At 70.1% G+C, this 50,736-nt stretch carries 47 protein-coding genes, 4 tRNA genes and 5 pseudogenes (1 of these 56 running past the window's edge); 25 read left to right on the forward strand and 31 right to left on the reverse strand.

Translation table 11 applies throughout. From position 1 onward, the window contains the following. Window positions 1-13, reverse strand: the beginning of a protein-coding gene (locus tag AC067M_RS33405; RefSeq protein ID WP_478700771.1) for a PLDc N-terminal domain-containing protein. The gene continues 245 nt to the left of window position 1, outside the view; only the first 13 of its 258 coding nucleotides appear in the window; it begins with the start codon at window positions 11-13; its stop codon lies beyond the left edge, outside the window. 199 nt (window positions 14-212) lie between these two features. On the opposite strand from AC067M_RS33405, the gene AC067M_RS33410 reads away from it, so the two are divergent. From AC067M_RS33410 to AC067M_RS33430, 5 genes are all read left to right on the forward strand, one after another. Beyond that, complete coding sequence (locus AC067M_RS33410) at window positions 213-389, forward strand: hypothetical protein (protein WP_166662320.1); 177 nt, start codon at window positions 213-215, stop codon at window positions 387-389. 31 nt (window positions 390-420) lie between these two features. Further along, window positions 421-714 (forward strand): Dabb family protein, encoded by a 294-nt coding sequence (locus AC067M_RS33415; RefSeq protein WP_478700772.1) that lies wholly within the window; start codon window positions 421-423, stop codon window positions 712-714. A 188-nt stretch (window positions 715-902) separates the two neighbouring features. Further along, on the forward strand, window positions 903-1,778 hold the full coding sequence (locus tag AC067M_RS33420) for an RNA polymerase sigma factor SigF (protein WP_478700815.1): 876 nt from the start codon (window positions 903-905) through the stop codon (window positions 1,776-1,778). A gap of 245 nt (window positions 1,779-2,023) precedes the next feature. Then, a complete protein-coding gene (locus AC067M_RS33425; RefSeq protein WP_478700773.1) occupies window positions 2,024-2,911 on the forward strand; it encodes an RNA polymerase sigma factor SigF in 888 nt (295 codons plus the stop codon). A gap of 80 nt (window positions 2,912-2,991) precedes the next feature. Then, on the forward strand, window positions 2,992-3,924 hold the full coding sequence (locus AC067M_RS33430) for a hypothetical protein (RefSeq protein WP_478700774.1): 933 nt from the start codon (window positions 2,992-2,994) through the stop codon (window positions 3,922-3,924). A gap of 36 nt (window positions 3,925-3,960) precedes the next feature. Here the strand turns inward: AC067M_RS33430 and AC067M_RS33435 are convergent, their stop codons facing one another. Next, entirely contained in the window at window positions 3,961-4,152 is a 192-nt protein-coding gene (locus tag AC067M_RS33435) for a hypothetical protein (protein ID WP_478700775.1), read from the reverse strand. Between the two features lie 196 nt (window positions 4,153-4,348). Between AC067M_RS33435 and AC067M_RS33440 the strand changes: the two genes are divergently transcribed. The 4 genes from AC067M_RS33440 to AC067M_RS33455 all read left to right on the forward strand — a co-directional run bounded on the left by AC067M_RS33440 (window position 4,349) and on the right by AC067M_RS33455 (window position 9,037). Further along, window positions 4,349-4,891 (forward strand): MarR family winged helix-turn-helix transcriptional regulator, encoded by a 543-nt coding sequence (locus AC067M_RS33440; protein ID WP_478700776.1) that lies wholly within the window; start codon window positions 4,349-4,351, stop codon window positions 4,889-4,891. Between the two features lie 94 nt (window positions 4,892-4,985). Then, window positions 4,986-7,442 carry an MFS transporter gene (locus AC067M_RS33445; protein ID WP_478700816.1) on the forward strand — a complete coding sequence of 819 codons (2,457 nt, stop codon included), beginning with the start codon at window positions 4,986-4,988 and terminating at the stop codon, window positions 7,440-7,442. Between the two features lie 130 nt (window positions 7,443-7,572). Then, window positions 7,573-8,430: a YceI family protein gene (locus AC067M_RS33450; RefSeq protein WP_478700777.1), complete on the forward strand. Its 858-nt coding sequence runs from the start codon at window positions 7,573-7,575 to the stop codon at window positions 8,428-8,430. 136 nt (window positions 8,431-8,566) lie between these two features. Continuing rightward, window positions 8,567-9,037: a PPOX class F420-dependent oxidoreductase gene (locus AC067M_RS33455; RefSeq protein ID WP_478700778.1), complete on the forward strand. Its 471-nt coding sequence runs from the start codon at window positions 8,567-8,569 to the stop codon at window positions 9,035-9,037. 1 nt (window position 9,038) lies between these two features. Here AC067M_RS33455 and AC067M_RS33460 read toward each other — a convergent pair whose 3' ends face one another. From AC067M_RS33460 to AC067M_RS33495, 8 genes are all read right to left on the reverse strand, one after another. Beyond that, the gene (locus tag AC067M_RS33460; protein ID WP_478700779.1) at window positions 9,039-9,800 is read right to left on the reverse strand and encodes a TetR/AcrR family transcriptional regulator; all 762 of its coding nucleotides are present in this window, start codon (window positions 9,798-9,800) and stop codon (window positions 9,039-9,041) included. A gap of 112 nt (window positions 9,801-9,912) precedes the next feature. Then, window positions 9,913-11,427, reverse strand: coding sequence for an MFS transporter (locus tag AC067M_RS33465; protein WP_478700780.1), 1,515 nt, complete (start codon window positions 11,425-11,427; stop codon window positions 9,913-9,915). Between the two features lie 136 nt (window positions 11,428-11,563). Beyond that, window positions 11,564-13,819, reverse strand: coding sequence for an ArnT family glycosyltransferase (locus AC067M_RS33470; protein WP_478700781.1), 2,256 nt, complete (start codon window positions 13,817-13,819; stop codon window positions 11,564-11,566). Next, window positions 13,816-15,321, reverse strand: a complete 1,506-nt coding sequence (locus AC067M_RS33475) for a bifunctional glycosyltransferase family 2/GtrA family protein (protein WP_478700782.1) — start codon at window positions 15,319-15,321, stop codon at window positions 13,816-13,818. The genes AC067M_RS33470 and AC067M_RS33475 overlap by 4 nt, the downstream gene beginning before the upstream one ends. A gap of 14 nt (window positions 15,322-15,335) precedes the next feature. Continuing rightward, window positions 15,336-16,931: an ATP-binding protein gene (locus tag AC067M_RS33480; protein ID WP_478700783.1), complete on the reverse strand. Its 1,596-nt coding sequence runs from the start codon at window positions 16,929-16,931 to the stop codon at window positions 15,336-15,338. Beyond that, window positions 16,928-17,668, reverse strand: a complete 741-nt coding sequence (locus tag AC067M_RS33485) for a response regulator transcription factor (protein ID WP_478700784.1) — start codon at window positions 17,666-17,668, stop codon at window positions 16,928-16,930. Before AC067M_RS33485 ends, AC067M_RS33480 begins: the two co-directional genes overlap by 4 nt. Before the next feature lie 240 nt (window positions 17,669-17,908). Next, window positions 17,909-18,793, reverse strand: coding sequence for a DUF2797 domain-containing protein (locus AC067M_RS33490; RefSeq protein WP_478700785.1), 885 nt, complete (start codon window positions 18,791-18,793; stop codon window positions 17,909-17,911). Window positions 18,794-18,841: 48 nt separating this feature from the next. Beyond that, the gene (locus tag AC067M_RS33495; protein WP_478700786.1) at window positions 18,842-19,231 is read right to left on the reverse strand and encodes an HGxxPAAW family protein; all 390 of its coding nucleotides are present in this window, start codon (window positions 19,229-19,231) and stop codon (window positions 18,842-18,844) included. A gap of 81 nt (window positions 19,232-19,312) precedes the next feature. Here AC067M_RS33495 and AC067M_RS33500 point away from each other — a divergent pair, with 81 nt between their 5' ends. The 3 genes from AC067M_RS33500 to AC067M_RS33510 all read left to right on the forward strand — a co-directional run bounded on the left by AC067M_RS33500 (window position 19,313) and on the right by AC067M_RS33510 (window position 21,577). Then, on the forward strand, window positions 19,313-19,792 hold the full coding sequence (locus tag AC067M_RS33500; protein WP_478700787.1) for a MarR family winged helix-turn-helix transcriptional regulator: 480 nt from the start codon (window positions 19,313-19,315) through the stop codon (window positions 19,790-19,792). Window positions 19,793-20,059: 267 nt separating this feature from the next. Then, a complete protein-coding gene (locus AC067M_RS33505; protein WP_478700788.1) occupies window positions 20,060-20,977 on the forward strand; it encodes a DMT family transporter in 918 nt (305 codons plus the stop codon). A 180-nt stretch (window positions 20,978-21,157) separates the two neighbouring features. Further along, a complete protein-coding gene (locus AC067M_RS33510; RefSeq protein WP_478700789.1) occupies window positions 21,158-21,577 on the forward strand; it encodes a hypothetical protein in 420 nt (139 codons plus the stop codon). A 17-nt stretch (window positions 21,578-21,594) separates the two neighbouring features. Here AC067M_RS33510 and AC067M_RS33515 read toward each other — a convergent pair. From AC067M_RS33515 to AC067M_RS33535, 5 genes and pseudogenes are all read right to left on the reverse strand, one after another. Continuing rightward, window positions 21,595-21,897 (reverse strand): annotated as a pseudogene (locus AC067M_RS33515) (MFS transporter); the annotation flags it as partial. A 164-nt stretch (window positions 21,898-22,061) separates the two neighbouring features. Further along, on the reverse strand, window positions 22,062-22,778 hold the full coding sequence (locus AC067M_RS33520) for an Lsr2 family DNA-binding protein (protein WP_478700790.1): 717 nt from the start codon (window positions 22,776-22,778) through the stop codon (window positions 22,062-22,064). A 94-nt stretch (window positions 22,779-22,872) separates the two neighbouring features. Beyond that, entirely contained in the window at window positions 22,873-23,532 is a 660-nt protein-coding gene (locus AC067M_RS33525; protein ID WP_478700817.1) for an ankyrin repeat domain-containing protein, read from the reverse strand. Window positions 23,533-23,799: 267 nt separating this feature from the next. Next, window positions 23,800-23,872, reverse strand: a tRNA-Arg gene (locus AC067M_RS33530). A 203-nt stretch (window positions 23,873-24,075) separates the two neighbouring features. Further along, window positions 24,076-24,166, reverse strand: a tRNA-Ser gene (locus AC067M_RS33535). A gap of 169 nt (window positions 24,167-24,335) precedes the next feature. Between AC067M_RS33535 and AC067M_RS33540 the strand changes: the two genes are divergently transcribed. Together AC067M_RS33540 and AC067M_RS33545 are read left to right on the forward strand one after the other, a co-directional pair. After that, window positions 24,336-24,809, forward strand: coding sequence for an SSI family serine proteinase inhibitor (locus AC067M_RS33540; protein ID WP_478700791.1), 474 nt, complete (start codon window positions 24,336-24,338; stop codon window positions 24,807-24,809). A 246-nt stretch (window positions 24,810-25,055) separates the two neighbouring features. Further along, a complete protein-coding gene (locus AC067M_RS33545; protein ID WP_478700792.1) occupies window positions 25,056-29,855 on the forward strand; it encodes a hybrid sensor histidine kinase/response regulator in 4,800 nt (1,599 codons plus the stop codon). Between the two features lie 246 nt (window positions 29,856-30,101). On the opposite strand, the gene AC067M_RS33550 is transcribed toward AC067M_RS33545, so the two are convergent. The 5 genes and pseudogenes from AC067M_RS33550 to AC067M_RS33570 all read right to left on the reverse strand — a co-directional run bounded on the left by AC067M_RS33550 (window position 30,102) and on the right by AC067M_RS33570 (window position 35,259). Next, window positions 30,102-31,757 carry a long-chain fatty acid--CoA ligase gene (locus tag AC067M_RS33550; protein ID WP_478700793.1) on the reverse strand — a complete coding sequence of 552 codons (1,656 nt, stop codon included), beginning with the start codon at window positions 31,755-31,757 and terminating at the stop codon, window positions 30,102-30,104. Between the two features lie 156 nt (window positions 31,758-31,913). Beyond that, window positions 31,914-32,471: a SigE family RNA polymerase sigma factor gene (locus tag AC067M_RS33555; protein ID WP_478700794.1), complete on the reverse strand. Its 558-nt coding sequence runs from the start codon at window positions 32,469-32,471 to the stop codon at window positions 31,914-31,916. A gap of 180 nt (window positions 32,472-32,651) precedes the next feature. Beyond that, window positions 32,652-33,818, reverse strand: coding sequence for a lipid-transfer protein (locus AC067M_RS33560; RefSeq protein WP_478700795.1), 1,167 nt, complete (start codon window positions 33,816-33,818; stop codon window positions 32,652-32,654). 167 nt (window positions 33,819-33,985) lie between these two features. Continuing rightward, window positions 33,986-34,366: pseudogene (locus AC067M_RS33565) on the reverse strand (MaoC/PaaZ C-terminal domain-containing protein); the annotation flags it as partial. Further along, window positions 34,363-35,259: a bifunctional MaoC family dehydratase N-terminal/OB-fold nucleic acid binding domain-containing protein gene (locus tag AC067M_RS33570; protein WP_478700796.1), complete on the reverse strand. Its 897-nt coding sequence runs from the start codon at window positions 35,257-35,259 to the stop codon at window positions 34,363-34,365. The pseudogene AC067M_RS33565 and the gene AC067M_RS33570, both read right to left, overlap by 4 nt. A gap of 142 nt (window positions 35,260-35,401) precedes the next feature. Here AC067M_RS33570 and AC067M_RS33575 point away from each other — a divergent pair, with 142 nt between their 5' ends. Together AC067M_RS33575 and AC067M_RS33580 are read left to right on the forward strand one after the other, a co-directional pair. Beyond that, complete coding sequence (locus AC067M_RS33575; protein ID WP_478700797.1) at window positions 35,402-36,307, forward strand: bifunctional DNA primase/polymerase; 906 nt, start codon at window positions 35,402-35,404, stop codon at window positions 36,305-36,307. Between the two features lie 9 nt (window positions 36,308-36,316). Then, window positions 36,317-36,751 carry a hypothetical protein gene (locus tag AC067M_RS33580; protein ID WP_478700798.1) on the forward strand — a complete coding sequence of 145 codons (435 nt, stop codon included), beginning with the start codon at window positions 36,317-36,319 and terminating at the stop codon, window positions 36,749-36,751. A 78-nt stretch (window positions 36,752-36,829) separates the two neighbouring features. On the opposite strand, the gene bla is transcribed toward AC067M_RS33580, so the two are convergent. Next, complete coding sequence (bla, locus tag AC067M_RS33585) at window positions 36,830-37,771, reverse strand: class A beta-lactamase (protein WP_478700799.1); 942 nt, start codon at window positions 37,769-37,771, stop codon at window positions 36,830-36,832. 294 nt (window positions 37,772-38,065) lie between these two features. Here bla and AC067M_RS33590 point away from each other — a divergent pair, with 294 nt between their 5' ends. The 3 genes from AC067M_RS33590 to AC067M_RS33600 all read left to right on the forward strand — a co-directional run bounded on the left by AC067M_RS33590 (window position 38,066) and on the right by AC067M_RS33600 (window position 39,665). Next, complete coding sequence (locus AC067M_RS33590; RefSeq protein WP_478700800.1) at window positions 38,066-38,596, forward strand: DinB family protein; 531 nt, start codon at window positions 38,066-38,068, stop codon at window positions 38,594-38,596. Window positions 38,597-38,615: 19 nt separating this feature from the next. Next, entirely contained in the window at window positions 38,616-38,822 is a 207-nt protein-coding gene (locus AC067M_RS33595; protein WP_478700801.1) for a hypothetical protein, read from the forward strand. Window positions 38,823-38,987: 165 nt separating this feature from the next. Continuing rightward, on the forward strand, window positions 38,988-39,665 hold the full coding sequence (locus AC067M_RS33600; RefSeq protein WP_478700802.1) for a hypothetical protein: 678 nt from the start codon (window positions 38,988-38,990) through the stop codon (window positions 39,663-39,665). A gap of 15 nt (window positions 39,666-39,680) precedes the next feature. Here AC067M_RS33600 and AC067M_RS33605 read toward each other — a convergent pair. The 3 genes and pseudogenes from AC067M_RS33605 to AC067M_RS33615 form a co-directional block, all read right to left on the reverse strand. Continuing rightward, window positions 39,681-39,887 (reverse strand): annotated as a pseudogene (locus AC067M_RS33605) (replication initiation protein); the annotation flags it as partial. Window positions 39,888-39,943: 56 nt separating this feature from the next. After that, entirely contained in the window at window positions 39,944-40,510 is a 567-nt protein-coding gene (locus tag AC067M_RS33610; RefSeq protein ID WP_478700803.1) for an SMI1/KNR4 family protein, read from the reverse strand. Between the two features lie 436 nt (window positions 40,511-40,946). Then, on the reverse strand, window positions 40,947-41,246 hold the full coding sequence (locus AC067M_RS33615; protein ID WP_478700818.1) for a DUF7919 family protein: 300 nt from the start codon (window positions 41,244-41,246) through the stop codon (window positions 40,947-40,949). A 24-nt stretch (window positions 41,247-41,270) separates the two neighbouring features. Between AC067M_RS33615 and AC067M_RS33620 the strand changes: the two genes are divergently transcribed. Then, window positions 41,271-41,477 (forward strand): Imm32 family immunity protein, encoded by a 207-nt coding sequence (locus AC067M_RS33620; protein WP_478700804.1) that lies wholly within the window; start codon window positions 41,271-41,273, stop codon window positions 41,475-41,477. 67 nt (window positions 41,478-41,544) lie between these two features. Here the strand turns inward: AC067M_RS33620 and AC067M_RS33625 are convergent. The 4 genes from AC067M_RS33625 to AC067M_RS33640 all read right to left on the reverse strand — a co-directional run bounded on the left by AC067M_RS33625 (window position 41,545) and on the right by AC067M_RS33640 (window position 43,413). After that, window positions 41,545-41,619: transfer RNA gene (locus AC067M_RS33625), tRNA-Trp, on the reverse strand. A gap of 162 nt (window positions 41,620-41,781) precedes the next feature. Continuing rightward, window positions 41,782-41,868: transfer RNA gene (locus AC067M_RS33630), tRNA-Ser, on the reverse strand. A gap of 103 nt (window positions 41,869-41,971) precedes the next feature. Further along, window positions 41,972-42,976: an IS481 family transposase gene (locus AC067M_RS33635; protein WP_478700805.1), complete on the reverse strand. Its 1,005-nt coding sequence runs from the start codon at window positions 42,974-42,976 to the stop codon at window positions 41,972-41,974. A 71-nt stretch (window positions 42,977-43,047) separates the two neighbouring features. Beyond that, entirely contained in the window at window positions 43,048-43,413 is a 366-nt protein-coding gene (locus AC067M_RS33640; RefSeq protein ID WP_478700806.1) for a VOC family protein, read from the reverse strand. Between the two features lie 92 nt (window positions 43,414-43,505). Here AC067M_RS33640 and AC067M_RS33645 point away from each other — a divergent pair, with 92 nt between their 5' ends. From AC067M_RS33645 to AC067M_RS33655, 3 genes and pseudogenes are all read left to right on the forward strand, one after another. Continuing rightward, window positions 43,506-44,471 (forward strand): helix-turn-helix transcriptional regulator, encoded by a 966-nt coding sequence (locus tag AC067M_RS33645; RefSeq protein ID WP_478700807.1) that lies wholly within the window; start codon window positions 43,506-43,508, stop codon window positions 44,469-44,471. 100 nt (window positions 44,472-44,571) lie between these two features. Then, a complete protein-coding gene (locus tag AC067M_RS33650) occupies window positions 44,572-44,943 on the forward strand; it encodes a VOC family protein (RefSeq protein ID WP_478700808.1) in 372 nt (123 codons plus the stop codon). Window positions 44,944-45,064: 121 nt separating this feature from the next. Then, window positions 45,065-45,328, forward strand: a pseudogene (locus AC067M_RS33655) (AI-2E family transporter); the annotation flags it as partial. A gap of 85 nt (window positions 45,329-45,413) precedes the next feature. Here AC067M_RS33655 and AC067M_RS33660 read toward each other — a convergent pair. From AC067M_RS33660 to AC067M_RS33670, 3 genes and pseudogenes are all read right to left on the reverse strand, one after another. Continuing rightward, entirely contained in the window at window positions 45,414-46,844 is a 1,431-nt protein-coding gene (locus AC067M_RS33660; RefSeq protein ID WP_478700809.1) for a non-reducing end alpha-L-arabinofuranosidase family hydrolase, read from the reverse strand. A gap of 362 nt (window positions 46,845-47,206) precedes the next feature. After that, window positions 47,207-48,390, reverse strand: a pseudogene (locus tag AC067M_RS33665) (IS701 family transposase). A gap of 182 nt (window positions 48,391-48,572) precedes the next feature. Further along, window positions 48,573-49,406 (reverse strand): YhjD/YihY/BrkB family envelope integrity protein, encoded by an 834-nt coding sequence (locus tag AC067M_RS33670; protein WP_478700810.1) that lies wholly within the window; start codon window positions 49,404-49,406, stop codon window positions 48,573-48,575. A gap of 159 nt (window positions 49,407-49,565) precedes the next feature. Here AC067M_RS33670 and AC067M_RS33675 point away from each other — a divergent pair, with 159 nt between their 5' ends. Further along, window positions 49,566-49,922, forward strand: coding sequence for a PRC-barrel domain-containing protein (locus tag AC067M_RS33675; protein ID WP_124436376.1), 357 nt, complete (start codon window positions 49,566-49,568; stop codon window positions 49,920-49,922). Window positions 49,923-49,988: 66 nt separating this feature from the next. After that, entirely contained in the window at window positions 49,989-50,123 is a 135-nt protein-coding gene (locus tag AC067M_RS33680; protein ID WP_478700811.1) for a hypothetical protein, read from the forward strand. Window positions 50,124-50,736 lie beyond the last annotated feature (613 nt).

The raw sequence follows: 50,736 nt of genomic DNA on the forward strand, positions 1-50,736 counted from the left end.
GCAATCCCAGCATCGTCTTCTCCCCACTCTGCAGAGGCCTCGGAGCGGCCTTCACTGCTCCATCGGACGAGACCCCCCGAACGGTTCACGGCACCTCACGATCCGTTCTTTGGACATTGACCTGTTGATCCTTAAATAGGACCTGTAGTTACACTCACCGTCGTCGGCAACAGGGGCCCCCTACGGGCACATCACTCACAGGGGAGGCCGCGGTGGCGGTGAACGCCAAGAAGATCGCCGTGTACGTGCTCGTGGTCTTCATTCTGTACGTGATCATCACGGACCCCGCCAAGGCCGCGGACTACGTCCAGATAGGGTTCGAGGGCATTTCGGACGCCGCCAAGGCCATCGGCGAGTTCATGACGTGGATCGCAGGCGGAGCCAAGTAGCCAGGTCCACCGCACACGCTGGGAGCGCCCCATGATCCGCCACCTGGTCCTCTTCAAGCTCAACGAGGGCGTCGAGCGCGACGACCCACGGGTCGTCGCGGGCGTCGCGGCCTTCCGCGCCCTCGGCGACACGATCGAGGAACTGCGCTTCTGGGAGCTGGGCTGGAACATCAGCGACCGGCCCATCGCCTACGACTTCGCGATCAACTCGGCGGTCGAGGACGCGGACGCCCTGAAGCGCTACCTGGAACACCCCGACCATCAGGCGGGCGTCACCCTCTGGCGGGAGTTCGCCACCTGGGTGGTCGCGGACTACGAGTTCTGAGTCGCGTACGGCCGGATTCCGGTCCGCGTACCACCGAAGCCCTCCGCCGGTCCGGCGGAGGGCTTTTGTGCTCCATACGCTCCATTATCGCCCTCAACACGGAGATATGCGGTGCTTGCGCACAGTGCACATGTCTTGTGATGCTATGACCGCTTTTGACGGATGAGTTGACCGATGAAGAGGTGGCGTTGACCGTGTCGGCCAGTACTGCGCCGCCCCAGGAAGAGACTCCCGCTCAGGCTCGGCCTCAGGCGCAGGCACCGGCGCCGGCACAGGCCGAGGCGCCCGCCCCGGAGAAGCGCCGGGGAGCCGACACCCGGGCACTCACCCAGGTGCTCTTCGGCCAGCTCAAGGAGCTCCAGCCGGGCACGCCGGAGCACAACCGCGTGCGCGCGGCGCTCATCGAGGCGAACCTCCCGCTCGTGCGCTACGCGGCCGCCCGCTTCCGCTCCCGCAACGAGCCCATGGAGGACGTCGTCCAGGTCGGCACCATCGGCCTCATCAACGCCATCGACCGCTTCGACCCGGACCGGGGCGTGCAGTTCCCGACGTTCGCGATGCCGACGGTCGTCGGCGAGATCAAGCGGTACTTCCGCGACAACGTGCGCACGGTCCACGTACCGCGCCGGCTGCACGAGTTGTGGGTGCAGGTCAACAGCGCGACCGAGGACCTGACCACCTCCTTCGGGCGCACCCCCAGCACCGCCGAGATCGCCGAGCGGCTGCGCATCACCGAGGAGGAGGTGCTGTCCTGCATCGAGGCCGGACGGTCGTACCACGCCACCTCGTTGGAGGCCGCGCAGGAGGGCGACGGGCTGCCGGGCCTGCTGGACCGGCTCGGCTACGAGGACCCGGCGCTGGACGGCGTGGAGCACCGCGACCTGGTCCGCCACCTCCTCGTCCAACTCCCGGAACGAGAACAGCGCATCCTCCTCCTGCGCTACTACAGCAATCTGACCCAGTCACAGATCAGCGCGGAACTCGGCGTCTCCCAGATGCACGTGTCGCGGCTACTCGCGCGTAGCTTCCAGCGACTGCGATCCGCAAACAGGATCGAGGCGTAACCCCCAGGGGCGAATCGCTCACCAGGGCTGTTCCCGACAGTTGTGGGCCGAAAATCCGTCAGACCCCCTCTTTCCAGGGCCGTTTCGTAACTGAGATGTCGACATGTCACTACAGCGTGTTGCCGACATGTGACATTCTGCGGGAAGCGCGTTTGCCGAGGCTTCGGCTCCGGTATTCAGGTGAAGGTCGGCGTTCCTCGATCGGAGCGTTCGCCGCGACCGTCCCGCGACCCAAAGGGGGTGGCATGTCCGTAGACCAGGGCAGCTCGAAGGTGCTCACGCTCACGAAGAGCGAGTCCGCGCCCGACGCCGCGCTCCACGACGTTACGGCCATCGAGGCCACCCCGGCCCCGGCCTTCACGGCATCGGAAGCCATCAACACCCGCACCCTGTCCCGCTCCCTGTTCCTGCGGCTCGCCGCACTCGACGAGAACAGCCCCGAGCGCGCCTACGTCCGGGACACCCTGATCGAGCTCAACCTCCCCCTCGTGCGCTACGCGGCGGCCCGCTTCCGCTCGCGCAACGAGCCCATGGAGGACATCGTCCAGGTCGGCACCATCGGCCTGATCAAGGCGATCGACCGCTTCGACTGCGAACGGGGCGTTGAGTTCCCGACGTTCGCGATGCCGACGGTCGTGGGCGAGATCAAGCGCTTCTTCCGCGACACCTCCTGGTCGGTGCGGGTGCCGCGCCGGCTCCAGGAGCTGCGCCTGGCCCTCACCAAGGCCAGCGACGAGCTCTCCCAGAAGCTGGACCGCTCCCCGACGGTCACCGAACTCGCCGCGGTCCTGGGCGTCTCGGAGGAGGACGTCGTGGACGGCCTCGCGGTCGGCAACGCGTACACGGCCTCGTCCCTGGACTCCCCGGCCCCCGAGGACGACGGCGGCGAGGGCTCCCTGGCGGACCGCCTGGGCTACGAGGACACGGCGCTGGAGGGCGTCGAGTACCGCGAGTCCCTCAAGCCCCTGCTCGCCAAGCTCCCGCCCCGCGAGCGGCGCATCATCATGCTGCGCTTCTTCGCCAACATGACCCAGTCGCAGATCGGCGAGGAGGTCGGCATCTCCCAGATGCACGTCTCCCGCCTCCTGACCCGCACGCTGCAGCAACTGCGCGACGGGCTCATCTCCGACTGAGTCACGGGGCCCAGGCAGTTCTGGGAGCCCCCGGCTCCCAGAGGCTTCCTTCCTGACGGAGCGTCAGCCACACTGACGCGATGCGTCGAGCAACCAGGACACCTGGCCGCCGCCGCGCGCTGACCGGCGCGTCGGCGGCCGCCGTCTGCCTGGGCGCGATCCTGGCGTCCTGCGCGACGGACGGCGACGGGAACGGAAGCGGCTACGTGGCGATCGGCCCCGGGGGCGGCCCCTCGGCGTCGGGTACGGCGATGGGGCCACCGGGGGATGTGAGGTTGGTGCCGCTGGACGGGCCCGGGAGCCGGTCGGACAACGCCCCGGGGAGTGGCGACGGTTCCGGAGGTGACGGCAGCTCGGGGCGTGACGGCAGCTCGGGGGACGGCGACGGTCCCGGGGGCGACAGCGGCCCGGGGAACGGCGCCCCTCCGGGGAACGCCAGTGGTTCGGGCGACGGCAGCGGCCCGGAGAGCGAAGCGGGCCCGGAGAACACGGGAGGCTCGGGAAACGCGGGATCCTCGGGCAGCGCGGAAGGCTCGCCCAACGCAGGAGGCTCGGGGAACGCGGAAGGCTCACCGAGCACAGGAGGCCCGGGGACCCCGGGCCCCTCAGACAGCGGGAACGCCCCGCCCCCCGCCCCAGCACCCGCCCCCTCGCCTACGAGCCCACCACCCCGCCCGCCTTCGAGCGGTACGCCGATTCCCGCACCCCCGGCCGCCCTCACCACCGGAACCCCACAACGCGAGCCCACCGACAGACGCTGGTGCGAGAAGGTCACCGTCGCCTTCCACAACACCGGCGGAACACCGGTCCGTTTCGGCACGGTGACCTTCGGGACGCACATCATCGGCGCGCTCGGCATCGACTGGGCGACGATCGAGTCGACGGAGCGACTGCCCGCCCCGATCGCCGCCGGCGCACGTAAGAAGAAGACCTGGACGGTGTGCGTCGAGGCCTGGCGCGTCCCGCTGGGCATGCACGTGGAGACGCGGGACATGTCCGTGCGGTGGAAGTGACGCCGTAGGACGGCGGGGTCGCCGCAGGGCTCGTCCCTACTTCAGGGCCAGCCAGGCCACCGCCGCCACGATCGCCACCGCGACGATCACGCCGATGATCAGGCCGACGCGGGGGCCGGAAGAGGTCTGCTGCTGCGAGGCCCGGGGGGCCTCGTCGACGAAGGCGCGGAACATCTGGGTGCTGCCGGCGGGATCGTGGTTGCCCTGGGGGCCCTGGGTGTTAGCCATGCCCCGAGACCCTAGCGAATCCGGGGTTGCGGCCCAAGTGGGGGTAACGGACCCCTGTCACCGCAACTCACCTGCCTGTTTACGGTCGCAATACTTGCCTTTGCCAAGTTTTTGTCCACAGCACCCCCGACTTTATTTGCCTGTAGCAACCAAGCGGTCCTATGGTTGCCCTAAGCAACGATAACTGGGAGGTGTGATGGCCGAGCAGGCGCAGTACGAGGAGCTCGCGCGTCAGCTCAGCGCCGTCGGGGCCGTGAAGCGGGACCTCGGGCGGATCATGCCGCCGGACTGCCCGGCCGGCTCGGCCGCCGTACTGACGCTGCTCGGGCGGAACGGCGACATGCGCATGAGCAAGCTCGCCGAGCTGCTCGCGGTGGACATGTCGGTCACCAGCCGCCATGTCGCGCACGTCGCGGAGCGGGGCTGGATCCAGCGCTGCCCCGACCCCGCGGACAAGCGCTCGCGCATCCTGCGCCTGACCCCGGCGGGCAGCGCGCAGCTGGACGAGCTGTCCCGGCGGAGCACCGACCTGCTGGCCGACCGCCTGAGCGACTGGACCGACGAGGAGGTCGAGCAGCTCATCCGGAGCCTGTCCCGGCTACGGGCCAGCTTCGGCGACTGCCGCTCGGCGCCCCGGTCGGCGACACCGCGGCCGCCGGCACCCCGGCCACCCGTACCGCCGACGGGCCCCACACCGGCCGTACTCGACACAACCACCCGTACACCTGCGAACACGTAAGAAAAGGAAGCCCATGGCAACGACCACACCAGCCGGTGTGCGGGCTCACGCCAAGCACGGGGGAGGTTCCCACGGGCCCTCCGACGGCGAGCCGATGACGCACCGGCAGATCATGGAGGCGCTCTCCGGGCTGCTGCTCGGCATGTTCGCCGCCATCCTGTCGTCCACCATCGTCTCCAACGCCCTGCCCGAGATCATCAAGGACCTCGGCGGCGGCCAGAGCGCGTACACCTGGGTCGTGACCGCCGCGCTGCTGGCGATGACGGCCTCCACCCCCATCTGGGGCAAGCTCGCCGACCTGGTCAGCAAGAAGGCGCTCGTCCAGATAGCCCTGGTCGTCTACATCCTCGGCTCCGTGGTCGCCGGCCTGTCGCAGAACTCCGGCATGCTGATCGGCGCCCGTGTGATCCAGGGTCTCGGTGCCGGCGGTCTGACCGCCCTGGCCCAGATCATCATGGCCGCGATGATCTCCCCGCGTGAGCGTGGGCGTTACTCCGGCTACCTGGGCGCGACGTTCGCCGTCGCGACCGTCGGCGGTCCGCTGGTCGGCGGTGTCATCACCGACACCGACTGGCTCGGGTGGCGCTGGTGCCTGTACGTCGGCGTGCCGTTCGCGTTGATCGCCCTGTTCGTGCTGCAGAAGACGCTGCACCTGCCGGAGACGAAGCGCAAGGTCAAGGTCGACTGGGCCGGTGCCTTCTTCATCACCGCGGCCGTCAGCCTGCTGCTGGTCTGGGTCACCTTCGCCGACGACAAGTACGACTGGCTGTCGTGGCAGACCTACTCGATGGTGGGCGGCGCCCTGGCGCTCGCGCTGGTCTTCCTGTTCGTCGAGACCAAGGCCGCCGAGCCGATCATCCCGCTGCACCTGTTCAGGAACCGCACGATCGCGCTCGCCTCGGTCGCCTCCCTGTTCGTCGGTATCGCGATGTTCGCGGGCACCGTGTTCTTCAGCCAGTACTTCCAGCTGGCCCGCGACAAGTCCCCCACGATGTCGGGCGTCATGACGATCCCGATGATCGCCGGACTCTTCGTCTCCTCCACCGTGTCCGGGCAGGTCATCACCCGCACCGGCAAGTGGAAGGCGTGGCTGGTCGCCGGCGGCCTGCTGCTGACGGCCGGTCTGGGTCTGCTGGGCACCATGCGGTACGACACCGCGTACTGGCACATCGCGATCTTCATGGCGGTCATGGGCCTCGGCATCGGCATGATGATGCAGAACCTGGTCCTGTCCACCCAGAACCAGGTCGCCCCGCACGAGCTCGGCGCCGCCAGCTCGGTCGTCACCTTCTTCCGGTCCCTCGGCGGCGCGGTCGGCGTCTCGGCGCTCGGCTCCGTGATGACGACCCGGATCACCCACTACGCCCAGGACACCATCGGTCAGCTCAGCCCCAAGGAGCAGATGGCGGCGGCCAAGGCGAGCGGCAGCAGCGCGCTGCCCGACATGGACGCGCTGCCCACGCCGATCCGCACCTGGCTGGAGAGCGCGTACGGGCACGGCATCGCCGACATCTTCCTGTACGTCGCCCCGATCGCCTTCCTCGCCTTCCTGGTCACGGTGTTCATCAAGGAGGTCCCGCTGCGGACCTCCGGCGCGCTGGCCCAGGCGGCCGAGGCGAAGGCTCCGGCGGCAGCCGGCGTGGCTCCGGCGGTCGTCGCCGAGACCCCGGCGACCGCCGCGCAGGAGACCGTGACGAGCCAGGCGGTCGCGGACACCGAGACCGGCCCCGAGGGCACGCAGCGGCTCGCCGCCGCCGTAGCGGTGGCCACGAAGGAGTCCGCCGGTGGCGGCATCCCGGTCCGCGGACACGTCCGCGGCGCCGAGAGCGCGCCCGTCCCGCAGGCCGCCGTCACCCTGATCTCGCTCGCCGGCCGCCAGCTGGGCCGCTCGGTCGCACAGGCCGACGGCGCCTACACCCTGGACGCGCCAGGCACGGGATCGTACGTCCTGATCGCCTCCGCCGACGGGTTCCAGCCGCAGGCGTCCACGATCGTCGTGAACGGTGACGAGCCGGTCGCGTACGACATCCTGCTCAGCGGCACCAGCGGGCTGAACGGCACCGTGCGGGCCGCGGGGAGCGGGCTGCCGGTCAAGGACGCGATAGTGATCGTGACCGATGTGCGCGGTGATCTGCTGGTCACCGGGACCACCGGTGAGCAGGGCGAGTTCGGCTTCGCCGAGCTGGTGCCGGGTGCCGTGACGGTAGCCGTCAACGCCGCCGGGTTCCGGCCGCGCGCCCTGCCCGTCGAGGTGGGCGGCACCGGGGTCACCCGCGTCGAGGTCGACCTGGACGCCGGGGCCCAGCTCCAGGGCGTCGTACGGGCACCGCACGGACCGCTGGCCGACGCGCGCGTGACCCTCGTCGACGCGGCGGGCAACGTGATCGGCACGTCGACGACCGGGGAGGACGGGGCGTACGCCTTCGCCGACCTCGACGGCGGTGACTACACGGTCATCGCGACCGGTTACCCGCCCGTCGCCACCGCGCTGACGGTGAACGGCACCGGAGTCGACGGCCACGACATCGAGCTCGCCCACCCCGGCGAGTAGACCGACCCCGGCCCGTGGCGGGCGGCGCGTCCCGAGCTTCGGGCGTGCCCCGCCGCGGGCCGGTTCCCTGCGTTCCATGGGTGCCACGGGTGCCACAGGTGCCATGGGTTCCCTGTGAGGAGTTGCTGAGATGGGACTGACCGCGAGGATTCAGACCCGTGACGGATGGGCCGTGTCGCACGCGGTCGTCACGGTGACCGACATGACGGGCACGCAGGTGCTGCGCGCCGAGGCCGACACGGACGGCGTCGTACGGGACGCGACGGAACTCGCGCCGGGGGCGTACACCGTCATCGTCACGGCCGTCGGGTACGCGCCCGTCGCCTCCAGCGCGATCGTCACCGGTGGGGGTACCTCCCGCTCGAGCGAAGCCGAGAGTGGGGGAGGACGGGCCGAGGTCGGCACGCTCACGCTGGCCCGGCAGGGCGGCACCGAACTGCCGCCGCCCGGGCCGTGGACCGTCGACCCGGCGCACTCCACGGTCGGCGCCGTCGCCCAGCACCTGGGGATCTCCAGCGTGCACGGGCGGTTCACGGACTTCACCGCCGCGATCGAGATCGCCCCGGACGACGTCACCAAGTCCCGGGTGGAGGCCGTCATCCGCGCCGCCTCCGTCGACACGGGCAACGGCATGCGCGACAGCCACCTCAGGTCCGAGGACTTCCTGGACGTCGAGAAGTACCCCGAGATCACCTACCGCTCGACCGGCCTGACCGCTGCGGGCCAGGACCGCTGGACCGTGCACGGAGAGCTGACCCTGCACGGCGTCGTACGACCCGTCGACCTGGACCTCGCCTACCTCGGCACCGGCTCCGACCCCTGGGGCGGAACCCGGGCCGCGTTCCGGGCGACGACGGAGCTGCGGCGCGAGGACTTCGCCATGAACTACAACCAGGTCGTACAGGCCGGCATCGCCGCCATCGGTACGACGCTGAAGGTGGAGCTGGACGTCCAGGCCGTGCAGGGGGATTCACTGCCGCAGGCCTGAGCGTATGCCCGGCAGGGTCAGCCTCGGCGGCGCCCCCAGCGCCTAGGACCTGTCGTTTGGATCACGCCGCAGACGCGGGGTGAGCACCGTCGATTCCCTGCGACCTGGTCCAAACGACAGGCCCTAGGCTGGCGCCATGGCACCGAACATCGCGACCAACACGCGCGTCTCCCTGGACGAGTTGCTCGACTTCGTACGCCCCCGCCACCGCGCCCTCCTGCTGACCCGCCGCGCCGACGGCAGCCCTCAGGCGTCCCCGCTGACCTGCGGTGTCGACGACTCCGGGCGGATCGTGGTCTCCACGTACCCCGAGCGCGCCAAGACCCGCAACGCCAAGCGGGACCCCCGCGTCAGCGTCGTCATCCTGAGCGACGACTGGAACGGCCCGTGGGTCCAGATCGACGGCACCGCCGAAATCGTCGACACCCCGGACTCCGTCGAGCCCCTCGTGGAGTACTACCGCAACATCGCCGGCGAGCACCCTGACTGGGACGAGTACCGGGCGGCCATGCTGAAGCAGGGCAAGTCGATCATCCGGATCACGCCGGAGAAGTGGGGGCCGGTGGCCACGGGCGGGTTCCCGGCGCGGCTGGTCGACGGAGAGTAGGTCAGTCGCGTTCCACCATCGCCTCGATGCCCGCGATCAGCAGGTCCAGGGCGAAGGTGAAGTCGCGGTTCAGCATCTCCTCGACCGTGTCGCCGCCGCGGGCCGCCATGATGTCCTTCGACTCCTCGATGACGTCGGCGGCCGCGGGCGACTCGGTCACCGACGTCATGGCGTGCTGGAAGTAGTCGTCCGGGGTCATGCCGGCGTCTTCCACGCGGGCGAGGAAGTGGCCCTCGATCGTGCCGTAGCCGTACACGAACTGGAAGACGGCGGAGATGGCGCCCGTCACCCGGTGCGCGGGCAGCCCGGTGCGGCGGATGACGCGCTGGACCGTGCGGGAGAAGGCGAGCGAGTTCGGCCCGATGTTGAGGTACCGCCCGGCGAGCGGCGACACCCAGGGATGCCGGACCAGCTGCGTGCGGTAGGCCGCCGCCAGCGCGCGCAACTGGTCACGCCAGTCCTCGTCCCGCGCCTCCGGGTCCGGCAGGCTGAGTTCACCGAAGACCGCGTCCAGGGCGAGTTCGAGGAGCTCGTCCTTGGTGTCGACGTACCAGTAGACGGACATCGCCGTCACGTTCAGCTCCGCGGCCAGCCGGCGCATGGAGAACTTGGCGAGCCCCTCGGCGTCCAGCAGCCGGACGGTGACCTCGGTGATGCGGTCCCGGTCGAGCCCCGACGGCTGCCCGCCCCTACGACCACGCCGGCCCGCCTTGTCCTCCAGCCACACACTGCCCCGCGCGGCCCGCTCGGCTGCCTTCACCATGGCGCACCTTCCTGATTACGGTCACTTCTCAAGATGCTAGGTGGGCAGCGCCTTGAAGGGGCGCGGGGAACAGCGCGATCAACCCCACACGACCCGCAGCCGCACCACCGCATCAAACCCCGACCTCCTGGGAGGCCACCTCCGAGTCCGCCCGTTCCGCCCTGCGCAGCAGCACCGCCGCCACCAGCCCGCCCAGCAACACGGCCAGCGCCCCCACCAACTGACTGGTCTCCAGGCCGGAGGCGAACGCGTCGGCGATCCGCTGCTTCTCCTCGGCTCCCCGCGCCGCCGCGAGCGCCGCAGGCAACGACGACGCGGAGACGGCGACGAGCGAGGCGAACCGGGAGTTGAGCACGGCGCCGAGGACCGCGACACCGAGTCCGTTTCCGAACTCCGCGAGCGTCCCGTTGATCCCCGCGCCCACCCCCGCCTTCTCCGGCGGAATCGCCCCCATGATCGCGTTGGCCATGGCCGGCATGGACAACGCCACACCCGCACCCATCACGACCAGACCGAGCAGCATCCCGCCATACCCGTTCCCGCCGAGCAGCGCGATCGCAGCCAGCCCCGCCGACACCAGCGTCATGCCCAGCGCGATGGCCGCCGGCGTCCCGACCTTGAGCACCAGCCGCGCCCCGACCCCCGAGAAGTTGAGCACGACGACGGCCAGCGCCAGCGGCGCCGTCCGCAGCCCGGCGTCCAGCGGCTCGTAACCGAGCACGAACTGCAGGTGCTGGGTGAGCAGGAACAGCGACCCCGTCATGCCGAACGCCACGAGGATCGCGCCCGCGACGGCGCCCACGAACTTCTGGTCGCGGAAGAAGTGCATGTCGAGCATCGGGTGCTCCGTCCGCAGCTCCCACCGTACGAACAGGCCGAGAACGAGCACGCCGATCAGGGCGGCGACCAGCACCTGCCCGGAGGTCCAGCCGTGCTCGGGCCCGGTGATGATCGCGTACACGACGGCCGTCATGCCGATGGTCGACAGCACCGCGCCGACCAGGTCGGGCCGGTCGCCCGCCTTGTGCTTGGACTCCGGTACGAGCGCGGCGACCGCGACCAGGCCGAGCACGGCGACCGGGATGTTGATCAGGAAGATCGCGCCCCACCAGAAGTGGTTCAGCATCGCACCGCCGATCAGCGGCCCGGCCGCGAACCCGAGCGAACTGACCGTCGACCAGAGCGCGATGGCCTTGACCCGCTCCTTGTCGTCGAAAATCTGTACGACGACGGCGAGCGTCGTGGTCATCAGCAGTGCGCCGCCGACGCCCATGCCCGCCCGGGCCGCGATCAGCTGGGCCGGGTTCTGGGACAGTCCGGCGGCCAGCGAGCCGATACCGAAGATCGCGAGACCCGACATCAGCATCAGCTTGCGGCCGTAGCGGTCGGCGGCGTTGCCCGCGGTGAGCAGCAGGCCGGACTGCACCAGCGAGTACGCGTTCATCATCCACTGGACGTCGGCGGTCGTCGCATCCATCTCGCGGGTGAGCGAGGGGATCGCCACGTTCAGGATCGTGTTGTCGAGCAGCACGGTGAGCTGTGCGAGACAGATGACGCCGAGGATCAGCCAGCGCTGGGGGTGGCCCTGGGTGTGCGTCTGGGCCTGTTCCTGGAGGGACGTTGTCATGCTGTACACCGTAGAACGTTTCCCATACACCGTACAACGCGGTTTCTCGCCATGAGCCGTACGAGCCGTACGAGCCGTACGTCAGAGGGCGGTGGCCGCTGCCACCGCCCTCTGTCGGTCGTACCCGCGTCGGGCGTCAGCTCGCCTGCTGTGTCAGGTCGTAGAACGTGGCCGAACCGACCGTGACCTGCTTGAAGTTCTCCTCCACCCACGAGGTGATCTGCGAGGAGGTGCTGGAGGTGCTTTTGCCGCCACTCATGCCACCGCCGCCCATGCCGCCGCCCGCGATGAAGTAGTGGATCTCGCCTGCCTCCACCAGCTTCTTGAACTCGGCCAGCGTCGGCGACGGGTCCGTGCCGTTGAAGCCACCGATGGCCATCACCGGGTCACCGGTGGACAGCTGGTAACTCGCGGCGTTCTGCGCGCCGATGGCGGCGGCGATCCAGGTGTACTGGTCGGAGTCGGTCTCCAGCAGCTTCTTCGCCTCGGAGGTGACGGAGGCGCCGTTGAGCAGGCCACCGACACCGCCACCGCCGCCCATGCCGCCGCCGGTCTGGCCGCCGGGCGTGCCGCCACCCTGCTGGTTCTGCCCCTGTCCCTGCGTGCCCCCGTTGCCGTTCTGCTGGTTCTGGCCCGGCATGCCACCACCGGGGAAGCCGTTGCCCTGCTGGTTCTGGCCCTGTTGGCCCTGCTGGCCCGGCTGGCCCGGCTGGCCCGGCATCCCGCCTCCGAAGCCGCCCCGCATGCCGCCACCGCCGCCGGGGCCGCCCCGGCCGCCGCCCATCATGCTCGCGCCCGCCGGACCGGCCGTGACGATGGAGCCGGTGTGGCCCTCCTGGAGCGTGCTGAGGGTGTACGCGATCGGTCCGGCCAGCGCGGCCACGACGCTCACGGACGCCGCCGCGAGGGCGAGTTGCCGGGTCACGCGGCCCGCGAAGATCAGGCCGAGGGCGCCGACGAGGCCGCCGATCAGGACCAGCCACTTCAGCCAGGGCAGATAGTCGGGGGTGCGGTTGAGCAGGACGTAGCTCCAGGACACGGCCGCCACGACCGAGGCCGCGAGGGTGATCGACGCCCAGAACTCGGTGCGCTTCTCCCACAGGGTCCCGGCGCCCATGCCGATCACGGCCGCCATGTAGGGGGCGAGGGCCACCGTGTAGTACTGGTGGAAGATGCCCGCCATGTAGCTGAAGACGACCATGGTCATCAGCAGCGATCCGCCCCAGACCAGGAACGAACCGCGGGTCACCGACGTGCGCCGGGACTTGCGCGTGGCCACCAGGCCCGCGACGAGCAGGACCAGCGCGGCCGGCAGCAGCCAGGAGATCTGGCCGCCGATCTCGGAGTTGAACATCCGGTCCCAGCCGGTCTCGCCCCACTGCCCGGTGTTGCCGCCGCCACCGCCGCCGCCGACGCTCCCGGTCTCCTCGCCGTTGAGCCGGCCGAGGCCGTTGTAGCCGAAGGTCAGCTCCAGGAAGGAGTTGTTCTGCGAGCCGCCGATGTACGGGCGGGAGGACGCGGGCCACAGCTCGACGATCGCGACCCACCAGCCGCCGGAGACCACCAGCGCGACCGTGGCCAGGGCGAGCTGCCCAAGGCGCTTCTTCAGCTTCACCGGCGCGCAGACCGCGTACACGATCGCCAGCGGCGGCAGGATCAGGAAGGCCTGGAGCGTCTTCGCGAGGAACGCGAAGCCGATCGCGACACCGGCCCACACCAGCCACTTCGTACGGCCGTCCTCCAGGGCGCGGACGACGAAGTAGCAGGCGACCGCCATCAACAGCGCCAGCATCGCGTCCGGGTTGTTGAAGCGGAACATCAGCGCCGCGACGGGGGTGAGCGCGAGCACCGCACCCGCGATCAGACCGGCCCCGGGGCTGAACCGGCGGCGCACGGACGCGTACACCACGGCCACCGTGCCGACACCCATGAGGACCTCAGGGGCGAGGATCGCCCACGAGTTCAGGCCGAAGATCCTCACCGACAGCTCCATCGGCCACAGGGAGGCCGGGGGCTTGTCGACGGTGATGGCGTTGGCCGCGTCCAGCGAGCCGAAGAAGAAGGCCTTCCAGCTCTTGCTGCCGGCCTGGACGGCCGCGGAGTAGAAGGAGTTGGCGTAGCCGGAGGCGCTCAGGTTGTAGAGGTAGAGCAGGCAGGTGGCGAGGAGCAGGCCGAGGAAGGCGGGGCGCGCCCAGCGGGGGTCCTCAGGCCGGCCCCGCCACAGTCTGCGGGCGAGGGGCTGCTTGGGCTCACCGGACTCGGGGGCGGGCGGGGGAGCCGTTTCACGTGAAACGGTCGTCTGGTCGGTCGCCGGGTCCGTCGCCTGGTCGGTCGTTTGGTCCGTCGTCTGGTCGTACGACGAGTCGTACGTCCGGTCGTAGTGGATCGTCATCGGGAGTCCCCCGTGTCGGTGTCGTGGGGACGCGTCGGCTGCAACCGCATGGTGGCGTCCCTCCAGGAGCCGTCCGCGGCTTCACCGGCGCGGAACTCGGTCGTGTCATAGGTGGTGCCGTACGCGGTGTGCGTCACCGGACGCTGCGGCAGCGGCGCGTACAGGCCCTGCTGCGGGGCGGCACCCACCGTCGCGTACGTATGCGAGGCCGGGTGGGACGGGTTGTGCGCGCCGACGACGGTCGAGGGCTCGGAACCGCTCTCCCGCCGGTCCGGGAACACCCAGGCGCGGAAGAGCAGGAAGCGCAGGACCGTCGCCGCGAGGTTGGCGGCGATGAGGACCGCCAGCTCAGTGGAGTGCGCGGGGTCGGACGTCGCCGCGCCCAGGGCGACGAGCGAGCCGCTGGTCAGGGCGAGGCCGATACCGAAGACGACCAAACCCTGCGCCTGGTGGCGTACGGCGCCGCCGCGGCCGCGCACCCCGAAGGTCAGGCGCCGGTTGGCGGCCGTGTTGGCGACGGCCGAGACGAGCAGCGCGAGCGCGTTGGCGATCTGCGAGCCGCCGAACTGCCGGAAGACGCTGTAGAGCAGCAGGTAGAAGAGGGTGGACAGGCCGCCGACGACACAGAACCCGACGAGCTGACGGGCGAGGCCCTTCGGCACGTCCTGGATGTCGCGGTCGCGGGGGTCGTCGCCGAACGGGCGGGTGAGCCGGTCCAGCGGCAGCGAACCGGAGGCGAGGGCCTTGCCCACCCGCCACACGCCCTTGAGGTCGTCGGTCGCCGTCTTCACGATGTGCACGGTCGAGTCCGGGTCGTCGACCCAGTCGACCGGCACCTCGTGGATCCGCAGCCCCGCGCGCTCGGCGAGGACCAGCATCTCGGTGTCGAAGAACCAGCCGGTGTCCTCGACGAGCGGCAGCAGCACCTGGGCGACGTCCCTGCGGATCGCCTTGAAGCCGCACTGCGCGTCCGAGAAGCGGGCCTGGAGCGAGCCGCGCAGGATCAGGTTGTACGCCCGGCTGATGAACTCCCGCTTGGGCCCGCGGACCACGCGGGAGCTACGGGCGAGCCGGGAGCCGATCGCCAGGTCGGAGTGGCCGGAGATCAGCGGCGCCACCAGCGGCAGCAGCGCGTTGAGGTCGGTGGACAGGTCCACGTCCATGTAGGCGAGGATCGGGGCGTCCGAGGCGGACCAGACGGCCCGCAGGGCCCGGCCGCGGCCCTTCTGCTCCAGGCGGAAGGACCTCACCTCCGGGTGCTGTGCCTCGAGCCGTGCCGCCACCTGGGGCGTGGTGTCCGTCGACGCGTTGTCCGCGACCGTGATGCGGAACGGGTACGGGAAGGTCCGCTTCAGGTGGTCGTGCAGTCTGAGGACGCACGGCTCGAGGTCCTTCTCCTCGTTGTAGACGGGGATCACTACGTCCAGGACAGGCGTACCGGCTGCTGCGGCCGGGAGGTGCTCCCGCGCCGGCAGGGTGCCGGGAGAAGAGTCGGTTCGCATGCGAACGACTCTCGTCAGGCGCCCTGTTCCGCCCATGTGGTGGTGCTGTGCTGTGCCTGTGAGTCCATCTGCCAGTTCGTCTCCGGCGACGGCTGCGGCACGGCGGGGCCCAGCGCGGGCAGGTGCACCGTGAACACGGTCTGCCCGGGCACGCTGTCGACGGTCACGGCGCCGCCGTGCGCGGTCGCCACGGCCTGCACGATAGCGAGGCCGAGACCGGTCGACCCGGTGGCGCGCGAGCGCGCGGAGTCGCCGCGCGCGAACCGTTCGAAGACGTGCGGAAGCAGGTCCGGCGGAATGCCCTGACCGTTGTCCTGGACGTCCACGCACATCCACGGGCCGCGCCGCTGCACACGCGCGGTGACGGTCGTACCCGGCGGGGTGTGCTTGCGGGCGTTGCCGAGCAGATTGATGAGCACCTGCTGAAGCCGGGCCGCGTCCCCGGGGACCAGGGCCGGCTCGTCCGGCAGGTCGAGGCGCCAGTTGTGGTCCATGCCGGCCGCGCGGGCGTCACTGATGGTGTCCACCACGAGCGGTACCAGGTCGGTCTGGTCGAACTGGAGCGGCCGCCCGGCGTCGAGGCGCGCGAGCAGCAGGAGGTCCTCGACGAGGAGGGTCATACGGCCGGCCTCGGACTCGATCCGCCCGAGGGCGTGCCGAGTGTCCGGCCCGACCTCTTCTCTGCCGCGCCGGGTCAGCTCGGCGTACCCGCGGATGGAGGCGAGCGGGGTCCTCAGCTCGTGACTGGCGTCGGCCACGAACTGCCGTACCCGCATCTCGCTCTGCTGCCGTGCGTGCAGCGCGCCGTGCACATGGTTCAGCATCCGGTTGAGCGCGGCACCGACCTGGCCCACCTCGGTGTGCGGGTCGGTCTCGGACTCCGGCACACGCTCGCTGAGGTTCACCTCGCCGGTATGCAGGGGGAGTTCGGAGACACGGGTGGCGGTGGCGGCGACCTTGCGGAGGGGGCGGGTGGCGACGCCGATGAGGACGGAGCCCGCGATGGCGGCGGCGACGAGACCGGCACCGGTGACGCTCACCTCGACGAGGATGAGGGTGTTGATGGTGGCGTTGACCGACTCGGTGGGCAGGGCGACGTAGTAGGTGCCTCCGTCTTTGCCTAGGACGTACTGCACGCGGTACTCGCCGAGGCCGGGGATGTCCACGGTGTGCACGCCCCCGGTCGGCGCCTTGGCGAGAGCGGCCTTCTGCTCGTCGGTGAGGCCGACGGCCTTGTTCCGCTGGAGGGGGCCCTTCTCGTTGGAGTCCTCCTCGGCGATGACCGCCTGGGTGACCGTGCCGTCGGTGCCGACCTCGGCGGCGATGGTCTTGGGCTGCGCCGGTCCCTCGGCGAAGCCTGTGATCCTGTCCGTCGAGTCCGAGTCGTCGCCGCCCCCGGGTTTCATGGGTCCCGACAGACGCCTGCCGGTGTCGTCGACCTTCTCGTCCAACTGCTCGTACAGATGCGACCGCAGCGCGAGGGTCGTCACCGTACCGATCACCGCGCACACCACGGCGATCAACATCACGGATGCGACGACGAGCCGGGTGCGCAGGGTGCGCGGCTTGCCTGTTCGCCTCTGCGGGCGCGGCCGTCGTCGCCCACTCATGAGACGGCTGGCTTGATCAGGTAGCCGGCGCCGCGCCGGGTGTGGATCATCGGCTCGCGTCCCGCGTCGATCTTCCGGCGCAGGTACGAGATGTACAGCTCGACCACGTTCGCCTGCCCGCCGAAGTCGTACGACCACACGCGGTCCAGGATCTGCGCCTTGCTGAGCACGCGCCGCGGGTTGCGCATGAGGAAGCGCAGCAGCTCGAACTCTGTGGCGGTGAGGTGGATGTTCTCCCCGGCCCGCGACACCTCGTGGCTGTCCTCGTCGAGGGTGAGGTCACCGACGACCAGCATGGAGTCGGAGCGGCGGTCGGCGGCACCGGAGCGCCGGATGAGCCCGCGCAGTCGGGCCACGACCTCTTCGAGGGAGAACGGCTTGGTGACGTAGTCGTCACCGCCGGCCGTCAGGCCCGCGATCCGGTCCTCCACCGCGTCCTTGGCGGTCAGGAACAGCACCGGCACGTCCGGCAGCTCACGCCGCAGCCGCCCCAGGACGCCCAGCCCGTCCATGTCGGGCAGCATCATGTCCAGGACGACGGCGTCGGGCCGGAATTCGCGCGCGGTCTGCATCGCGCCCGTCCCGTCACCCGCGCTCCGGATCTGCCAGCCCTCATAGCGCAGGGCCATGGACAGCAGTTCGGTGATCGACAGCTCGTCGTCCACCACAAGCACGCGGACGGGGCTCCCGTCCGGCCTCAGCAGTTCGGTGCGCCCCTGGGGCGAGGTCGTGGTCATGGTGGACACCTTGTCGGGGTCCTCTGAGAGCACGCTTTCCGGAGTCTGTGATTTTCCTGAGAAACGCACAGGCTCCTCCCAGGAAACGCCTGGGAAGTTCTCACACCACGTTGATCTTCGCCTTCGGAGCCGCCTCATGGGCTGTCGGGGCCGTCGGGGCCGTCGGGGCCGTCGGGGCCGTCGGGGCCGTCGGGGCCGTCGGGGCCGTCGGGGCCGTCGGGGCCGTCGGGGCCGTCGGTGTCAGAACAGTCCGTCCTGAAGGTGCCCGGTGCTCTTGAACTCCTTCACCGGCACGCTGACTTGCCCCGCGGCGACCGGGACCAGCTCCCACCCCCTCATCAACCGCGTGTCGACCACCACGACCCCGCCGCCCCCGAAGTGACCGGTGTCGAGATGCAGATCGGGCCCGGCGGCCGCCACCAGTTCACCGCCGACCACCCCACCGGCGACCAGCTCGCCCACCTCGCCCACCGCCGGAGGCACCCCGTCGAGCCCGAACGCCGTCACGTGGTCCACCGCTTGGAACGGCTCCCGCGCGAGCGATTCCGGCCAGCCGCCGAGCGCCACCGCCCGCGCGTGCAACTCGGCGATCTCGGCGGCCCGTTCCTCCTCCGTCGGCGGCAACGCGGACCGCACCGCCCGCTTCTCCGCGTACGGAATCCGGTCCGGCACGCGCAACGCGGCCCGGAGCAGTTCCTCGGTGCGCCGGGCGGCCATCAGGGGCCCGGTGCCGAGCCAGCTGAAACAGACGGCGCCCTGTTCGAGCAGCCGCGCCGAGCCGCGCTCCCGGCCCGTGATCCCGACCTTGACCATGCCGGGCCCGAACCAGGCCAGGTACACCCGATAGGTCCGCGGATCGTCCGCGATCGTGTCGGCGGCCACGGAGTGCGCCCGGTCCAGCCGCGCACACTCCTCGCACCGCGCGCCCGCACTCCGCCCCGACACTCCCGCCCGCACCGGACACGGATTCCCCCGCGCACCCACACACGTCCGCACACCCCCCTCGACGACCCCGAAGGCCACCCGCTTTCCCCAGGACAGCGGACTGACCCGCCCCCCGTCCCACACCAGCACGGGACCCTCAGCGGCCCACCGCAGTCCCGAGCACTTCCACGCCTGTCCCATTGCCGTCGAGAGTAGGGGCCGCCACTGACAAGAGGACGCGGGCGAGCCTCAGCGAAGCGTTTCGGCGACGGCGGCCTCGGGACTCGACGGGCTCGCCGTCACCGTGACCGTAGGAACAGCCGCCGCCGCATCGGCCGTACGGCGCCCACGCCCCGCCAGCCGACACCCGAGGCACTCCCCGTGCCCGCCCCGAGCCCGCGTGTCCCGTACCCGCATACCCCACTGCTCTCTGGGCCGAATACCCGGCGGCTTGCCCCACCCGGCGAGATGGAGGCCCCAGGTGACCAGGAGAGCGAGGACCACGATCGCCAGCCCTCCGCTCACGAGCGGAGCGGAGACCACACACACCCCCACCCCGGCCACACTGGACCCGACAGTCGCGACGCCGACCCCGGTCCATCCTGCGATCGTGTGCCCCTCGTCGTACTGTGCGCTCACGTGCCCGCTCCTCTTCCGCGATTCCTCTCACCATCTAAGAATTTAGCAAGCCAAATATCTCACGAACTAAGGGAAACAGCAATGCACGCCGAGCCGCGCCCGCCCGCCACCCCCGCAGCGGCGATGACGGCTATGGACCACCTCATCGCGACCCACCTGATCGCCCAACAGGAGATCGCCCAGCGGTTGGGCCTGAACGTCACCGACCTCACCTGCTTCGCCTTCGTCCTGGAGGCGGGCGAGAACCTCCTCACCGCCGGCGACCTCGCGGAACGGGCCAACGTCACGACGGGCGCGGTGACCGGCATCCTCAACCGCCTGGAACGCGCGGGCTACGTCACCCGCCGCCCCGACCCCACGGACCGCCGCCGCGTCCGCGTGGCCGCCGAGCCGGAGGCGGTGGCCCGTGTGTACGCGCTCTACGAGCCCCACTACGCCCGCGTCAACGCCCTCTTCGCCGAGTACTCCCCCGAGGAACTCGCCCTCCTGACCGACTGGTTCACGCGCACGCTCGCACTGTCGCGGCAGTCGTTGGAGGAACTGCGCGGGAGGGAGAGGTGAGCCCTGAGCCCCGTAGGCGCGGACGCCGGGCCGAAAAGGAGCTGCTCAGCGCTCCCCGGCCCGCCTACTGTGTCCGCCATGCGCCCGAACCGGCTTCGCATCATCTGCCCACCGCCCCGCTCCTGAGCGGGGTGTTGACGGGCCCGGCTGCCGCATCACCGTGGCCGCGGCCTCAATTCGGCGTGCCTGGAGGACCCTTCCGCCGCTGATCCCCTTGGTGCCCCGCTCCGACGTCGCCTTCATCCACGTCGAAGCCGGAGCCCTCGTATGCTCACGCACAGCTCACTCACGCCCGCCCGCTCCAAGCGGTCGGGCGGCACCGCCCTGCTTGTCCTGGCCGGAGTCCTCTGGGGCACCGGCGGTCTGGCCGGCTCCCTGCTCGCCGCCTCGGCGGGACTCGAACCGGCCGCCGTAGCCGCGTACCGCCTGCTGACCGGCGGAGCGCTCATCACGGCGTACGCCATGGCAACGGGCCGCCTGCGCTCCCTGCCCCGCACACGCTCGACCGCGATCCGCATCGCCACGTCCGGCGCCCTGCTGGCCCTCTTCCAGGCGGCCTACTTCGCAGCCGTACAGGCCACTTCAGTCGGCCTGGCGGCACTCACGACCATGGTCGCCGTCCCGGTCCTGGTGACGACGGGTTCCGCCGTGCTGGACCGCCGCCTGCCGACCCCTCGCGCGACGGCATCGATCCTGATCGCGGTGGGCGGCCTGGCCCTGCTCCTCGACTCCCCCACCACCTCCACGGCCAACCTCACCACGGGAACAGCCCTGTCTCTCCTGGCCGCGGCCGGCTTCGCCACTCTCACCCTGACCCACCGCACCCCACTCCCCACCCAGGACCAGACCGCGACAACAGGCCTCAGTTTCCTCGCGGGCGGCCTCCTCCTGTCCCCCATAGGCCTGACGACCGGCATGACCCTCACCCCCCGCCCGGACACCGTGGCGGCACTGGCCTTCCTGGCCGCCTTCCCCACGGCCATCGCCTACACCGCCTACTTCGCCGGCCTCCACCGCACCACCCCCACCGCCGGAGTCATCGCCGTCCTGCTGGAACCCGTGACGGCCACGGCCTTGTCGGTCCTCCTCCAACACGACCCTCTGACCGCTCTCCAGTCCCTCGGCGTGCTCCTGGTCCTGACCTCGATCGCCCTCCAACAGACGACTCCCGGAACCGACGGATGACAGCCCCCGGGCCCCGGAGGGATCCGGGGCCCGGAGAAGGGGATGTGGAGCGCCCGTGAGGGTGCTGTGACCTGCGGGAGGCCGTCTGACCTGCGTGATAGGAAGATCGTCAAGCACGGGGGCTCATGACCACAGCACCACACCGGCCCCCTGAGGAACGAAGCGGGGAAAGAGCACAGCGTGAACTTCAGGAAGCCCCTTGTCCGTCTGGGCGTCACGACCATGACCGCCGTGGGCCTCGCCCTCACCGCCGGCATCGGCACGGCCAGCGCCGCCGCCAAGCCCAACACGGTCGACTACTTCTACTCGGGCGGCAAGAAGCGGGCCATGGTCGTCTTCGAGCCGCGCGACTCCGCGCGGGACGACGAGCGCGTCGTCGTCGACGACCTGAGCAAGGACAATCACTACATCTGGACCGAGATCTACGACGTCACCGCGGAGAAGAAGAAGGGCACCTGCCAGACCAGCTCCTTCAAGTCCTGCGCCTTCGCGATCCCCGAGGGCCACAAGGTCCGCATCAACGTCTACCGGATGAACTCCAACGACGTCGACTTCATGGACGAGGTCCAGACGAAGAGCGGCAAGCTGCCGACGGCGTAACCGCACCGGGCGCCGTCTCAGGCACCGTCCGCCCCGCTTCGCCAGGCGAACAGCCTGGCGGAGTGGGCGCCCAGTGCAAGCACCATGGACACCGCGGTGCAGCCGCCCCACAGCATGACTGTCGACGGCGAGGTGTGGTCCAGCACCACTCCGCCCAGAAGCGCACCGACGGAGATCGTGGCCTGGAAGGACGCCGTGAACAGAACCGATGCCGCCTCGGGGGTGGTCGGCGCCACCCTGGCGAACCAGGTCTGCGAGGCGACGGGCACCGCGCCGTAGCCGACGCCCCACACGATCAGCAGCACGACTGCCCCGACAGACCGGCCTCGCGCGCCGCCAGGGTGCTGTACGCGATATCCGCGACCTGCGCAGCCATTGGCGCTCTGCTGTGGATCCGCGACCGGACCAGCGCGCCCCCAGGTACTACGGGGACTTCCTCGCAGGGCTCTCCATCAGGCCCTGCCGGTGCTGGTCATGGCAGTGCTCATCTCCGTGACATTTCGTAAGCCTCGCGGATGGCTGCGGGGATACGCCCACGATCATTTACGAGATAGCCGTTGGTGCGGGCCCAGAGGCGTATCGGCTCGTCCTCCGGACGGGGGGAATCGAGCTCACGGGATCTGGCCGGCCTGCCAGGGCCTCTCCAGTCTCCCGAGGAGACTCCTTCCAGCCGGTCCGCCGCATCCTGGAAGAAGGCGAACAACGAGGCGTATGTGCCTTCCTCAGGACCGTCTGCTTCAGCCCACGTTCCGACGGTTCCGTTGCGCGTGTCCAGAAACGTCCCGTAGAGGCCGTCGCGCTCCGCGGCGATTGGCACCCACTCACGGCGCCAGAGCGGATAGTCGGGGTCTGCGGACGGTTGCATCTCCTCCAAGCCCATCCGGCTGAGGTAGACCCGCTGAATGTCCGTCAGGCCCAGAAGGAGATGGCCGCCGAGGATGGCGATGTCGCACCCCAGCGCCACCAGACACGAATGGGCATCGGGTTGCCTGCCGGCATCGATGTCGTTCGCCAGAAGCCACTGGCGCATCTCCCTCGGCAGCTCCAGCCCCATGCGCAGCTCGGCTTGGCTGATGGCCGCCTGGCTCCCCGGACCGCCGAGGGCAGCGAAAACTTCAGGGTCGTGCCGCTCAAGCCACGCGGTCACCCGGCCCCACGCCTCTCGTACGTCTCCTGACTCGTGCACCGGAGTTTCACTCATGTGCGATCTCCACCTCCGTAGCATGCGCAGACACGCGGAGCAGGCCCACCTGTGTATGGGAAGACCGTATGCGGGACCACTGACAAGGACTGACTCACCCGGGCGGGGGCGGCGAGGGCACGCGCGTGTTGTCGATCTTGGAATGTCCTTGAGGGGTCACCCGGTAGTGCTCTCCGCCGCCGGAGTCCATCCGCGAGCTGGCGTTCACATGCACGTGGTCGTGCTCAAGGTGGTAGAAGAAGCCGCCCATCATGCCGATCACCTGAAAGAAGATTTTCACTGACGGCCCCTCCGTGAGGGGGGACAGCGGCGGCAGCAGGTGTTCGATCTCCTCGAAGCAGCGTCCGGTCGTCTCCCGCAGCAGCGAGTGGAAGTGGTGCTCCAGTGCGTCCGAAGGAGAGGGAAGCTGCCGTACCGCGACCGGTTCCAGCAGTTCCAGCAGATGCGTGTGCCCTCGCTCCCGCGCGACGTCGACGGCGCGCCGTCCGTCCCGCGTGCGCTGCGTCCGCCAGGCGCCGTGCGCCACCAGCCGGGAGACGACGGAGAAGTCCGCGCCGTGCCAGGCCGCCTGATGCAGCGCGGTGAAGCCGCTGCGGTTGCCGGCCCTGGGGAGGTTGGCCCACCCCGGATTCTTGCCCAGCAGTTGGAAGAGACCGTTCCAGTCAGCGTCCCGGGCCATGTCCGCCAATCGGTCCCGCTCGTCCAGGTACCAGCCGTTGAAACGCTCGCGGTCGGTGATGCCGTCCCAATTCATGGTGATCACGTCTGCACGCTAACCGACCCGGTCGGAAGCCTCCCGGCCCGAACTCGACGACCTGCGCCTGCACAAGTGGGCCCACATGCTCGGCTTCGGCCTCTCCCAGAGTTCCGGCCTGGGGCGACGAGTACGTAAACCGCTGCACGGCGGAGACTGCGGAGTGGGAAGCGTGCCAACGCCTGACATCAACCGTTGCTGTACTTCGCTGCTGTACGACCCCGAAATGCCAGAGGCCCCGGAGTGATCCGGGGCCTCTGGTCTGTGTGCACTCGGCAGGATTCGAACCTGCAACCTTCTGATCCGTAGTCAGATGCTCTATCCGTTAAGCTACGAGTGCTTGTCTTGTTTAGTTTTGCCGCCGGTCCCGGCCCTTGCGGCCCGCTCTCGGCGACAGGAAGAACATTACATGACTGCCGTCGACATGTGAAATCCGTTCGTCGCACCGCTTGTGAGCTGCGAAAACGTGCTCCAGGGGGCCGGTGGGCGATCTTGGGAACGACGAAGCCCCGGTCGGGAGGACCGGGGCTTCGGGTGATCGCGCGGAGGCGGAGGGATTTGAACCCTCGATGGGCTTTAAGACCCAAACCGCATTAGCAGTGCGGCGCCATAGACCGGACTAGGCGACGCCTCCAGCACAGCCACTCACGCGAGCGCGAGTGGTGCGTGCAGATGATGACACAGTCGAGCGGCGTGTCACCAATCGACATCCACGGTACTAGGCCGGTGGGGCGGAGGGCAAAGCGTTTGGCCCTGGTGGGGCGCGGGCGCAACGCCCTCGGGGGTGGGGCGTTAGTCAGGGCATGTCGAAGGTCATCGCGCAGGGCGCCTCCGGCGGGCTTCGTCGGCTCGTCGTCACCGCCGCCGCCTCCCTCGCTGCCGTCGCCTCGGCACCCGCCGGTCCTGCCTCGGCCGTCCCGGCCTCGGCTGTTCCTACCGCCCCGGGTTCCGGCGATCACCTCACCGTCACCGTCCGGCACGCGGGCGACGGCAAGGACGGGACGTACGAGTTGCGCTGCCACCCCGGCGGGGGCAGCCATCCGCAGGTGGACGGGGCCTGTCGGGCGGTCGAGCGGAACACACGGTGGGGGAGGGAGACCTTCGCGCCCGCGCCGGAGGGGGAGATCTGCACCATGCTGTACGGCGGGCCGGCCACCGCGCACGTCACCGGGATCTGGGCCGGGCGGCCCGTCGACGCTACGTACGACCGCAGCAACGGGTGTCAGATCGCGCGGTGGGACAGGTTCGTCCCTCTGCTGCCCGACCTGGGCTCGTGAGCGCCTTTGTCCTCCAGTGTCCGAGCCACGACCGTTCGGTGAATGTCGAGCGGAGGTCCCGGGGGGGTTGGAGTACCCGGAGTGCCCGTGCACACGTTCTACGTCACTTCTTGGTGCGAGCTCCCTCTCATCCGGCGTCGCGACCGCAACCGCAGCCCTTAGACTCCCTCGCGTGACACGCTGCGGGCCGGTTGGCAAGATGGCCCGAGCGGTCGGCAAGGTGCGGTAACAGGGAGGAAGCGACTCGTGAGCAGCAGGCCATCCCGAGGCGCTGCTCGCCTCGCAGCCATACTGGACGCACTGCCGGACGCGTTGGTGCTGGTCAACGCCAACGGGACCGTCGTCAACGCCAACACCATCGCCCTGGAGGCCTTCGAGACGCCGGGCACCGCCCTCGTCGGGCGCGGGCTGCTCGATCTGCTGCCGCAGTTCGACTCGCGGCTCATCCCGGGGTCGATGCGCCGGCCCGACCACATGGATCCGCGCGGCCGCACCAAGCCGACGCGGATGGTCGCGCGGCGGACGGACGGCACCGAGTTCCCGGTCGAGGTCACCAGCGCGAACCTCGAGAACGGGCAGCAGGCCTACGACGGTTACGGCTACACCGGTGACGAACTGCTGATGCTGGTCGTACGCGACCTGTCCGGCACCATCGACACCGAGGCCGAGCTGGCGCGCTCGCAACGGCAGACCGAGATGATCCTCCGGGCGGCGTCCGAGGGTGTCGTCGGGACCGACACCGACGGGCGGATCGTCCTCGTCAATCCGGCCGCCGCGCAGATCCTGGGCTACCGCGCCAGTGATCTCGGCGGCAAGGAGCTGCACGACCTCGTCCTGCACTCGCGCGCCGACGGCACGTCCTTCCCGTACGAGGAGTCCCCGCTCGCCGACACCCTGCGCTCCGGGCGCAAGCACCGGGTGCGTGGGCAGGTGCTGTGGTCCAAGAGCGGGGACAAGGTCTCGGTGGACCTGACCACCGCCCCGGTGCGCGACGGAGACCAGCTCGTCGGCGCCGTCATGACCTTCACCGACCGCCGCCCCTACGACACCCTCGCCGAGGAGAAGGCGGCCGTCGAGAAGCGGCACGCGGACGAGCTGGAACGGCTCTCCGAGGAACACGCCTCCGACCTCACCGCGCTGCGCCAGCAGCACGTCACCGAGGTGGAGGAGCTGCGCGAGGAGCACGAGGAGGAACTGGCGGCCGGAGAAGACCGGTACGCCGCCCTCGCCGAGCGCGAGAAGGACCGGTACGAGGCTCTCACCGCCCGGCACGAGCAGCTGCTGACGCTGCTGGGGCGGTCACTGCGCGGGCCCCTGGACGAGTTGCGTCGCGAGCTGGCCACGCTCGCCGCGGACGACGCCGGGCAGTTGTGGCCCGAGGCCAACCAGGTGCTGCACCACCTGTCGGCCGGCTACTCCCGGATCACGGCCCTCATCGACAACGTCCTCGGCTACCAGCTGCTCGACACCGGCGATCAGTCGATCACCCGTACGAACGTCATGCTCGACTCCGTCGTCGCCGCCGGTGTCGACGGGGCCGTCGAGCTCATCGGCCCCGGGCGCGTGCAGTTCGCGGTGCACGCGCCGCCCATCGAGGCCCAGGTCGACTCGCGGCTGCTCGCCACCGCGCTCGCGCATCTCGTCGCGGACGTGGCCGGCGTGGACGCGACCGGGAACTCGCCCGTCTCGGCGGGCGGTTACATGGACAACACCGTCGTCGTGGCGGCGGCGCAGCGCGGCGAGGTCGTACGGATCGAGGTGCGCGGGCCGTACGCCGGGGGAGACCCGGTGCACGAGCCGATCGTGCGCGGCATCGTCCGGGCGCACGGCGGCGTGCTGCAGACGCACGAGGTGCCGGGCATGAGCGGCAGCGCGTACGTCCTCGAAGTCCCGCTCGGGGAAGGGGCGGGGGCCGTCGCGGCCCAGGCTCCGGCCGCGCTCGGGGCCGGAGAGGCGGGCGGCGTCGACGACGGCGGCACGGCCGCCGGGCAGACGTCCGGTGGTGGGCGTCGGCGTGGGCGGCGAGGCTCCACGGACGCGTTCCTTGAGAGCGAGGTTCCGGGCGGCGAGGGCTCCGAGGGCGGCGGCGGTACGGGTACCGCGGACGATGCCGGTGACAGCTCGGGCGCCTCGGGCGCCGAGGTCGCCGTGCCCACCGGGCGGCGGCGCCGACGCGGGGCCGCCGAGGCGGAGGCGCCCGCCCTGGCGCCGGGCGACGGTCGTGAGGTCTCCGGCGGTACCGGCCGGCGGCGTGGGCGGCCGGCCGAGGACGCCGCCGGCGCGGCAGCCGCGGGTGCGGCCCAGGCGCTGCCTCCGGGGCTGGTCCAGGCCCTGCCGCAGGGGGCTGTTCCGGGCGTGTCCGAGGGTGCCGTCGTGACGGCCGCCGAGCATGCCGCGGGTACCGCCGCCTCGAACACGGGACTCGGCGGCACGGTTCCGCCGCAGGGCGTGCCCGTGCCCAGCGGACGGCGCGCCCGGCGTCCCGACGACGAACAGCACGCGTTGCCGCCGGCGCTGCCCGCCGCTTCCGGCGCGGGTGGCTCCGAGGACAGCGGGAACGGGGAGAACCCCCAGCCGACCGGGCGCCGTCGGCGTGCCCTGGCCGCGGCTACGGAGCGTGCCGCCGCACAGCAGGCCGGTCCCCGCGCGGTGTTCGCCCTGCCGCCGGCGGAGGCGGACCGGACGGCGGAGGGTGCGCAAGGCGCGCCCGGTGCGCCTGGTGCGCCTGGTGGTGTGGCTGGCGCGCCTGGTACGGCTGGTGCACCGAGTGCGCAGGGTGGTGCGGCAGGTGCGCCTGGTACCGCCGATGCGCCGGGTACGGCAATTGCGCCGGGGCAGGTTCCCGTGCAGGCACAGATCCCGGCTCAGGGTGCCGTGCCGCAGCCGGTTCCTCCGCAGATGGCGCAGCAGATCCCGCATCAGATCCCGCAGCAGGGCGCCCGGCAGGCCGCGCAGCCGGTCGCACCGCAGGCATCCGTCCAGATTCCCCAGCAGATGCCGATCTCCGCGCCCGGTGTCTCCGCCGACGCCCTGGTCGACCAGGGTCGGCACGACGCCGTCCCGCATGACCAGTCCGACGATCACACTCCGCCGCAGCCGCACCCCACGAGCGCTCCGACGGGCCGTCGTCGACGCGCCGTGGCCCGGCCGGCGGAGGCCGCCGGTACGCCCGGGCAGGAGGCCCCCGCGTCGCCGGTTCCGACCGGTCCCGCGGTTCCGGCCGCTCAGGCCGCACAGGCCGCACAGGCCGCACAGGCCGCACAGGCCGCACAGACGGTTCCTGCCCAGGGGCAGGACCCGTCCGCCGTCTCCGCGCCGGCGCAAGGCACGCAGCCCGTCGCGGGCCCGCCCGCCCCCGTCCAGCAGCCCGCTCCCGGCCAGCCCCTTCCCGCGCAGGCGGGCCAGAGCCACGGCCAGGTCCAGGAGCCGCAGGCCCAGCCGGAGCAGGCCGCTGCTCCCGGTGTCCCCGCGCCCTCCCAGCCCGTCCCCGGCCAGCCCCTCCCGGCCCCGGCACCCGGTGCCCCCCAGGGCACCCCCGCCGCCGGTACGCCCGCCCCGCAGCCGTGGATCATCGCCGACGACGAGACGCCGGACGCCGGTACGCCCGTACCGCCGAACGGCACCGCCGTCCCCGGCGCCCCGCCCGCGCCCGCACCACAGGCGCCGAACGCCTCGGCCACCCCGGTGCCGGGCACCCCCCTGCCGCCGGAGGCCGCGGCACCCGCCCAGGCCCAGCAGGCACAAGCGCAGCAGGCACAGGCACAGCCCCGCGCCGCACAGCCCCTCCCCGCCGAGAGCGCCGCGCCCAGCGCCACCGCCACGGCCGCTCCCCCCGCCCCCGCCGCCCCCGTGGATCCGAACTCCACCCAAGGCCGGGCCATCAGCGTGCGGACCCTGGGCCAGGGTGTGCCGTTCACTCGGCAGGCGGCGCAGGTGCAGCAGCCGACGGCCCAGACGCCTCCCCCGCACCAGTCGGGCGGCTCGGGTCGGCGTCGCAAGCTCGGTACCCGGCAGGAGCCGGTCGCCACAGTCGCCACGCCCCCGGAGCAGACGGCCCGCCCGCACCCCCAGACCGAGCAGCCGCCCGTCCAGACCCCGCCCCAGGCCCAGGGCCAGACCCCGCCCCAGCCGCTGCCGCAAGCCCAGCCCCAGCCGGCCCTGGCCGGTCAGTCCCGGCTCGCGCAGGCGACGGAGGGGGCGGGACGGTCGTACGCCATAGGTGCGCCCGACGAGAACGCCGCCGAGGGGCCGGAGCCGCTGGACGGGCCCGGCGGGGCGATCGAGGTGGCGGACCCGCCGCGACCGCAGCCGATGGACGACGAGCTGCCGCCGGAGCCGCTGGACAACCCGCGGCGGCTGCTGGTGTGGCCGGCGCCGGACGTGAGTACCCAGCAGGCGCTGAGTGACCGCGGGTACCGGCCCGTCATCGTGCACTCGCGCGAGGAGGTCGACGCGCAGATCGCCGCCTTCCCGGCCGCGCTGTTCGTGGACCCCCTGACCGGGCCGATCACCCGCACCGCGCTGCAGTCGCTGCGGCAGGCCGCCGTGGCCGCGGAGGTGCCGGTGCTGGTCACGGCCGGGCTCGGGCAGGCGACGCGCGAGGCGGCGTACGGCGCCGACCCCGCCGTACTGCTGAAGGCGCTGGCGCCTCGGGACAGCGAGCAGCATCCGCCGCGGGTGCTGCTCATCGAGGAGCACGCGGAGATCGCGCTGGCGCTGACGTCGACGCTGGAGCGGCGCGGGATGCAGGTCGCGCGGGCGGCGAGTGACGCGGACGCTGTGACGCTCGCCGGGCAGCTGCGGCCGAACCTGGTCGTGATGGACCTGATGCAGGTGCACCGGCGCCGGGCCGGGATCGTGGACTGGCTGCGGGCGAACGGGCAGCTCAACCGCACCCCGCTCGTCGTCTACACGGCCGCCGTCGACCAGGCCGACCTGCCGCGGCTGGCGTCGGGCGAGACGGTCCTCTTCCTCGCCGAGCGCTCGACCAGCACGGAGGTGCAGAGCCGGATCGTCGACCTGCTGGCCCGGATCGGAACGAACTAGGCAGGACGGGCCCCGCCCGCCCGCGCCGTCAGCCTGCGCGGGCGGGGGCGCCGTGGCTGCTGGCTGGGCCTACCGCCGTACTACGAGGGCGCCTCACCGCCGTACGGGCGGCCCCACCGCCGTGCGAGGGGCGGTGAGGCCGCCCCACCGCCGTGCGAGGAGGGGCCCCACCCGCCGTACGAGGAAGCGGCCTCACCCGCCGTACGAGGCGCACGGCGGTGAGGCCCCCTCGCCTTGTACGGCAAGTCAGAGCCGCTTGACGTCCAGCTCCCCCTCCGCGTACTGCCTGCGCAGCACCTTCTTGTCGAACTTGCCGACGCTCGTCTTCGGCACCGCCTCGATGACGGTCCAGCGCTCCGGGAGCTGCCACTTGGCGATGTGGCCCTCGTCGGCGAGGAAGGCGCGCAGGGTCTCGAAGTCGGCGGTGGCGCCCTCCTTGAGGACCACGGTGGCCAGCGGGCGCTCGCCCCACTTCTCGTCGGGCACGGCGACGACCGCGGCCTCGGCGACGTCCGGGTGGGACATCAGGGCGTTCTCCAGCTCGACGGAGGAGATCCACTCGCCGCCGGACTTGATGACGTCCTTGGCGCGGTCGGTGAGGGTGAGATACCCGTCCGCGCTGATGGTGCCGACGTCGCCGGTCTTCAGCCAGCCGTCCTCGCTGAACTTGTCGGCGGGGCGCAGGGGTTCGGCGCCGACGCCGTTGTAGTAGGCGCCCGCGATCCAGGGGCCGCGCACCTCCAGCTCGCCCGCGGACTCGCCGTCCCAGGGGAGGCGCTCGCCGCCGGGGCCGGTGAGGCGGGCCTCCACGCTGGTCGGGAAGCGGCCCTGAGTGACGCGGTAGGCGAACTCCTCGTCGGTGCCGACCACGTGGGCCGGCGTCCGGGCGACCGTGCCGAGCGGGGAGGTCTCCGTCATGCCCCAGGCGTGACAGAGCCGCATGCCCAGCTTGTCGAAGGCTGTCATGAGGGAGGGCGGGCAGGCCGAGCCGCCGACGGTGACCTGGCCGAGGGAGCTGACGTCACGGGGCCGGGCGGTCAGTTCGGCCAGCAGGCCCTGCCAGATGGAGGGGACGGCGGCCGCGTAGGTCGGGCGTTCGGCCTCGATCATCTCGGCGAGGGGCGCGGGCTGGAGGAAACGGTCCGGCATGAGCAGGTTCACGCCGGTCATGAAGGTGGCGTGCGGCAGGCCCCAGGCGTTGACGTGGAACTGGGGGACCACGACCAGCGCGTTGTCCTGGTCGGTCAGGCCCATCGACTGGGCCATGTTGACCTGCATGGAGTGCAGGTAGATCGAGCGGTGGCTGTAGACCACGCCCTTGGGGTCGCCGGTGGTGCCGGAGGTGTAGCACATGGCGGCGGCCTGGCGTTCGTCCAGCTCGGGCCAGTCGTACGCGGTCGGCTTCCCGGCGATCAGGTCCTCGTACTCGTGCACCTGCGCGGTGGCGCCCGCGAGCGGGGAACGGTCGCCCGGGCCGGAGACGACGACGTGCTCGACCGTCGTCAGGTGCGGGAGCAGCGGGGCCAGCAGCGGCACCAGGGAACCGTTGACGATCACGACCTTGTCGGCCGCGTGGTTCACGATCCAGGCGAGCTGCTCGACGGGGAGGCGGAGGTTCAGGGTGTGGAGGATCGCGCCCATGGAGGGGATCGCGAAGTACGCCTCGACATGGTCGGAGTTGTTCCACATGAGCGTGGCGACCCGGTCGTCGTCCGCGACGTGGAGGTCGTCGCGCAGGGCGTGCGCCAGCTGGGCGCTGCGGGCACCGATCTCGGCGAAGGAGCGGCGGTGCGGCTCGTCCTCGCCGGTCCAGGTGGTCACCTGTGAGGTGCCGTGGATCGTCGACCCGTGGGTCAGGATCCTCGAGATCAGCAGCGGTACGTCCTGCATCGTGCTCAGCACGGTGTCCTCCCGGGCGACATGGCAACGCGGTGGTAAAGGCTGGGCCGATTCTGCGCACATACCACGCGGTATGTCACTAGCTCCGGGCGATCGATCACATGTCGTTGCGCAGGGAGAACGCTTGCCGTGTACGAGCTGTCGTCTGAACGAACAGACCTAGCGCGCGAGTTCCAGCTCCGGGTCCTCGCGCAGTTTGCCGAGCGCCCTCGACACCGCCGACTTCACCGTGCCCACCGACACGCCGAGCACTTCGGCCGTCTGGGCCTCACTCAGGTCCTCGTAGTACCTGAGGACGACCATGGCCCGCTGCCGTGCGGGCAGTTTCGCGATCGCCCGCCACATCGCGTCGTGCAGGGCCTGCCGCTCCGCCGGGTCGTCGCCTCCCGGCATCGGCTCCGGCTCGGGCAGCTCGTCGCACACGAACTCGTCGACCTTGCGCTTGCGCCACTGCGAGGTGCGCGTGTTCAGCAGCGCGCGGCGCACATAGCCGTCCAGCGCCCGGTGGTCCTCGATGCGCTCCCACGCCACGTACGTCTTGGCCAGCGCGGTCTGCAGCAGGTCCTCCGCGTCGCACGGGTTCGCGGTGAGCGACCGGGCGGTGCGCAGCAGCACCGGCTGGCGGGCCCTCACGTACGAGGAGAAGGAGGGGTACGGCGCGTACGGTCGGGACCGCGTCGCGGCGTTCGAGGCGCTGGTGCAGACGGGTGGGGTCATGGCTCAACGCTAGGAGTGAGGGCCCCTCCACCGGATCGGCCGCAGGTCCTGAAGCAGAGTCCGCCTCAGGTTGTAGGGGTGGCGCTGAGTCCACCTCCTAGAGGTGGACGAGAGGGCGGGGCGTACTACGGGTTCGCCCCTGGGGGTAGGACGTACGCAGCAGCCGGCTCCGGCACCCGATCACGCGTCCGTGGTCAGGACCAGCCCCGACGTCGGTACGCCCGTCCCCGCCGTGACGAGGACGCGTTCGGCGCCCGGCACCTGGTTCACGGCCGTGCCGCGCAGCTGCCGTACCGCCTCCGCGATGCCGTTCATGCCGTGCAGGTACGCCTCTCCGAGCTGGCCGCCATGGGTGTTGAGGGGCAGGCGGCGCTCGGCGACGAGGCCGGCGGCCTCGCCGGGCGCGCAGAAGCCGAACTCCTCCAGCTGCATCAGCACGAACGGGGTGAAGTGGTCGTACAGGATCCCCACGTCGATGTCGGCGGGCGCGAGCCCGGAGGTGCGCCACAGCTGGCGGGCGACCACGCCCATCTCGGGCAGACCGGTGAGGTCGTCGCGGTAGAAGCTGGTCATCTGCTCCTGCGCCCGGCCCGCGCCCTGGGCGGCCGCGGCGACGACGGCGGGCGGGCGCGGCAGGTCGCGGGCCCGTTCGACGGAGGTGACGACCAGGGCCTGTCCGCCGTCCGTCTCCTGGCAGCAGTCCAGCAGCCGCAGCGGCTCCACGATCCAGCGCGAGGCGGCGTGGTCGGCGAGGGTGATGGGCCGGCCGTGGAAGTACGCCGCCGGGTTGGTCGCCGCGTACGCCCGGTCCACGACGGCCACCTGCCCGAACGCCTCCGGGGTGAGCCCGTGGGAGTGCAGATACCGCTGGGCGGCCATCGCCACCCAGGAGGCCGGGGTGAGCAGCCCGAACGGCAGGGACCAGCCGAGCGCGGCCCCCTCGGCGGAGGGTTCACGGTGCTGGACGCCCGAGCCGAAGCGCCGGCCCGACCGCTCGTTGAAGGCGCGGTAGCAGACCACGACCTCTGCCACGCCCGCGGCGACGGCGAGCGCCGCCTGCTGGACGGTCGCGCACGCCGCGCCGCCGCCGTAGTGGATGCGGGAGAAGAAGGACAGCTCGCCGATCCCGCAGGCCTGCGCCACGGTGATCTCCGGGCTGGTGTCCATCGTGAAGGTGACCATGCCGTCCACGTCGGCCGGCGTGAGCCCCGCGTCCTCCAGGGCCGCGCGCACCGCCTCCGCCGCGAGCCGCAGCTCACTGCGCCCGGAGTCCTTGGAGAACTCCGTCGCCCCGATACCGACGACGGCCGCCCGCCCGCCGAGGGCGTCCCGGGTGCGTACGCTCATTCCGCGTTCCCCTCCCGGGGGTCGTGGACCGTGACGCGGACCGTGACCGACTCGGGGTCGTCGTCCGGGACCTCTTCGGCCGTGACGCGGACCGTGGCGGTGTCCCGGTCCGGGACGCCGCCGACCGTGACCGTCCTGGCCTCCCCGTCCGGGATGTCGCCGCCCCCCACGGGCACCGTCACCGTGACCGTGCCGGTGACGTGGCGGCCGATGTCGTTGTCCCCGGTGACCCGCACCACGGCCGTGTCGCCGTCGACCTCCTCGACCGTGCCGCGCAGCACCATCGTGTCGCCGGGGTGGTTGGGGGCGCCGAGGCGGACGGCGACCTTGCGGAGGACGGCCGTGGGGCCGAAGTGGTCGGTGATGTAGCGGCCGACCAGGCCGTTGGTGGTCAGGATGTTCATGAAGATGTCGGGGGAGCCCTTCTGCCGGGCGGCCTCCGGGTCGTGGTGGACGTCCTGGTAGTCCCGGGAGGCGACGGCACCGGCGACGATCGACGTGCGGGTGATCGGTATCTCCAGCGCGGGCAGCTCGTCCCCGGCCCTCATCCGGCCACCCCCTGGAAGACCGGAAGCACCAGCTCGTCGTCGTACCGCCGGAACTCCAGCCGCACCGGCATCCCGATCCGCACCTTGTCGTACGGCACTCCCACCACGTTGCTGACGATCCGCACGCCCTCCGCCAGCTCGATCAGCCCGACCGCGTAGGGCGGATCGAAGGCCGGGAAGGGCGGGTGGTGCATCACGACGTACGAGAAAACGGTCCCCTCTCCGCTCGCCTCGACGGTGTCCCACTCCGGCGAACCGCAGGCGGCGCAGCCGGGCAGCCAGGGGAAGCGCAGGGTGTCGCAGGCGGTGCAGCGCTGGATGAGCAGCCGGTTGCCTTCGACGCCGGCCCAGAAGTCGGCGTTGTCGCGGTTGATCACGGGGCGGGGGCGGCGCTGCCGTGTCCGCTGCCGTGCGGGCGCGTACTTGAGGATGCGGAAGCGGTGTGTGCCTGCCGGTTCCCGTCCCGTGCCGGTCCGGACGTCGGTGCGGGTGGTGACGAAGTAGCCGCTGCCCAGTCTGGTCGTCTTGCGCGCGGAGACCGACTCGATCACGGTGTCGAAGGTGATCTCGTCGCCGGGGCGCAGGGGCCGCAGGTACTCCTGCTCGCAGTCGGTGGCGACCACCGCGGTGTATCCGGCGCCGTCGAGCAGCCCGAGGAGTTCCTCGTACGCCTGTGCGCGTCCCGCGTGGCCGGAGAGGCCGCCCATGGTCCACACCTGGAGCATGGTGGGCGGTGCGACGGCGTCGGCGCCGCGGTACGCCGGGTTGTGGTCGCCCATCGCCTCGCACCAGTGCCGGATCATGGGCGCGTTGACGGGGTCCTTGCCGACGCCGGCGACGGCGGCGGGCCGCCCCTCGAAGGCCTTCAGCCGCACCGCGAGTTCGTCGTCCACGGCCGTACTCCTTCCCGCACGAGGATTCCTGACTGTCCGTCAGATGATGTCCACTGTCAAGGTCGCGTTCCGGGCGAACACGCACCCACGACGACGGAGGAACCCCCTTCCCATTTTCGAACATTCGTACGAACATGGAGGCATGGCCATCATCGACCGGCACCCCCGGCAGGCCACCACCATGGCCCTCGCCCACGCGCTGTCAGCCGCGGAACGCGGCCTGGCCGTCATCCCCCTGGCCCGGACCAAACTCCCGGCCCTGCGCTCCCCCCACCGCGACGACCCCGCCGCACCCCCCTGCCACGGCGAGTGCGGCCGCCCGGGCCACGGCGTGTACGACGCCTCGACCGACCCGGCGCGCATCCGCGCCCTGTTCGGCGCGGCCCCCTGGGCCACCGGCTACGGCATCGCCTGCGGCCTGCCTCCGCACCACCTCGTCGGCGTCGACCTGGACACCAAGACCGGTACGGACTCCACGGCGGCCCTGCGCGAACTCGCCCTGCGCCACCTGTTCACCATCCCCGCCACGGTCGTCGTCGTGACCCCCAGCGGCGGCCGCCACCTGTGGCTGAGCGGCCCCCCGGACGTCGTCGTACCGAACTCGGCGGGCCGTCTGGCCCCCGGCATCGACATCCGCGGTGCCGGCGGCTACCTCGTGGGCCCCGGCTCCCGTACCGACCACGGCGTCTACACCACCGCCCCCGGCACCGCCCACCTGCCGCCCGCGCCCTGTCCGCCCTCGCTCCTGCGCCTGCTGCTCCCTCCACCCCGCCACCCGGCGTCCTCCGGAACCCGGCACGGACACGGCCAGGGCCTGCTCCACTTCGTCCTCGCCGCGCACGAGGGCCAGCGCAACACCCGCCTCTTCTGGGCCGCCTGCCGCGCCTACGAGGACGGCATCGGCCCCGCCCTGGCCGACGCGCTCGTCGACGCCGCCGTCCACACCGGCCTCACGGCCCGCGAGGCACGCTCCACGATCGCGTCGGCGGAACGCATGACGCGGCACCGCTCACAAAAAACGGAGGCACACGACGAATCACGGCCCTAACGTGCCCCCATGACCCTCGCCCGCATCATCCTCACCTCCGGCCGCACGATCGCCCTGTCCGAGCTGCGGCTGTCCTCGACGTACGGCGGGATGCTGGAGGGGTATCCGTGCCGCCTCGTCAACGTCATGCGGATCAAAGGCCAGTTGAGGTGGGCGGAACAGACCTTCTCCCGCTCCCCGGTCCATCTCGTCGATCCCCCGCGTGAACAGCCGGACGACCCGTACACGGGCGCCTTCGGCCCGGTGGAGACCCTGCCGCCCGTGGCCTGCGTCGGCGCGTTCCACTCGACGGCGATCTCACCGGACCACGACCCGGTCCTGTACCGCTCGACGCTCACCGTGGTGTGGTTCCAGGAGTCACCGACGGCCCCGTCCGAGGAGGACGCGGAGTCGGGGCTTCGGGGGCTGGCGTGGGAGGAGCTGGCGCGGGACTACGAGCTCTAGGGCGCGCGTGCCGGGCGTCGCAGGGCGGGCGGGGCTTTCGCAACACGTCCTGGGGGCGCTGTTCCGCGCGGCCGAGCCCTACCGGCGGTGCAAGCCGTCGACCGCTGTTGTGGCGGCCCTGGCGATCAGGGCGTCGCGGCGTTCGGCGCCCTGCTGGTCGCGGGTGGACATGATCGCCATGACGATGGGGTTGCCGCCGTCGTCCGGCCAGACCACGGCGATGTCGTTGCGTCCCCCGTATCCGGCGGTGCCGCTCTTGTCTGCGACGGTCCAGCCCTTCGGGACGCCGGCCCGGATGAGCGTGTCGCCGGTCATGTTCGTCTCCATCCACTGCCTCAGGTGCCGGCGTTCGTCCCGGCCGAGGGTGTCGCCGAGCAGGAAGGCCCGCAGGTCGCCGGCCATCGCGCGGGGCGTGCTCGTGTCGCGGAGGTCGCCCGGTGTGCCGTCGCTCATCTCGGGCTCGTACCGGTCCATCTCGGTGACGTCGTCACCGAGTCCCTCCAGCACCTTCTCCAGGCCGTCGGGCCCGCCGAGCTCCTTCAGGAGCAGGTTGACCGCCGTGTTGTCGCTGTACCAGAGGGTGGCGGCGCACAGCCCGCGCAGGCTCATCCCCTTCCCGGCGAAGTTCTCCGTGACGGGCGAGTCGGCGACCACCTCGTCCTTCCCATAGGCGATGACCTTGTCCATCCCCTCCGTCCCGTACTTCCGGAGTACGGCGCCGGCCGCCAGCGCCTTGAACGTGGAGGCGTACGCGAACCGGTCGTCGGCCTGGTAGGCGACCGTCCGGCCCGTGCCGGTGTCCAGGGCGTAGACGCCGAGCCGCGCGTCGAACTCGCGCTCCAGTTTCCGGAAGGCGGGAGTCGCGGCGTTGGTGGCCGCAGCCGGCGACGCGGACCGGGCGGATCCCGCGGACGAGCCGGACGCGGACGCCCCTTCCTGCCCACAGGCGGGCAGTGTGACGAGCGCGAGTAAGCCGGCCGCCCAGGCGGCACCCCGGCGCGCGCGAAGCGAGTACGTCATGGAATGGACCTCCGAGTCGCAGAAAGACCTCTGGAACGCTCATGCCCCAGGGAACTCGGGAACTCCCCCTGGCACAGATCACTTTCCGGCCAACTCCCCGCCGCGTTCCAAGACGCCAACGCGACGACTGCGCGACGAGGTGCGCGACGAGGTGCGCGGTGGGCGCATGCCTCCTCGCCCCGCCCCGCCCCGGCCCGGGCCCCGCCCCGGCCCGGGCCCCGCCCGGCCTGCCCAGCTCCACCTGCCCGGCGAAAACCCCTGGAGAACCCTCTCCCTCTCGGCGAGAGTCGGTCGATGACCGTTCCCCCCTGTGATCTGTTACGCGGCCAGTTCGACCTGACCTGGGCCCTGTTCGAGTACCACCTGGACCGGCTCACACCCGAGGACTTCCTCTGGGAACCGGCACCGCTCTGCTGGACGATGCGCCGGTCCGCCGAGGGCACCTGGGTGCCGGACTGGGCGGACAGCGAGCCCGAGCCGGTACCCGTCCCGACCATCGGCTGGCTGAGCTGGCACATCGGCTGGTGGTGGGGAGTGACCGTGGACCACCTGCGCGGCGATCCGCCCCGGGAGCGCACCACCGTCGCCTGGCCCGGCCCCGGAAGGCCGACGACAGACTGGCTGCGCGACCTGCGCACGGCCTGGCTGACCGCGCTCGCCGACCTCACCGACACGGACCTGGCCGCCACCGCCCCGTTCCCCTGGCCGAACGACCCCCGGTACACGGTCGCCGACATGCTCGCCTGGGCGAACGCCGAACTGATGAAGAACGCGGCGGAGATCGGCCAACTGCGGCTGCTCCGCGGGGCGGCGGGTTCTTCATAGCGCCAGAAGCATCAGGCCGGTGCGGGATCCGGACCGTCCGGAGTATCTGGACCGTCCGGAGTATCTGGACCGTCTGGAGTATCTGGGCCCTCCGAGGTATCTGGACCGTCCGGAGTATCTGGACCGTCCGGAGTACCGGAAGCATCCCAAGTATCTGGAGCATCCGGAGCGGGACGACGTGATCAACACGACACCGGTTGGCAGGGCCACCAAAGCGGCCGACTGATCGTCTTCATCCTCGCAACGTCACTGAGGCCGGGAGGCACCGTGTGGTGTCTCCCGGCCTCGCTCTGTCCGAGAACGGGGGTCCCCAGATGAACGTACGAGCCCGCTTACGCGCCTTCACCTGCTGCGGTCCCGCCCTCGCCACCGCTCAGGAGTCCCGATAGCCATGCGATCCATACTTCCCGACCGTCTGACGGGGCGGCCCGTCGCCGCCTGCCTGGCCCTCGCCGGAGTCGTCGCCAGTGTCCTGATCGGCAAGGGCGGCCTGGACACGGTGGTCGGCTGCGGTATGCCCAACGACGAGCTCCCCTCCCAGACCGCTGAGGACTGGGTCTCGCACGCCGACCATGTCGTCGTGGCGACTCCGACAGCGGAGGAGGACACCAACAGACGTGACTTCAAGCTGGGCGCGGTCGCGTACAAGACCGACCGCAAGGTGACGTTCCGTACGGACAACCTGCTCTGGTCCGCCGGGAGTCCCCGGCGCGAGCTCGGCAAGGACTTCGAGATGGCGGCCGCCGGCTGGCAGGTGTACCGGGAGAGCGGCAACCGCACCAAGGCCACGACTGCGGACGCCCCCCGCCTGGAGACCGGCCACACCTACCTCCTCGCCCTGCGCTGGGCCGACGACAAGTGGACCGTCCTCGGCGAAGGCGCCGCCGTACCGTTCGACGACCACACCACCGCCCAGGGGGAGTGGTGTGGACGCGTCCTGAGCAAGGAGGACATCGCAAGCGGCGAACACTTCTCCCGCTCGGACGACACCAGCCTCGAAAAGAGGCTCTTCGGCCAGAACGAACAAGCCGTGAAGAGTGAACTCGACCGCGCGAACAAGAAGAAGTGAGGAGGCGGTCCACAGTCACCACTCCCCCTCGTCCGGCAGTTCGGCGAGCGCCTCGCGGGCGGTTTCACGGTTGAGTTGGAGGTCGCGGGCGATGGTGGCGGCGAGGGCGGATTCGCCGGGGGTGTGGCCGTGTCCGGCGTACTGCCGGTCGGCCAGGACCAGGACTGTGTCCGGCTCGCGGTCCTCCAGTCCGAGGGCGGCGTGTTCCTGTGCGGCGCGGAAGCAGCTCCAGCCCAAAGCCGCTACGCCGACCTCAGTTGCAATGACGCCGGGCCTCATCACCAGCCTGGCGGCAACAGGTTCCAGGAGTCGCGCCCTAGCCACTCGCCGAAGCTCACGGGCCGTGCATCACCCGCGTGATCGAGGGACAGCGGGACGATCAGGTCGCAGGTGGCCCGTCCGTCCCACCATAGGGTGCCAGCTAGAGGCCCTGTGATCACCAGCAACGTAGCGAAGCCACAACCGTGCTCTTTCGCAACCACGGACCCGGCTGTCTTCCGATCCTCGAATTCCTCGCATTCGGTGTCCCAGGCAGTCATGGCCTGAGAGAACGCTTCTTCGTTCGGGTAATCCTCAGCCTGCGGCTCGCGCCGATCGAGCTCTTCGTCGTCTTCCTCGTAGGAGTCGGGATGCGGGAAGGGCGAGGACAGCAGGTCGCGCCGCATTGTGTTGTTGCCCGCCCACCACCAGCCGTTTTCCGTCTTCTCAAGCTGGGAGACAGCCCCACCAGCGCTCACCTGCAACAAGTAGCGGCGGTACTCGTGAGGGAAATCAACCCCGAGCTGGGCTTCGGCTTCGGCTACCTCGGCCTCGGTCAGTGGTTGTGGCACAGCAGGGAGGCTCATGGGACCCGAGGCTAGGCGAAGAGCTTCCACACAGCAGCGGATTTCCCTGCGAGGTGATTCAAAAAGAAACGACCTAGGCCCGGGCCGTCTCCGGGCCGTCCGAGGTCAGCCGACGTCGACCGACAACGACAGAAGCCCACGGCATCTGAACTGGTCAGAGCCGTGGGCTTCGTCAGGCCCGCTGGTCAGCGGAAGGGGTGATCAGTAGACCGGCATGTCAGGCCCACACACGGCCTGCCTGACGGCAGTGACGGCAGTGACGGCAACGCTGACGGCAACGACGGCGGACGGCAGCAGCACTCGGCGGCCCGGCACGGGAACGGCACGGGACGATCCGACCTGCCCACCAAGGCGTGCCCGCATCTTCTAAGCGCCGGGCCGCACGGAATCGCTCCTCAGGTGTGAGCGCGATATCCAGCCGCCTGATCCGCCCACCTCAGGCGGCTGGTTCGGAGGACAGCACCGCTGCGACAAAGGCGGCCGGCGGCAGGTAGCCGTGGGCTTCAACGTAGTGGGCAATCAGCTCAGGCGCGGCGTAGGCGACGCCGCGTCCCATCACCCGTATCTCCGCGCTCCCCCGAGGGCCATCGGGGAACCCGACACCCAGACGCGGGGCGCACCAGGGGCAGAGGTGGAAGCCTCGTGTCTGCTGTTGACGCCCTGAACCACGCCCGCTCCAGGGTGTGTGGGTCGAAGGCGGACGGGACGGGAGCTGGGGTGAGTGGTGGGTTGGGATGGGGGCCCGCTATAGCGTGACCTCATGGATGAACCCAGGATCAAGGTGTACGGCTCAGCAACCGAAATCACCGTTGCGGCCAATGCCGCAGGGTTGCGCAACCTGGCTGAGCGACTCATGGGGCTCGCAGATCCCGAACTCCGGGACGGGTACCACGAGCATCTTGAGAGCGGGATCAATCTCGAAGAGGGCTCGGTCAGCCTGATCCTGGCCCGAGACGAAGCGCTGTAGGGCCCCACGCCGTACCAGTACCAGTACCGTCTGGTACACGGCAGACTCACCGGATACGGCGAGAAGGCAGAACCGGCCGGATTCGAACCGGCGTCCTCGCGATTTTGGAGACCGCGCGCGACGACCTCTGCGCTACAGCTCCGCCCCGACCGCCATCCTAAGAACTCCCGCTGCTGCCGAGGTGGTATCCGTGCCCTTTCCGTGCCCGTTCGGCCGGGAACTGACGGGGAACCACGGTTACTGGCGGACAGCGCGTATGAGAACGGCCCCCGACCGATTCACCTGGTCAGGGGCCGTTCACCTGCGGTGGGTGTGGGATTTGAACCCACGGTGACATCGCTGCCACGACGGTTTTCAAGACCGTTCCCTTAGGCCGCTCGGGCAACCCACCTCGCCCCTGCCCACCTGGGACGGAGCGGGTACAGCGTACCGGGCCCGGGCGTTCCACGGGGGCCATGGTCCACACGGGGTCCACTGGTTCCGCTCCGCCACTACTAGCTGTATGAGGGCTCGACGTTAGTGACGCTCTCGCCGAGGCGTGCTGCTGGCGGCTTTCCGGCGGCAGCACTATGCGGCCGATGGTAGTTGTAGTGGATGTTCCACACTGCGATCGCGGCTGACCGGGCGTCCTCGCTGGTGAACTCACGGGCGTAGAGGACTTCCTCGGCCATGATGCGCTGGTAGCACTCCACCTTCCCGTTGTGTCGGGGTGTGTATGGCTTGGTCCCCTGATGCCGGGTGCCTTGCCCGACGATGCGGGCGAAGTCGCCGGAGCGGTAGCAAGCGCCATTGTCGGTGACGACCCGGTGGATGTGTTTGATGCCGTGGGCGGCGAACCAGACCTTCGCCCGGGCGAGGAAGGCAGCAGCCGTCGCGCCCTTCTCATCGCCCAGCGGTTCTGTGTAGGCGAGCCGTGAGAAACCATCGACGACGGAGTGCAGGTAGACGTAGCCCCGCTTCGCCCCGGCCGACTTCGCCCGACTAGCGACCTTGGCCTGGTCGCTGTCCCGGCCGTGGATCCGCCACCCGCCGCCATCAGGGATCCGGCCGACCTTCTTCACATCCAGGTGCACCATGTGTCCGGGCCAGCGGGCGGTGATCTTCCCCGGCTTCCGGTTGTTCTCGCCGCCTGGGTCGATGAAGCGGCGTCTGCCGAGTCCGAGCCGGGTCAGGTGTCGACTGACAGTCCGCCGGTCGATCACAAAACCGATGCTCACAAGTTCGTCGGTGATCCGTTGCGCGGACCACTTGTGCTCGCGGCGCCAGGACTCGATCCGCTCGATGACCCATGCTGGTGTCGCGTTCGGACTCCGGTGCGGGCTCGATGGCCGGTCGTGCAATCCCGCATCACCGTGTAACCGCCAGCGATTCACCCACTTGCTGGCGCATGCACGGGAGATGCCCATCTCAGCGGCGACGTGGGCGATGGGACGTGTCTGGCACCGCTTCACGAGCCGCCTACGGCCCTCGAAGCTCAGGGGCGCATTCGCGTGGGGCACTCGTCGTCCTCTCGAAGTCAGACAACGGCAGGCGCGACACCTGTCATGCGCACCTGCCGCATTGCGGCCTTTCAGCCCCGCGGTGCGACGCGGATACGGTTCCCGTCAGGATCGGCTGCGAGGAAGGTCAGCCCGAACCCCAGATCATGAGGCTTGTGAAGGATCGTGACGCCTTTGGACTGCCACTGCTTGAAGATCGCGTTGAGCTCGTCGGGCCCACCGTCGATGGCCAGGCACACCTCACTGGTACGCGGGACGTCCGGTGACAGATCCTCGAACTGGCCAGACCACACAGCGAGGTCAGCGCCTGGCCCGAGGTCGAAGGTGATGTATCCCGGAGTCTCGAACGACGGCCTCATGTCGAGGAGGTCGCCGTAGAAACGAGCTGCGGCGGGAGCGTCGTTCACATAGACGATGGACACGACGGATGTGGTCATGGTTGTTCCTTCTCACAGGTCGTAGGTACGCATCCACCAGCCTGACCGGGATATGCGCCGCATCACGTCGCAATTCCTGAAAAACTTGGTAGGTGACCCCAGACCGCTTCTTCTCCCTGATGCTGCTCCTCGCATCAAGGAATGCCGCGACCACACAGGAACTTGCCTCGGCGCTCGGGGTGTCCCTTCGAACCATCACCCGGGACCTGAACTGGCTCCGCGACGCCGGTCTGCCGGTGACCGCACAACGGGGCCGCCTCGGAGGCGTGACCATGCTGCCCGGGTCCGGGCTCGACCTCACTCGACTCACGCCGGGCGAGCGTGATCATCTCTCGCTCACCGGGCTGGATGAGAAACAACGTGCGGAGCTCAACGCATCGGTCGAAAGCCGGCGCGCGCTCTCCAAGATCGTCGCTACACAGTCACGTCGAGGTCATGAGCTCCTGCCGCTCACCGACGTAGTGCACGTGGACAGCCGTCCCTGGCTCCAGGCACGAGCTTCCGGCACGACTCCGGCTTCGCTAATCGGCTCAGTGCGGCGAGGTCGCCAGCTACGGATCGAGTACGACAGCCCACGCGAGTCATGCCCACGCGACCTGGTCGTTGATCCCTACGGGCTGTTCGCCAAGGCCGGCATCTGGTATCTCGTCGCCGACTGTGCTCAAGTGCCACGGATGTACCGACTCGAACGGATCACGGCGTGGAAAGAAGTCGACCAGCCACGACGGATCCGCGAGAACCAAACCCTGGCCACCGTCGCTGCAGCGCTCATTGATCAGTGGGAACACAACCACGCAATAGAGGTCAGCGCCACCATCGACCAAACCCAGATCGAGCGAGCGCGACGGATCTTTGGCCAACGACTCGTCTGGGACGACCATGAGGCATCCGCCACCGGCCACAAGGTGACGATCCGCTTCCTGCATCTGGAGGACGTGCGAGCACTACTGCCGTTCGGGAGCACCATCACTGTGCACGGCCCCACCGACGCCAGGGCCCACCTCCGCGACCTCGCCACCAACCTTGCCCACCACTATGCGGCGTCACCAACGTTCTGACCCGCAACAACTAGCACCACCTGGATCAGCTCCCCGTCGCAGCCCGCCGACGCCTGCTGTTCCGAGGCCCGGTGTCCGACCCGCGACCTACGATGCCCGGATGCGGCCACACTTCACCGGCACCGCCCTGATCACCGACGATGTTCCGGCCCTCGCCGCCTTCTATGCCGCGGTACTGGACGCAGAAGTCGAGGGGAACGCCCCCTTCGCCCGGGTGATGGTCCCTGGTGCCGTCCTGTCGTTCTTTCACACGCAAGGCATGGAGTCGATAGCGCCCGGGTCGATGGCCGCCGCTGCGAGTGGAGGCTGCACTCTGGAGTTCCAAGTCACCGACGTGGACTCACGCCACGAACGACTGTTGGCTCGGGGCGTCGAGTTCCTCAAGCCGCCAACAACCCAGCCGTGGGGACGTCGCTCAGCGTGGCTGCGTGACCCAGACGGCAACATCGTCAACCTCTACCAGGAGGGGTGACAACCAGCCCCCCACACCTCGCTCGCTCATAGCGGGACAGCCCTTAGTACTGCAACGGTGCTTGTTCTGAGTGCTGGGCAGTTTTCAGGGGCTGTGTCCGCGTCGTTTGTAGTGTGGGCGCGGCGTGGTGTTCGCGGTGCAGATCCTCGAGGGGAACGTGCTCCAGCCGGTGATCCACAGCCGGACCGTGCAGATGCGCCCGGCGGCGATCCTGCCGGCGCTCACGGCGGGCGCCTCCATCGCCGGCATCCTCGGCATGCTCCTGTCGGTGCCGCTGACGGCGGCGGCGTTCGGCGTGCTGTCGGAGCTGCGCTCCCGGTACGGCGACGGCGCGGACCGGGCCGAACCCGCGCGGCCGAAGGAGATCGCCGGAACGGCGGGATGACCCCCGGGGCCCGCCGCCCGCCAAAGGGGAGGAACCCCAGCCGGCGGGCGGCTGGGGTTCCTTCAGGCGGTGCGTGTCAGGCGGATCAGCGTTGCAGGGTGAGGACACCCGGCCGGTACGGCCACGTCAGGTAGTCGGCGCCGTTCGGGGTGGCGCCCCTGCCCTGGTAGAGGAACTGCAGGTTGCAGGGGTCGATGGTCTTGGTCTGGTCGGGGTTGTTGCGGACCAGGTCACCGTGGCTGATGTCGTTGGTCCAGGTGGCACCGCTGTTGGCCTTGCCCGCGAAGGGGCTGCTCTCGCTGCCGGCCTGCACGGTCCACGGACCGTTCAGGTTGGAGGCGGTGTACGAGCGGAAGTAGCGCCCGTTCGCGCCCCTCGCCTCGACGATCATGAGGTACTGGTTCTGACCCTGGACCTTGTAGACCTCCGGCGCCTCGAACACCTTGTCCACGGTGTCGCTGATGACCGTCGTGTACGACGAGCCGAAGTTGCCCGGGAAGTTCGCGAGCGGCATGCTCGTCTTGTAGATCTTGCCGTTGTCACCGGCGAAGAACAGGTACATGTTCTGGTCGTCGGCGATCAGGGTCTGGTCGAGCGCGCCCACGCTGCTTTCGGTGCTGGGGAGCTCGCCGGTGAACAGCGCCTGCGGCGCGGACCAGCTGTTGGGGTTGGTGGGGTCGGTCGACGTGCGGTAGTTGAACTTCCAGCCGCCGGCCCACTGGGAGGCCATCACCCAGATGTTCTTGGGCGCGAAGTAGATCAGCGTCGGCGCCACCGCGCCCTGGCTCATGGCGGTCTGGGGGGCCGTCGCCATGTCCGACCAGTTCGTGAAGGGGCCGAAGCCCATCGAGTGCCAGCCGCTGGCGTCGGCGTACGTCCCGTAGACCAGGTGCTTGCCCTGGTACGTCACGGTGGTGAAGTCCTTCTCGGAGTACCACCCGTTCGCCGGCTGCGCGAGCGGTCCGGTCGAGGTCCAGTTGTACGTCGACGGAAGAGCACACGTGGTGCCCGACGGGGTCAGGCCGGACCACTTCTGGTTGCTGCCGCCGTTGCACGTCGCGATCTCCACCGCCGTGCCGTTGGCCGTACCGGCACCCGTGACGCTCAGGCACAGCCCGGACTCCGTGCCGACGACCGTGCCGTCGGCGTTCACCCGCCACTGCTGGTTGGTACCGCCGTTGCAGTCCCAGATCACCGGCCGGGTTCCGGACGTGGTGGCGTGGCCAGGGACGTCCAGACACTTGTTGCCGTACACAGTCAGCTGGTTGCTGTCCGTCAGCGTCCACTGCTGGTTGTTCCCGCCCCAGCAGTCCCAGATCTGGGTGCTGGTGCCATTGGTCTGACTGGCGCCCGGCACGTCGAGACACCGGTTGGAGCCGACGCCGCGCAGGGCGCCACTACTGGCTGCCTGGGCGGTCGGACTGGCGACCAGCAGCGCCGCCAGCGAGACCAGGATCGCGGTCGTGGCGGCGAGCACCGCGGACGGACGTCTGCGGCTGAAGCTGAGTCTGTGCATGGGGACCTCGTTTTCTGAGTGCGCGGCTCTGCCGGCCCCTCGGAGGCTGTGCGAATGGTGGTGCGGCACGACTTCGCATATGTTCGTGATTTCGAACACCGATCGAAGTATCGAGCAAGTGGATAATAAAGATCCGGCCACCGGCGTCAATACTTCTCACGGAATTCACGAGCCGGAAAAGTCACGAGCCGGAAGAAGGCCTACTGCAACGGTGCTTGTTCTGATTGCTGGGCGGTTTCAGGGGCTGTGTCCGCGTCGTTTGTGGTGGCTGATGCGGGCCTGGTGCTGGCGTCGTCGGCGCCAGGTTGACCAGTGCAAGATGTGGTCGACCGGGGTGGGGCGGCGGTCGGTGAGGCGGGTGATCAGGCGTCGGATCTCGGCGAGGCTGAGGTGGATGAGCCGGGAGGATCCGTTTCTGCTTTGTCCGTGTCCAGCTGTCGGGCCCGCAGGACAGTCAGGCAGGTGTGGGCGGCCATGGCCAGGGTCATGTGGCGGTGCCAGCCGGGGTAGCGGCGGACCTGGTAGTCGTCCAGGCCGCACTCCTGCTTCGCGGTCTGGAAGCATTCCTCAACCGCCCACCGGCTGCCCGCGATGCGGTCAGCTCGTCCAGCGTCGTGTCGGCGGGGCAGTAGGCGATGTAGTAGGAGATCACCTCGGGCCTGCTCACGCTGCGGCGGGCGAGGACCCAGTGCCGGCGGTCCTCGCGGTGCCAGGGCCGAACCTCCACGCGGGCCCAGTCGAAGATCCGACGGCCATGGGCTCCTTCACCGCAGGACCGGCGTTTCCATTTCTGCCGCGGAAGGCCGGGAAACAGCTCGTGCACGGGATGGTCGATGGACCAGCGGGTGATGACGGTGTCGTGCCGGGTGGTGGCCATGACGTGGAAGACGTCCGCCTGCTCCAGCTCGAACCGCCAGCCCTTGCTGTAGCCATAGGCGGCGTCCGCCGTGACCCAGCCGAACGGGATCTTGTCGGCGATGGCCCGGCGGACCATCGCCTTGGCCATGGCCACCTTCGTCTCGAAGCCGATGGCGTAGTCGATGCCGGCCCGCCGGCAGCGGTCCCGGTCGTCCGTCCAGGACGTGGGCAGATACAGCCGCCGGTCGATCAGCGTGCGGCCGCGGCCGGTGGCGTAGTCGAGGAACACGCCGATCTGGCAGTTCTCGGTGCGCCCGGCGGTGCCGGAGTACTGCCGCTGGACGCCGGCCGAACGCATGCCCTTCTTCAGAAATCCCGTGTCGTCGACGATCAGGACGGCATCCCGGTCTCCGAGGTGTTCCACGACGTAGTCGCGCACGTCGTCCAGGACCTCGTCGGCATCCCACTCGATCCGGTTCAGCAGCCGGTGGATGCGATCGGGACCCGTGTGCCCGGCCTCCTCCGCCAGCGTCCAGCCGTTCTTCCGCTGCAGTGGCGCAACCAGATCTCGCATGTAAGCCAGCGCCGACTGCCTCGGCTCCTCCCGGTTGAACCGGTGCACGAACCGCTCATGCAGAGCATCAAGTTCCCCCGCCCACAACCCGACATCAGCAAGGTCCCCACCCATAACCACACCAACGACCGAGCTGGCCAGCAGTCATGGTAAAGACCGTTGCAGTACTAACCAGCAGATCCAGCAGGCTCTCGACGCGCTCGACGAGCACGACGACGAGTAAGCAGCAACCCGACTCCTCAGGGCGTTCCTTGTGGGACGCCCCTCCTGTTTTATCGGGGAGACCCAGATACGCATTACCTGCGCCGTTTCAGTGCGTGTGCCATGCGTGGGAGTTCCTCGTACAGCAGCCGGCCGACCAGCGCACCGCCGAAGACGACGACCCCCACGCCGACCAGCCAGGACTGGATGACGAGGACGGTTCCGACGGGCCCGTAGGTGACGACGTTGGATGCGATCAACGGCGAGAAGACGAGCGTGGAGAAGACCCTCAGACCGAGCAGCCCGACCACGGTTGCCACGGCGCCGGGCAACAAGGCGCGCCAGCGGATCCTCCCGCCGAGCAACAGGCGCTGGGACCACCACAGGAACAGCACGGCACTCAGCGAGGCCACGGCCCCACCTGCCAGAGGTTCGCGCCGCAGCGTGGTGGTGGCGGAGACGAAGAGGTATCCGGTGAGGACGCCGAGCCACACCACATGCCGCCACCTTGCCCACCACCGGGCCGGAGGCAGGCCCCAGACCTTCTCGTAGCCGGTCTGCACCGCCGCCCCGAAGCTCAGACCGAAGACGGCAAGGGCGGCGATACCGAACGCGGTCGTGGTCCGCAGGGCCTGGCCGGGCCGGGTGAACAACTGCTCGACCTGACGCATGGAGGCCGTCGACACGCCGAGCCCTTCTCCCAGCCACTGCGCGAATCCCCGCCCGTGCTCGGGATCGGCAGAGGAGACAATGATCAGCAGCGGCACCAGCGTGAGAAACCCCAGCGCGGCAAAGCCCAGCGAGCGCGACCACAACTCGATATCCCTGCTCCGCCGCCATCCACGCCCTGCTGGTGAACTGCTGATCACATGGCGCAACCGCCCGAACCGAGAGGAACGGTCCGCGGCGCCGGGAGGCTTCATCGGCATGCCTGTCGACTACCACGTTCGGAACCCTTGCCGCGCGAGGGCGCGATGCAGAGATCCCCGGATAACCTGGAAGAACAATGGGCTACCGGGCTCAGCGGGCTGCGACTGCCCGAGGGGGCGGCTCGTACCGGCCCGGATCAACGGCTCAGGAGGCAGGCCATGATCCATTCAGCCGACATCCGCGAGTGGCGCAACCGCAGCGTCGTCGACCCGAAGGGCCACAAGATCGGCGTGCTCGAAGCGGTCTACGTCGACACCACCACCGACGAACCGGCCATGGCCACGGTCCGCACCGGACTTCCCACCCGCCACCACCTGGCCTTCGTCCCCCTCGACGAGGCGACCCTCGGACCGGACTACGTCAAGGTCTCCTACACCAAGACGCTGGTGAAGAAGGCGCCCTCGGTCGGCATGGACGACATCCTGCCCGCCGAGTCGGAGGAAGCGATCTTCCAGCACTACGACATGCCCTACCAGACGGGCGCAGGCGGCGAGCGGCAACTCGCGCGCCGCTGATCGCCCACCACCCAAGGGAGGTGGACGCGTCATGGCCCTCTTGCTGTTTCCCTTCTGGTCGCCGTCGTGCTGGGAATCATCGGAGTGGCCGCAGAAGGGCTGGGCTACCTGCTGATCATCGGCATCGTGATCCTTGTGGCTGCGCTGGGCCTCATCGCCGTCCGCTGGTCCCAGTGCACCGGTCGCCGCCCTCTCCGATAACACCGGCAGCCCGACCCCACGGCGGTTTCTGCCCAATCCAAAGAAAAGAGCGACTCCGTGGGCAACTGGGCCAGTTGGTTGCATGGCGCGTTCATGGAGGTAGCAAGTCGCTCAGTGTCCGAGCGCCCAGCGATCAACTGAGCCGGTCACCTGCGGGTTACCGACGGATGCCAAGCGGCTGCCCCGCCCGGGTTCTTGGTCCACGCCTGGTCCACACATACTGATCCACTACGCAACAGGGCCGGATCAAGGTGAGACAGGCCCCACGCAGAAGGGGCGCCCCTCACCGAGGGACACCCCATGTGACCAGCAGGTCTATGACCTGCGGAGGCCGTGCGATCCGCACCCACGGGAACGCTGTCACGCTCTCGCGTTTTTCAAGACCGTTCCCTTAGGCCGCTCGGGCAACCCACCTCGCTGCCGGCCACCGGGGGCGGAGCGGGTACAGCGTACCGGCCTCCGGCCTCGCGCGGGGTCCGTGGTCCACACGAGGTCCACTGGCCCTGTTCTTTCGCCTAAGACGTCATCTCATTTGGCTGGGTAAGCTGCCGGTCGTGGCAGGGATCGTTGAGCGGCTGGTGCCGGACGAGTTGTGGGAGCTGTTCCAGCGGGT

This window comes from Streptomyces sp. NPDC043427 (assembly GCF_056436655.1).

What these genes read in the sequence shown, in the direction of transcription:
- AC067M_RS33620 (WP_478700804.1), top strand. Translation starts at nt 41,271, where the DNA reads ATGGATGAACCCAGGATCAAGGTGTACGGCTCAGCAACCGAAATCACC.
- bla (WP_478700799.1), bottom strand. Translation starts at nt 37,771, where the DNA reads ATGACGTACTCGCTTCGCGCGCGCCGGGGTGCCGCCTGGGCGGCCGGC.
- AC067M_RS33600 (WP_478700802.1), top strand. Translation starts at nt 38,988, where the DNA reads ATGCGATCCATACTTCCCGACCGTCTGACGGGGCGGCCCGTCGCCGCC.
- AC067M_RS33675 (WP_124436376.1), top strand. Translation starts at nt 49,566, where the DNA reads ATGATCCATTCAGCCGACATCCGCGAGTGGCGCAACCGCAGCGTCGTC.
- AC067M_RS33485 (WP_478700784.1), bottom strand. Translation starts at nt 17,668, where the DNA reads ATGACCACGACCTCGCCCCAGGGGCGCACCGAACTGCTGAGGCCGGAC.
- AC067M_RS33490 (WP_478700785.1), bottom strand. Translation starts at nt 18,793, where the DNA reads ATGGGACAGGCGTGGAAGTGCTCGGGACTGCGGTGGGCCGCTGAGGGT.
- AC067M_RS33460 (WP_478700779.1), bottom strand. Translation starts at nt 9,800, where the DNA reads ATGGTGAAGGCAGCCGAGCGGGCCGCGCGGGGCAGTGTGTGGCTGGAG.
- AC067M_RS33455 (WP_478700778.1), top strand. Translation starts at nt 8,567, where the DNA reads ATGGCACCGAACATCGCGACCAACACGCGCGTCTCCCTGGACGAGTTG.
- AC067M_RS33425 (WP_478700773.1), top strand. Translation starts at nt 2,024, where the DNA reads ATGTCCGTAGACCAGGGCAGCTCGAAGGTGCTCACGCTCACGAAGAGC.
- AC067M_RS33480 (WP_478700783.1), bottom strand. Translation starts at nt 16,931, where the DNA reads ATGAGTGGGCGACGACGGCCGCGCCCGCAGAGGCGAACAGGCAAGCCG.
- AC067M_RS33580 (WP_478700798.1), top strand. Translation starts at nt 36,317, where the DNA reads ATGACCCTCGCCCGCATCATCCTCACCTCCGGCCGCACGATCGCCCTG.
- AC067M_RS33505 (WP_478700788.1), top strand. Translation starts at nt 20,060, where the DNA reads ATGCTCACGCACAGCTCACTCACGCCCGCCCGCTCCAAGCGGTCGGGC.
- AC067M_RS33640 (WP_478700806.1), bottom strand. Translation starts at nt 43,413, where the DNA reads ATGACCACATCCGTCGTGTCCATCGTCTATGTGAACGACGCTCCCGCC.
- AC067M_RS33555 (WP_478700794.1), bottom strand. Translation starts at nt 32,471, where the DNA reads ATGACCCCACCCGTCTGCACCAGCGCCTCGAACGCCGCGACGCGGTCC.
- AC067M_RS33650 (WP_478700808.1), top strand. Translation starts at nt 44,572, where the DNA reads ATGCGGCCACACTTCACCGGCACCGCCCTGATCACCGACGATGTTCCG.
- AC067M_RS33660 (WP_478700809.1), bottom strand. Translation starts at nt 46,844, where the DNA reads ATGCACAGACTCAGCTTCAGCCGCAGACGTCCGTCCGCGGTGCTCGCC.
- AC067M_RS33445 (WP_478700816.1), top strand. Translation starts at nt 4,986, where the DNA reads ATGACGCACCGGCAGATCATGGAGGCGCTCTCCGGGCTGCTGCTCGGC.
- AC067M_RS33590 (WP_478700800.1), top strand. Translation starts at nt 38,066, where the DNA reads ATGACCGTTCCCCCCTGTGATCTGTTACGCGGCCAGTTCGACCTGACC.
- AC067M_RS33525 (WP_478700817.1), bottom strand. Translation starts at nt 23,532, where the DNA reads ATGAATTGGGACGGCATCACCGACCGCGAGCGTTTCAACGGCTGGTAC.
- AC067M_RS33540 (WP_478700791.1), top strand. Translation starts at nt 24,336, where the DNA reads ATGTCGAAGGTCATCGCGCAGGGCGCCTCCGGCGGGCTTCGTCGGCTC.
- AC067M_RS33520 (WP_478700790.1), bottom strand. Translation starts at nt 22,778, where the DNA reads ATGAGTGAAACTCCGGTGCACGAGTCAGGAGACGTACGAGAGGCGTGG.
- AC067M_RS33440 (WP_478700776.1), top strand. Translation starts at nt 4,349, where the DNA reads ATGGCCGAGCAGGCGCAGTACGAGGAGCTCGCGCGTCAGCTCAGCGCC.
- AC067M_RS33450 (WP_478700777.1), top strand. Translation starts at nt 7,573, where the DNA reads ATGGGACTGACCGCGAGGATTCAGACCCGTGACGGATGGGCCGTGTCG.
- AC067M_RS33610 (WP_478700803.1), bottom strand. Translation starts at nt 40,510, where the DNA reads ATGAGCCTCCCTGCTGTGCCACAACCACTGACCGAGGCCGAGGTAGCC.
- AC067M_RS33470 (WP_478700781.1), bottom strand. Translation starts at nt 13,819, where the DNA reads ATGACGATCCACTACGACCGGACGTACGACTCGTCGTACGACCAGACG.
- AC067M_RS33670 (WP_478700810.1), bottom strand. Translation starts at nt 49,406, where the DNA reads ATGCCGATGAAGCCTCCCGGCGCCGCGGACCGTTCCTCTCGGTTCGGG.
- AC067M_RS33560 (WP_478700795.1), bottom strand. Translation starts at nt 33,818, where the DNA reads ATGAGCGTACGCACCCGGGACGCCCTCGGCGGGCGGGCGGCCGTCGTC.
- AC067M_RS33435 (WP_478700775.1), bottom strand. Translation starts at nt 4,152, where the DNA reads ATGGCTAACACCCAGGGCCCCCAGGGCAACCACGATCCCGCCGGCAGC.
- AC067M_RS33475 (WP_478700782.1), bottom strand. Translation starts at nt 15,321, where the DNA reads ATGCGAACCGACTCTTCTCCCGGCACCCTGCCGGCGCGGGAGCACCTC.
- AC067M_RS33415 (WP_478700772.1), top strand. Translation starts at nt 421, where the DNA reads ATGATCCGCCACCTGGTCCTCTTCAAGCTCAACGAGGGCGTCGAGCGC.
- AC067M_RS33500 (WP_478700787.1), top strand. Translation starts at nt 19,313, where the DNA reads ATGCACGCCGAGCCGCGCCCGCCCGCCACCCCCGCAGCGGCGATGACG.
- AC067M_RS33465 (WP_478700780.1), bottom strand. Translation starts at nt 11,427, where the DNA reads ATGACAACGTCCCTCCAGGAACAGGCCCAGACGCACACCCAGGGCCAC.
- AC067M_RS33575 (WP_478700797.1), top strand. Translation starts at nt 35,402, where the DNA reads ATGGCCATCATCGACCGGCACCCCCGGCAGGCCACCACCATGGCCCTC.
- AC067M_RS33430 (WP_478700774.1), top strand. Translation starts at nt 2,992, where the DNA reads ATGCGTCGAGCAACCAGGACACCTGGCCGCCGCCGCGCGCTGACCGGC.